Below are 57,671 nucleotides of genomic sequence, written 5' to 3' on the forward strand. Positions count from 1 at the left end.
TGAGGGTTTTGAAACCACATCGCTCACAATCAATGGCAGTGATGCTGCAGAAGTGTTGAATGGCGGGTTGGATGCGGATGTCATCGCCGGGAATGATGGGGACGATGTTCTCTCTGGTGGGGCAGGAGATGATCAGCTAACAGGAGGTGCAGGCAATGACACCTTTAAGTTTACTGATGGTGAGAGCGGCCATGATGTGATTGCTGACTTTGAAGCCGGGGCTGGATCGCTTGATGTGATTGAGTTCGAGGGTGCTGTGTTCGCTGACTTTGATGCCTTGATGGCAGCGGTTGAAGACAGCGGGGCCGATGCAGTCATCACCATTGACGATGACACGACAATCACTTTGAAAGGTGTAAACTCTGCTGATTTACATCAGGATGATTTCACCTTTGTCTGATTAAGCCAGCTCTTACACAAGGCTCTCAGAGCCTTCCCTGAAAATAGCAAAACCCCGCTCAGTTTGAGTGGGGTTTTGTTTTGTCATCTGCTGGCAGGGCAGAAACGTTAAACAGAATAGCTCAAATAAGATCTGTCGGGATTACATCATCATCGTGCCCCCTGCTCAGGGTGACGAAGTAGACCTTCGCTGCAAGTGCAATGAGTAAATGATTACTCTTTAGGCGAGCGGGGCCACACTGCGACAAGCTAACTAAAATCGACCTATGGTTGAAACTATGCACTGGCTGTAAACAGCTTGATTTAGGTTGAATGACCGCTACTGGTCACAAGCGATTTGCTGCACCCGCGAAGGCAAATCGTGTGGCGTATAATTGCAATGGGGCTCTTCGGTATGAATCTTTATTACTAAAAAAACAGTTGCCGGGAGAGCCTGCACTGCGGCCAGTATGTAACTCTATTTTTTGAAAGGTAATTCGTATCGGCAGTTTTCTGCTGCTTGGAGTACTCGTCAGTATGATACTTTATTACTCTCCCACAGCTAGGTCCAGTCTCAGGAAAGTGAGCCTGTCTCACATAATGTGCGCTCGTTCTCAGTTAATTTGAGCCCAGCTGGATTTATAGTCTCAAATAAACTGAGCCCAAAATCGCGATGATCTCAAGCCCGCCACATTATGACCTCAAGTCCCTACACCTAGATGGGCAAAGGCTGATACGACCAATGAAGATCAGGCGTAAACACGCCGATAGACGCATCAAGTAATTCTGCTGGATTGAACATGTCGCTGAAATCGGCGCCTTGTTTGTATAGTTCCTTTATATCATCTGGTGTTTTATCAGGAAAATATTGCGCAATATCATCAAAAAAACCGCTTTGTTCCAAATATTCAATTTTGTAATCTGGATCATCTAATTTCGTTTGTGTTGTTAGCCAGGAATTGTATTCCCGTTCTCTGTTCTCTATCAAATTCTCGTAATAGATCTTGTCTTCTGGTGTTTGAGCCATGCTCATCAGAACGTTTAAACCATCTCCACCAGATTCATGTCTGGAAATGTGTGTTGAGATCCTTTTGTCAAAAGCGTCAAAATGATCCAACGCTTGATTAAGGCGCATTACAGACAATTCAAAATGTCCCTGGACGCGCTCTATTTCCTTGTCCCTGAAGGCAGGCTGCGACATAAAATCAGCAGACATTGGGGTGGCTGACAATCGTTGCGCGTTTTTTCCGATTGAATAACCGGTAGTGAAATATTGACTAAGATGATCAATTTGCATTGGTATGCCCCTTGCTGTTTAGGCTGCAATAAATTTTAAACCTTTTGCAAATCTCATACCAACTTTACTGTATGTAAGCGTTTGAAGATAAAGTGTATTTTTAATGCAAGAGATGGATCACATAAGCAAAAATTGCCGATAGGCAGAAAAAAAGTTTTTGCAAAAGCAAGAATGGGATGTATCGAGCATTCTGCCAGCCAAATTGCTGAAGTCCTTATGCATGAGGGGCTGGATTATACTCAGACCAAGGCGGTCTTTAAACTGGCCCGCGCCAAAGCCGGACTGTTTTTTTAGTGCCGCCAGCTTACGTTCAAATCATAGAAACAATGGAACTTCTCATTTTCCCAAAGTCCGAGTGATTGTAGTGTGAGATTGGCGGGCATCACACCAAGTTCCATGGAACCATAATGAACCGCGCCCTTGTCAAACATGAACAGGTGGATGCTCTCCCATCCCATGGCCACCTGCAACACACCGTGCAGTTCGCGCAAGCTGATATAGCTCGGCACGTGCAAACGTCGCCAAATCATTGGGCTGATACCAAGAAGGCGAACCTTGAGTTGAAAAACTGAAATGGACGGAGAACCTTCGAGCATGGCTTAAAGTGGCAGACAACTCACACTCCGACAACAATATCAGATCGCTTTCTCGCAACTGCCCCACACTTTTGGGTACTCTCCATCTAAGAGAAACACACTCAGGCCATGCATGGCCTGAGTGTGTACCGCTAATCCTTAAACCAGGAAGTCGCTTAGATCGTATTGAAGGTTATCACTGCCGACGATGAAATCGATGTGGTCGTCGCTGATGTAAAAATCTTCAAGGATCACACCCGTGTGTAGCATACCATCTTCAAAATCCGCTGTAGATGAAACAATCAAGTCATTACCATTTTTGACAAACGCCAGATCTGCGGCCGTAGTGGTTTGGAATCTAACAAAATCAAGTTCACCACCAGAATCCTTGATCACAGCAAATCCATTTTCAAAATGAAAAATAGAATCGTTACCGTCGCCGCCCTGGACTGTAGCGGTACCACTAGCAATCGCTATTGTATCGTCCCCTTCCCCGGCATCGATATTCGCGTTCACGCCATAAGTGAAGATTGTATCATTACCAGAACCACCACCAATCGTTGCGTTTAAGCCGCTGGAAGTGATTGTATCGTGTCCTTCGCCACCAAGCGCCAAGGAGTCATTGCCAGACACTTCAATAATGTCATTATCGGCGCCGCCATCAATTTGAGCGTTGGCCCCTGTGGAAGTGATCTTGTCGTCTCCCTCGTTTCCAAGAGCTACAGAGTTTTCACCACTGATATCAATCGTGTCATTGCCCAGACCACCAGTAACACCAGAATCGCGGCCCATAGCAGTGATAGTGTCATCCCCTGCCCCTCCATGAGCTGTAGATTCCCAACTTTTTTCGTCCATGATGATGGTATCATTATCGGCGCCGCCATCTACATACATGCCGGAGTGATATGTTTTGATGAAATCTTCGCCGCTCTCACCCCAAATTGTAGCGCCGTTGCCTTCAGCAACTATTTCATCGTTACCAGCGCCAAGATAAATTTCTAACTGGGATCCACGCGCAACAACGGTATCGTTACCACTGCCCGCCCAGACTGTGTTTTTATAGGCGCCCTCTGTAATAGCGATTGTGTCGTCATCCTCGCCAGCATCAACCTGGTTGAAAGCACCGTTGGATTCGATGATGTCATTACCTTCACCGCCAACGAGAATAGAATTTTCACCCCGTGAGCTGTAAAGCTGATCATCACCGGTCCCGCCGTACAGTTTATCTGTACCCCAGGTATTACGCTCATTCAGAAGATCATCACCGGACTCTCCAAAGAGAAGATCATCACCAGTCCCACCATATAGCCGGTCGTCGCCGCTGCCACCTTGTAACTGATCGTCTCCCTGATCACCGTAGATGTAATCTGTGCCCTGATCACCAAGCAGAAGGTCGTTATCGTCGCCACCACGAATAGTGTCCGAACCATATCCGCCTGTGATGGTGTCGCGGCCAGTTCCACCTTCAATTATGTCGTTACCGCCCAGGCCGTGCAGCTCATCATTACCGCCATGACCTCGCATATTGTCCGCTTCTTCGCTGCCAACAATAGTATTTGCCTGCTCGTTTCCGTCATAATAGCCCATGTGATTGCATCTCATTAAATCAACATTATGGTTGTGAAATAATTCAATTAAAGCAAAAGCTTATATTTGCTGTAACGACAATGCATAAGTAACTGATTCTCACGTAGGGCTATATTTAGAAAAATTAATCAAAATGGGTTTGGCCAATGAAACGGCTTTGTTGCAAAAATCAGCTGTTTCTGCGAAGAGGCCCCTTTCAACATTGCTTTGGTGATTTCATAAGTGCATCCAAAACCACTGCCAATACTGAGTAAGGAACTGTTTCAGGGATTGCACTGGCAGTGTTGCAATAATCAGGATCCGCGCACGGTTCCCCCACCCCCAAAAGTCGGGTTCACAAAACTTTCTCGAACACGGGGTGTCCGAGCGCTATCATTTTATTGAGAACGGCGACACCGATTTTAGCCTCCGTTCTCTGATTGTTAAATTTGCGTGACTTGAGTTTGTTCCCGATCACCTGCTTATAACGGCCCATCAGGGTTTCCCCTCGCGCCCTTTGACCATAGCCCGTTTGCTTCTGCCAACTCATCCGACCATTTGCTTTAATGGTGAGAATATCACGGTCACGTGCCGTGGGAGCAGTCGCAGCCTGAAGGCTGGGGACAGCAGTTTTAGGCGGTGGAATGATGACCTCGACGCCTTCAAATCGGCGGGCCAGCTCTTGCCTGCATGGTTCGCCATCGTAGGCTCCATCGCCCCTAAAAGTTGCAACTGGATCTTTGATCTGATCCAGCAGCCCAGACAAAGCGGTTGGATCGCCAACCGTATCCTTTGTCAGCTCACAGCACACAATTTCACCGCTTTGCAAATCCATACCAAGGTGCAATTTGCGCCAAGAACGACACTTTACCTTGTTTCCGTGCTTGGTTTCCTGCCATTCGCCGGCACCAAAAATCTTCACACCAGTGCTGTCCACTACCAGATGGACCAGCTTGGATTTGGGGGGCTGTCTGCCGTCGAAAAGTTGCAAGCCATCGGCGCGGCGCGAAAGTGTAGAAAAGTCAGGGACCGGCAGATCCAGACCCATCAACCGGAGTATAGAACGCACGAACCCTTGAGTTTACCTAAGGGCAAGGTCAAACACAGCCCTCAACTGCAAACAAGTCTCAATTGCTAGGTCGGAAAACTTGAACGGGCGGCCGCGGCGCTTGGTAGCTGGGGCAAACCAGTTCATGGCAACGCAGTCATCGATCCAGATCGTTATATCACCCCGGCGGCGTAAGCTGTCATTATACGCCGCCCAATTTGTCACTTTGTACTTATCTTTGGGGATCTTATGGCGGCGATCGGCATTGTGTTTAAATGGCATGAAAGAAGAATTGGCTGATAAAACGGTAAAGCCATTTAACCGCTAGCATATTTGTGCAACATAGCCGCTGCGAGGTATTTAGTCTGCTAACTCCATCTCCTTCATGACCCGATGAGGTTCTGCGGCGGCAGGTTGAGTGCCCAAAACAGTCACGCGTTCGCCAAAGCGGGAATATGGGTAATAGTCCCAGACTGCGCGATGCTGCGTGCAGCGATTGTCCCAAAATACCAATGTGCCCGGCTCCCAGCGTATACGGCAATTCAATGCCTGTTCGCGTTCAACGAGTTGAAAGAGCATGTTCAAAATGGCATCACTCTCCTCCTCGGATAAATTTGGGATATGCGTTGTAAAACCCGAGTTTACAAAAAGCATTGGCTTGCCTGTCTCAGGGTGCTTCGCAACTATTGGGTGCTCAGTTTTAGGTAGCCCTTCTGGTGGCGTAAAGCCCTTCCAAGGCACGGCTCCATCGTGAACTGCGGTGAGCCCAAGTAAGAACTCTTTCATCACAGGCGACAGCATCTCATAAGCCAGATGCATGTTCGCGAACAAGGTATCCCCACCGCATCCAAGCTCGGGTGTCTCATGCATGTACAACATCGAGCTATGCGAAGGGGCAGGATCAGCTGTGCCATCTGTATGCCAAACCTCTCCTGCTACAAATCGAGATTTCTTACCGGCACGGATTAAGACAATCTCTGGATCATCACCATCAATATCACTCAGTGGAAGAGCACGCAGTGTACCAAACTGCCGAGCAAATTCCTTCTGTTGGTCTTTGGTGAGTTTTTGATTGCGGAACACCAGGACGTGGTTTTCAAGAAAGGCACGGTGGATCTCAGCAAACTGCTCTTTGCTTACGCCTTCAGATAAATTTACTCCACAAACTTCAGCGCCAATGACCGGTGTAAGGCGGTCCAGCTGAATATGCCGGTAGGTTTCTCGAGGCGCTGCCGCAATACTTTCAATAGCTGTCAGAGCATGTTCATGCATGAAGTTCTCTCCCTGGAAAATAGTTAAGTAATAGTTTGGAGGCCTCTAACGAGGCGTAGCAAAGCTTCACAGTAACGCCTCTCCAATTCACCAAATGCATGAGCACACGCAAAGGCATAGGCCGAAGCTTTAAACAGGCTGAGGAGAGCAGTCGTATCTGCCCCCTGCAGCGAGCCATCAGTAAACAGTTTGGCGTTTATGTTGGAATGAACTTGCGCATTTGCCTGAGCAAACGCTTTGGTATTGGCTTCGCTGTTTAAAGTGCCATAATAATCAGCATAAGCTTCCGCAGAGCCAAACTCGCTCTCGATCATATCTTTATTGCCCGCGGCAAACTCAAGCGCACTGGAGTGTGAAACGCGGTAGGTTTTCTCCGCAACGAACGCAAGGCGAAACAGGACTAAGTAAGCATCTTCTAACGCGTTAAGCCAACACTCGGATACTGGCATATCCCCTATCGCCGCTCTGCAATGCATATCTTTGAGGCATTCCAGCTCACGGGTGCTTTCCCCACGCATCTGTGCTGCTTCAACTCCAAGCACCAGGACTGTTCGCCCCATATACGCATGGAGTCTCTGAACCGTACCATCGGTCAACAAAGACACGATACAACTCGCCAGATCAGCCTCAATGTGTATTTGCTCCAAATCACGCACCAACATGAGCTGATATCCTCTGACTGGAAAACGCATTCAAAATAGCCTGACCAAATGCAGTATTCCCGTGAATTGGGTCATTTTCCTGCGAGAAGTCTTCGTTCTGTAATTTATCGAAACCCGTAGTACCATCGCGAACGTCCAGAACCGGAAGGCCCAAGCGTTCTGCTTCTGCAATCATCACGTTTTGCGCTGCCTGGAAAACACTTGGCTCTGAAGTCTCAGGTACTTTCTGGGGAGGAAGAACGGCAATCACCTCAACTCCCATTTTGAGAACGGTGCGGTAGAAATCCAAAGCGCCCTGTGCCATGGCACAGATAAGGCCATGAAACAGAGGGCCTTCCAGAAAGGCTGATGGCAGCGTTCCGTCAACCTCCCTGTATATCTCCCAGTTTTCAGTGGTTGCGTAAAAATGCAGCGCAAAGCCGAAAGTGCAGAGCAGTGGAACCTTTACATCCTGCAGCGAATTTGCGTCGAGTTCCTCCAGAAAAGACCGATACATTTCATTGGCATAGCCACTTCGAAATGCCGGATCTTCATTAATCCAGTCAACAAAAGGAGCTGTGAACTCGCGCCCTGCTCCCATCGGACCACCAACGAACGGGACTCCAGCTTCCTTGGCCGCACGCCCAATTGCGCCAGCGTGGGAGTCTCCTAACAACAAGAACTGAATGTCATTTGTAATAGTCGAGTAGTTCTTCTTCACAGATGATATCCTCAGTTGGAAGGAGTGATTGCGTGCTGACGTCTGAATGGCCTTGCTGCATCTGATCAGCAGACGAAATGCCATTAAAGAAATGACCCATTACAAATCGGACGCCGGTTGGTGTGATCGTGCGCTTGTTGGGGTTGTAAAACACTCCATTCATGGGAGGAGAAGCAACCAGTTCGTAAGAGGGAAAGTACTCGACGTTCTCATTGGAGACTTCCAACTGCCCTGCCACAGCTCTCAGAACAGACTTGGTATAGGTGGAAGCTGTTAGCACATGATGCGTCGTGAATGTCGCCGTGACCGGAACCGGTGAAACGGTAAACACCAGACGCAGGTTGGGATTGTGTCTTCCTATAAGATCGATACATTTTTGAAAATCAGAGAGTATTTCTGCAAAGGCAAAATTATGCGCTTTATGCAATCTTTCATCAAACCGGCCTTTCACTGTGCCAGGGCACATAGGATAGACAACATCTGTTGCCGTATTGAGCCAGGCCTCTGTCAAACCCATAGTGAACACGAACAGATCAGCAGAACTTATCGCTTTGCGAATAGCCACAAGGGTGTCTTCACGTGATGCCCACATCGCTTGAGGGCTTTCAAAGCCATTTGGGGAAATATTGGGCCGGAATGGATCGAAGTACCGCTCTCCATTATTCCAAGTCTCTTTAGACTGGGGGACTTCATCAAAAGCCCATTGGAGCCATTGCAACAACAAACGTGCGGTATAGATGTTTCCTGTTCTGAATGAAAAAACGCCATAGTTGTGATCAAAGGCTTCCCGAGCGCTTAAACTGTCAGGCGCGGGTTCAGCATTGTGCCAGTTCATCCCTCGCCGCTGCAGTTCTTTGCCCATGTTCTGAGAGAAACAAGACCCGGCAGTTATTATGGCCGCATCTTTCTGTATTTGAAACTTCGGGGTCCAGACCTGCGAGATCGAGAAATAGTCTCGCTCTGCGACCGATGGGCGCCAGAATTTGTTGGAAGCCAGCGAACTGTACGGGTTCATTTCACACCACTCCTCACGTGAGATGGGTCAGCAGTTCAGCTGGCCTGCTCCGCAATTTTTTCTCTTTGTCTGGTTGCACTGAGCAGCCGGAAACCCAGGTAAGCTACCGGTACGCACATTATCGCGGATGTGAGGAACAATGGCCCTCCACCGATACGTTCAATCACCATTGCTGCAGCAAATGGCACCGCAGCAGCGCCCGCATTGGAAAGCATATAAAGGCCCATATAGCTGTTCCTAAGACGCACAGGAGCGGTGCGATCCACCACTGTGGCAAACAAAGGCATGGCGATAATTTCCGCCAATGTCGCAAGTGCTATCGCAACAAGCCACAACTCCCTTACTTCGGAGCGATTGGAAGCGATCACCAGCAGACCAAGCATCAGGAAAAAGAAAGCAGCAAGAATGGCCTTGTGTTCTTCAAGCTCAACCAGCCACTTCATCAAGAACAGATGGACGATCAAAACGACGCTCGTGTTTGTAACGTTGATCGAGGCAATAATCCCATTGATATCAGGCGTTTCGAGAGACATCAGGAAAAATGTGAGGGGCTCATCTATTTGTGCGTACAAGATGACCAGGAAGAAATTTGAGATAAACAATGTCAGAAAAAGACGATCCACTACTGCTGTTTTTAACAGTGTCGAAATCGGCATTTCCTCCCTGTCTGAGACAACAATGCTTGGCGCGACACTTTTCATTATGCAGAGCGCGAGAACAGCGTACGCAACCGCACCTGCGAGAAAAGCGAAGTTTGAGTTTTGGTTTGCAAACCATAGGCCGCACAAAGGCCCTAACGCACCTGCGATATTGACCAGATAGTAGCGTATGTGAAACAGCAGTGGTCGGTCTTCATCCTTCGCTGCGCAGTCCCCCAATGCAGATCGTAAAAGCGGCTCAAGTGCACCATTGGCAACGGACATGCCCACGATGACCGCAAAATAGATCTGCTCATCCCTTCCAAACGCCAGAACGCTATAGAGCCCTAAGATGCTCAAAGCACTGATCAGCATGATCGCGCGACGATTCAACTTGTCCGCTATAATCCCACTTACAGGCGAAGCAATAAGCGCAGCAAACGCTGACAGCGAAAAAACTACCCCAAGTTCGGCAATAGAGGTTCCGAAGTTTCGTGCCATGAGTACCGCGAAGAAAGGCCAGATCATGAACGATGCAAAGCGTGCGCAAAAGGTGCCAACCAGGATAGTTTTTGCTGGTCTCGGAAGTACCCAGAACTGACGCAGAAATGATTGCCGGTGACTTGGTACGGGCATGAACATAAAACCTGCTCGTTAATGAAGACGTTCGGCGCGGAAATTGCGCAGCGAATTAGTTGTAATAGAAAACTTCACAATTATTACTCGACCGGCCCCCTAGCTTGTCGATCATAACAATAATGAGATGCTCTCCCTCAAATATGAGTGGTTCATTTGTTTCCCCAGCACGCTAACAAGATGCCTTCAGATTCGAATTATAACTTGACTTTGTGATATATTAGAAAGAAAGTTTGAGCAATTAAAAATTTAATACCCGAGGCCTCAATGAATAAAATTCACCTTTACTTCCCTGAATCCGACCTAAACGGACGTGTGGACTGAGAGTAAGTACAAATAACTCTCAGTAATATAAATTTTTATTCAATTACACAATCAATGATAGTTGTTTCATGGAAGAAACCATTCCTCGCAACCAGGTTACGATGAACCCAGGTGACCTAGCCAATGTCGTGTCGCACATAGAACAAGTTGCGACGAAAAATGCTTCAAATCCAGCCTTAGTGGGGGATGGAAAGACTATCAGTTACCGCGAAATGCTTGGCGCAACAGCCCAACTTGCAAGCGTTCTGCAATCCAACGCGGTTGGGCCCGAAGTTACTGTTGCAGTGTGTATGCCTCGCACTCCAGAAGCCATAATAGCGTTGCTTGCCATTCATAAAGCTGGAGGAGTTTATGTCCCGCTGGACAATACTCTCCCACGCAAACGGCTTGAGTTCATGCTTAAGGACAGCAAGGCCAGTGTCGTTGTGTGCACTGACGAAACAGCGTCTCTTGTGAAGGAGTTATCTGCCGAGATACCGAACTCATTGCAGATCATTAATTATTCTAAGCTGGATCCAACCCCCTTCACTAGCAGCACAAGCCAATCGGTTAAACCAGATCAGCTTGCTTACATCATCTACACTTCAGGCTCTACGGGACAGCCCAAGGGTGTCATGATTGAGCATCGTGGTCTGCTAAATCTAGCCTTGGAGCAAGCGCGCTGTTTTGGTTTGGATGAGAGCTCTCGCGTCCTTCAATTCGCATCTTTAGGTTTTGATGCTTCAATATCTGAAATTCTGGTGAGTTTGTGCTGTGGAGCTCAGCTTCATTTTGCACCCGACGGCACGCTGTTAGCCGGAGATGCATTGAAGCACATTGTTAAAGACAGAAGTATTTCTCATCTAACAGTGCCTCCTTCTCTTGCCAGTCGCATGGACCCGTTGGATTACTCGAGCTTAAAGACAGTGGTGGTCGCGGGCGAGGCAATGCCGTGGTCACTCGTGGAACGCTGGTCCGGGCACGTTAACCTGATAAATGCATACGGTCCGACTGAAAACACTGTATGCGCAACACGTTACAAGAGCAGCGGTGAGACTGGTAGTTCGGATACAGTTCCGATAGGCAAGCCGATCTCAAACGTTGATGTCCATGTTCTCGATGATGATCTGAAACAAGTGAAAGATGGTGGGGTCGGCACCCTGTGGTTGGGCGGTATCGGGTTAGCCCGTGGATACAAGAACCAGCCAGATCTTACTGCGAAAGTATTCCGTTCCGTCCCCGGCATTGCAACTGGTCGGCTCTATAACACAGGAGACCGCGCGCGACGACTTGCAGATGGAACGCTGGAGTTCCTCGGTCGTCTGGATGAGCAGGTCAAGGTGCGTGGCTATCGTGTTGAATTGCAGGAAGTTGAGAAGTGTTTTTCTAAGCTTGAATGCATAGAGCACGCTCATGTTACCGCGACAACAGCCTACTCAAAAGACCCGGAAATACTCGCTTACTTCACTTTGCGAGATGGTGCTCTTGTCCCTGGCGTGGACGAGTTTAAAACCAACCTCTCCGCCTTCTTGCCAAACTATATGGTACCGAGCGCGTTTATTCACCTCGATGAGTTCCCTCTAAATGTAAATGGCAAGATAGATCGAAAAGCACTTCCAGCTCCTGACAGATATGCCCGCGGCGCGCAGTCAAATGAGCTTCCGAGCACAGAAACGCAACAGATCCTCGCGGGTTTTTGGAAAGATCTGCTCCACGTCGAAACGGTCTTTTGTAATGACACACTTCAAACTCTGGGAGGCTCTTCCCTTGATGCTGTTCAGTTTCTCACGCGGTGCCGTGAACGGTTTGGTCCAGTCCTCTCACTAGAAGACGTATTTACCGGAAAGACACTCAGCGAACTCGCGGCAAAAATCCAAACTTCAGAAGAACCAGATAGATCCGAGAGGTCTTTGACTGATTATGATCTGGAAAGAACCATCTTCCCCGTTTCTCATCAACAAAACGGAGTGTGGTTACTGGAAAAACTAACGCCGGGCTCTCTTGCATACAACGCTCAATGCCTGATCCGGATGCAGGGCAAAGTAGATGCATCCGCGTTGCAGTCAGCATTGGACCTGATTGTCGAGCGTCATGAGATTTTTCGCACCACGTTTCACGAAGATGCTTCTGGTACGACCTATCAGAAAGTTCATCAACCTGTGCCTGCCCAATTGGATCTGGTGGACCTGAACACCTCAATGGATAGCCCAGAGCTCTGGAAGGTTGTTGATCGCGAGGTCTCAAAACCCTTTGACACCAGCTGCTTGCCATTGGCTCGCTGGGTATTGTTCAAGCTTGATGAAGGCTCCTCCGCTCTCTTGCACATTGAACACCACCTTGTTCATGACGGTTGGAGCGCGAATATCTTTCTTTCAGAGTTTCTGGAGGCTTATGAGTCTTTCGCAGATGGAGCACTGCCCAATCTCGCGCCTGTCCCTGCCCAGTACCGGCATTACGTGGGATGGCAGCAGAGTGAGGACGCAGAGAGAACCTATGAAAAACAGCTGGCCTATTGGAAAGAACAGCTCTCAGGCGCCAACTTTACTCTCGCTCTCCCAACAGATGCCTCACGCCCAGAAACGATGTCGTTCAAAGGCAAACAGTCTCGTTTGGAATTAACAGGGTCGCTACTTCAAGAACTGGAAGCCTACTGCAAGGCCAGTGGCCACACAGATTATACAGTGCTTCTCGGTGTCTTCCATCTTCTACTCTCCCGCTACACAGGCCAAAAAGATCTGCTCACAGGCAGCGCCGTCGCTAACCGGAAAACCAGCTTTTCAGAACATATGCTGGGCATGTTTGTGAACAGTGTCGTTATTCGCTCTGATCTGACTAACAACCCAAGTTTTTCGGAGTATCTGAACCGACTGCGAAGCACACTCTCCAACGCTTATGACAATGAAGAAGTGCCGTTTGAACGAGTTGTCCGAGCGCTGCAGCCTGAACGGGACCTTTCCAGAAACCCCATTTTCCAAGTTGGTTTTAGTTACCACAACTCAAAGGTACCAGAGCTTGCGCGAGATGATCTGAACGTCTCGCTGTACGAAGCCTACAGCAACAACTCTGCCAAATTTGATATTGAGGTGGTCATTCTACCCCGTTCCTCTGACAGCTCTGATATCCCGGCGCTGACTCTTTTGTGGAACTATGCGACAGACCTCTTTCAGCCTCAAACCATAGAACGCATGCAGGAAAATTTCTTCGCATTGCTGGAGCAGTGTTTATCTGAGCCGAGCCTGTCAGTTGCCAGTTTCAGCACAGTTTGCGAAGAAGAACGAAATCATCTGCTCTCGCTCAGCGCGCCTACCCAACCGACCAAGACCAGAGCACCAAGTCCGGTCGTTCATAGACTGGAACAGCTCGCAAAATCCCAGCCTCAGCACACCGCGATCCTTCAGGATGAAACATCCCTTTCCTACGGTGAATTAGAAAAGCAAGCGTCATGCTTGGCCATGAAGCTACGTGTTCATGGTGTAGGTAAGGAGAAGCTGGTCGGCGTTTGTATGGAACGAAACGCCGATTTGATCGTGGCACTGCTGGCAATCTGGAAAGCTGGTGGAGCATATCTTCCAATCGATCCCGCACTGCCAGAAGCGCGGAAGGCCTTTATTCTCCAGGACAGTGCGCCAGATTTGATCTTATGCTGCCGTGCAACGCACCAATCTCTTGCAAGTTTGCCGGACAATCAAAATCTCTATGTTTTTGAAGATCTTGCAGAAACCACAGACCACTCAGTGCCGATGGGTCCTACGCTGGAGCCTGTCTGCGGTGAGGATCTTGCCTATGTCATCTACACTTCAGGATCTACCGGGCAACCCAAAGGCGTTCAAATTGAACATCGGCACATTGCCCGATTGATTGACACCTGCCAGCCACTGTTCAACTTCACATCTTCTGATGTCTGGTCCTTCTTCCATTCCTACGCATTTGACTTTTCGATTTGGGAGATATGGGGAGCTCTTTCTACGGGCGGCTCTGTTGCAATTGTGCCAGAGGATGTGCGCCGTGATCCCGCTCAGTTCTACGCTTTGTGCTGTAACCAAGGGGTAACAATTCTCAGTCAAACACCTTCCGCCTTTCGTGCTTTCATGACGGCACAGGCCGAAGCTGTCACGCCACATGCATTGCGCTCAGTGGTGTTTGGAGGTGAAGCCCTTGCAACGCCGATGCTCAAAAACTGGTTTGATAATCCTGGTAATGCGGGCTGTCAGATGGTGAACATGTACGGGATCACAGAAACCACCGTACATGTTTCCTACAAAGAGCTCACAGCTGAGAACATTCATCACTATTCAGAAGGCAGTCCCATTGGTCGCCAGTTGGATGACCTGAGCCTTCATGTATTGGATGATAACCTCATGCCTGTGCCCTTCGGTGCAGTCGGAGAGTTATATGTCGGTGGAGCTGGCGTTGCACGAGGCTACCTTAACCGTCCTGCCTTAAACGCGCAGCGGTTCATTGAGAATCCGTTTCTACCCGGTGATCGCCTGTATAGAACAGGGGATCTGGCTAGGTATGCAACTGACGGCACCTTGTTGTATCTGGGCCGCAATGACAGTCAGGTGAAAGTGCGCGGATACCGCATCGAACTGGGCGAAGTCGAAGCCGCTCTCGCCACCCACGGTGAGCTTCAGCACGTTGTTGTCACCTGCAGAAATGAGGCCACAAGTGATGCCCTGCTGGTCGCTCACTATGTGCCCGTGGCACAAACGGCAGGATTGGACACCAACACGCTCCATTCTTTTGCAGCTAATCTTCTGCCAAGCTACATGGTGCCCTCAGTATTCGTGGAGTTAGAAGCACTACCGCTGACCCAGAACGGTAAACTGGATCACAAAGCGCTTGAAAGATACGACGTTGCACAGACCAAAAGCAAAACCTTTGCAGACCCAGAGGGGGACCGCGAAACGCTGTTAGCTCAGGTTTGGGCGGAGATCCTAAAGGTCAAACAGGTTGGCCGCTTTGACAACTTTTTCGAGCTTGGTGGTCACTCACTCTTAGCTGCAAGAGTGCAGGCCGCTCTGAATGCAAAAGGCTTCCATCTGGCAGCGGTGGATTTGCTACGAAGGCCAGTGCTCAAGGATCTTGCGCACCACATTCAATCCAGCGTTCAACAGAGCGCAACTGCTGGAAAAACCGGCACCAAACAAAGCCCAATGTCTATCTCCGGCCTTTCGCAAATGCAGATCGAGCATATTGCAGGGTCGGTGCCCGGTGGCATCCAAAATGTAAAAGACATTTACCCTCTGACACCATTACAGGAAGGTATTTACTTCCATCATCGGCTTTCAGAACAAGGGGACCCATATCTGCTCTGGGGTCTGATGGCATTTGAGACCGCTGAAGCATTGCAGAGCTATCTTGTTGCCCTACAGAAGGTCATGGATCGCCACGACATTTTGCGCACAGTGTTTGTGTCCGAAGGGCTGGAAAAGCCACTTCAGGTTGTTCTCAAGACTGTTGAGCTGAAAACCTGCGAGTTGGAGACTGATAGCCTCGAAGGGGCTGGAGATGCAGTTGCAAAGCTTCAGGCCTTGTTTGATCCACGAGTAACAAAAGTTGATCTTCGCGAGTCTTCCCTTCTTCGCGTTCACTATTGCTATGATGCTGACAACAAACGCTGGTTGGCTCTCAAACTGTTCCACCACATTATCGACGACAACACATCGCTCAAACAGCTGAATGCTGAGGTCAGAGCATTCATGATGGGGCAAGGTGAGATGTTGCCTTCCCCTGTTCAGTTTGGAAAATATGTTGCGTTCCAACAGGGGCAGAGCCGCAAGGAGGACACACACAACTTCTTTCGTGACCTGTTCACTGGGTTTGAAAGCGCCACGGCACCCTTCGGTCTTACAGGTGAGCATGTTCATGGTGCGGATCTGGATACTGATAGCAGCAGTACCGACAGCGCGCTGACTGCAGACATCAAAGAACTTGCCAGCCGATTAGGGGTGAGTACGGCTTCAGTATTTCACTTCGTCTGGGCTCTGGTCATGGCAAGGTGTTCTGGGCAGGAAGATATTTGCTTTGCCACAGTTCTCCTTGGTCGATTGCAGGGGCTCGAAAATGCTGAGCGGATATTGGGGCCCTTCATCAACACCCTCCCCTTGCGCATCCAGCTTGCTGAACGGGATTGGGTGAGCGCCCTTCGTGCTGTCCACCAGACACTTGTCGATCTGATGCACCATGAGTTCTCCTCGCTAACCGATGCGATTGAAGCCAGTGGGGTGGACCGTGCTACACCACTCATCACTTCGTTGATCAACTTTCGCCATGCCGAGCTTCTGTCGGATGGGTCTCAAGGCACCTCTCATCGCGACTTACCAGGCGCCACGTACCTCGCCGGCCATTATGGCACCAGTTACCCGTTCAACCTGACAATTGATGACTTCGGAGGGACATTCAAAGTTCAGACACAGGCCCCACATGGTTGCAATGCATCTGCACTTTTGAGGATGACACTGGAGGCGCTGCAACACCTCACAAAAGTCTATCCAGAGGCTGAAACGACACCAACACATCAACTTGTTGGTTTGGATAGGGATTTGGAGACCAGGCTCCATGAATTTGCAGCAGGGCCAGAGTTTTCGGAGAGTTCAACCACACTCCATGGCGGCTTTGAAGTCGCTGCTGCAGCGCACGGTGGTCAGGTTGCCTTGATCACTGATGAACTCCAACTCACTTATGCTCAGGTGAACAGTCGGGCCAACAAGCTTGCCAGATACCTGGTTTCCAAAGGCGTTGGATATCAAGACCGTGTTGCGGTGTGCATGCTAAAAACCGCTGATGCCGTAATCGCGCTCCTCGCCATCCTGAAAACCGGCGCAGCATATGTCCCAATCGATGCAACCTATCCCTTTGAGCGCATCACTTATCTGATTGAAGACAGTGCTCCGGCTCTGGTTCTGTGTGACGATGTCACCCTGCCTCAAATGACAGAGATGGATGTTTCTGAGAAGCTGATCAATCTGGATCAGCCTGATCCATGCTGGCAGGTGCTTGGCGAAGACAACTTGAATGTATCGGTTTCCCGCGAAAACACAGCTTATGTGATCTACACCTCTGGCACCACGGGCAAACCTAAGGGCGTGATGGTACCGCACAAAGGTCCGGCTAATCTCGTTGCATGGTTCCAGCAGCAAGATCAAATCACCCAGCAAGACAGAGTTCTCCTGTCCACCTCTCTCACCTTTGACATCTCAGTGGTTGAGATATTCGCCAGCCTTACCTGTGGTGCAAGCCTAATTGTGGCAGACCGCTCCCGCTTACTGGAAGGTTCGTATCTGGTTGAACTCATAGGTGAGTATCAGGTCACAGTCTGTCAGTTTGTCCCTTCTTTGTTGGGCTTCTTCCTGTCGTGTGAAGGGGCTGACACTTGCTCGAACTTGCGGTCTGTGCTGTGCGGTGGTGAGGCCTTTTCTTCCCATCTGGCAAAGCGCTGTTTCGAAATACTGGGGCCCGTACGGCTGCAGAACCTTTATGGACCTACTGAGGCAAGCATATATTGCACAGCGCAAGAGGTTGAACATCACGCAGATTATCCGCCAGTTGTTCCTATAGGCCGCCCCATCGCAGGCATGACGATGTATGTTCTGGATCAACATCTGGCACTTGCCGCCCCCGGTGTGGCGGGAGATCTTTATGTTGCTGGCCCAGGTGTTGCAGCCGGATATCTGAACCGCCCTGAACTCACAGCAGAACGTTTTATTGATAGCCCGTTCAAAGCTGGAGAGCGCCTTTATAAGACTGGTGATGTTGGGCGCTATCTGAAAGATGGCACCATTGAGTATTTAGGGCGAGATGACTTCCAGATCAAAGTGCGTGGCTATCGGATTGAGCCCGGCGAGATCGAACATGCCTTGTGTCGGAGCGAGGGCGTGTCCAATGCTGTCGTCGTGGCCTACGAGGATCAGGCCAAAGACACGCAGCTGGTTGCCTATGTATGCCCTGATAAAGGCGTTGGCCAACTAGATCCTGCTGCATTGCGTACCATCCTTGCCAGCCAATTGCCGGAGTATATGGTGCCGGGGCTTTATGTGCAGCTGGATACCTTGCCTTTGACGTCTAACGGCAAAATAGACCGTAGCCAGCTTCCTGAGCCCGATAGCGGCAGCGTTCAGCCGATCACCAGTTACGTGCCTCCTGAAACCCCAATGGAAGAGGAGCTTGCACGTATCTGGGCCGAAGTTCTGCAGCTGGAGCGTGTCGGCATACGCGACAACTTCTTCGACATTGGCGGACATTCTCTTCGAGCCACACGCATTATTGCCCGAATGCATGATGTGTTGGGAATGGAAGTGCCGCTGCGCATCTTTTTCGAGCGCCCCACCATTGAGCAGACACTCGATTACATTTTTGAAGAGCTGGAAGCAGCCGAAGAATATTCCTGACGCAGAAGCAGATTGTCAGCGTCATTGGGAGGAATCATGCAGGACGAATTAAACAAGCGCAAACGTCGCTCTCTCACACCAGAGCAGCTTTTGAAGATGCGTCAACGCAGTGCGCTCAAGGCAGCTCCGCGTGATCAAGACCCCCTGCCTCTGTCCTTTGCGCAGGAAAGGCTCTGGTTCCTCTCTCGCATGGAAGGCATCAATTCAGCCTATCATCTGGCCCTTGGCTTGCGCCTTCGTGGTGAGTTAAACGTGACATACCTGCAAAGCGCGCTAGACCAGCTGATGGACCGTCATGAAGGCCTGCGTACAGTCATTACAGATGATAACGGAAAGCTGTCTCAAAGCTTCTCACCCCGTACCTGTGGCTTTCCCCTTCACCTGCTCAAAATTGAGGTCGATAGCGACCCAGAAACAGAGATCTGCCGTTTGGCAGAAGAGGAGAGCACACGGTCGTTCGATCTGCAGCAAGGACCGTTGGCTCGCTGTTGTCTTATCCGGATCAACGAGACGCATCACGTGTTGCTGCTGGCATTGCATCACATCATTTCCGATGGGTGGTCCAACGGACTCCTCCTCAAAGAGTTGGGTGAAAACTACTCTCATCTGGTAGAAGCAGGAACACCAATCGAGCGGGAAACACCCGATTTTGCATACGCCGATTATGCCGTATGGCAGAAACAGCCGGAGCAGCTCAAAAAATTTAATGAGCAGAAGACTTATTGGAAAGAAACGCTTGCCGGCGCTCCCGAGCGTTTGCTGTTGCCAACGGACCAGCGGCGACCTGCTCAGCAAAATTTTGCGGGTGAACTTCTGCCGTTGGAGTTAGGCCCTGAGTTGAGTGGTAAGGTGCGCCAATTGGCGCGCAGCACGGGCTCCACCCCTTACTTGGTGCTCATGAGCGCCTATGCAATCGTGCTCTCCCGTTTGTCTGGACAAGAGGATCTGGTCATTGGCACGCCATCTGCCAACCGTGTCCGCAAAGAGCTGGAAGAGATGGTGGGCCTGTTCGTGAACACACAGGCTCTGCGCTTTGATTTGAGCGAAAATCCCACTGTAAGCCAGCTGCTCACCCAGATGCGAGGCATTTTCCTCGACAGTCAGGATAATCAGTCCCTCCCTTTCGAGCAGGTGGTGGAAGCACTAAGCCCTCAACGGTTCTTGTCTTACACTCCGCTTTTCCAGGTCATGTTCGCATGGCAAAACACAGAGGGTGGAACATCTCAATTCGCTGGGTTGGAGTTGGACACTGTACAACTGCCTCGCACCGCCTCCCAGTTCGATATCACACTTGAGCTTGTAGACGATGGCTCAAACATCTCCGGCGGTTTGGAATACGCGACAGCTCTGTTTGACCGCCAAACCATAGTTCGGCTTGCAGGTTATGTGTTACAGGCAGTGAAAGCCATTTGCGCAGACCCGGAACAGGCAGTCGCCGTACTGCCACTTATGGATGCAGCCACACATACAGCAACATTAGAAGCTTCCCGTCTTCCATCTATGGATGTACCGGCAGCAAGCGCCATCCATCTGCCGTTTGAAGAGGCCGCTGCAGCCCACGGCGATCGGGTTGCATTGATCGGCAATGAGATCGAACTCTCTTATGCTCAACTGAACAGTCAGGCCAACAAGCTCGCCAGATACCTGCGCTCTAACGGCGTTGCGAATCAGGACCGGATTGCGGTGTGCATGCGTAAATCCGCAGACGCGGTTATCGCCTTGCTTGCTGTCTTGAAAACTGGCGCTGCCTACATTCCAATTGATGCGAACTATCCCCCTGAGCGGATCAACACGCTTGTACAAGATTGCCAGCCCACAGTCATTCTGGCCGATATGCGTGGTCAGGAGCAGTTGGATCAACTCACCAAGCTGCCTGCCCAGACTATTAATATTGAGAGGAGAAGAGATGAATGGGCTTCTCAGGATGAACGCGATTTAGATGTTCAAGTCGCGCCTGACCAACTGGCCTATATCATCTACACGTCCGGTTCGACAGGACAACCCAAAGGCGTCATGGTCAATCATCGTGCGATCTGGACTATCAGGGACGCATGGAGCAGCCTTTACGACTTCAAAGAACCACCATGTGTTTTGCAGATGGCGAGTCTTTCGTTTGATGTTTTCACCGCAGACCTTGTCCGCGCCCTCACTTTTGGAGGCAGGCTTGTCCTGGTGGATCAGGACGAGCTGGTAGACAGTACCGCCCTTCTCACCAAGATTGAGCACCATCAGATAACATTCGGTGATTTTGTTCCAGCAGTTTTGGACAATCTCACAGCACACGTGCAGACGATTGGAAAACAGTCAACCAGCCTCAAAACTGTCGTGTGCGGTTCAGACCGTTGGTCCTCCAAAGGTGCTTGCGAAGCACGAAAGGCCTTCGGGCCTACAGCGCACATTATTCATGCTTACGGCTTGACCGAAACCGCCATTGATTGCCTCGCACTCAGCTTATCAGAGGAGTTTTCTCCGAACACTACTCTGAGCCTCGGCACTGCGCTCAAAAATTATCAGGTCTTGCTTTTGGACACTTCCAGCAAACCTGTTCCCGAAGGGGTTGTTGGCGAAATCTGTATTGCCGGATCAGGTTTGGCACGTGGCTATTGGAACGCACCCGAACTCACGAAGCAAAAGTTTACCGATGTATCAATTGGTGATGGCCTGAAGATCTTCAAAACAGGAGATTTAGGCCGTCAGCTACGTGATGGGACAATCGAGTTTTTAGGGCGGAATGACCGGCAGGCAAAACTCCGCGGTTTTCGCGTCGAGCTTGGTGAGGTTGAAGCCGCTCTTGAAGCTGATGAACGCGTCACATCAGCCATTTGTGTTGTAAGACCTCACACCAGCGGCGAACAGCTTCTCGCCTATGTCGTCCTTGTGGATAATGTAGGAACTGAAGTTCCTCAAGCACTGAAAGCAAGCCTGAGCCAAAAACTCCCACACTTCATGGTTCCTACCTGGATCACCGTCGTCGACAAGGTACCACTCACTCCCAATGGCAAAGTCGATCTGAAAGCCCTCCCGGACTTTGATCTGTCCACGCTCTCACAAACAGAGTTTGAGCCTCCACGAACAGGCAGAGAAACTGAACTAAGCCAGATCTGGTGCGATGTACTCGGTGTCGCCAGTATTGGGCGCAACGATAACTTTTTTGCTCTGGGCGGCCATTCTTTGCTTGCAGTACGGTTAGCTCAACGTATCCGTGAAGCAACTGCCGTCGAAGTCCCGGCAACAATTGTTTTCACTGCCCCAACGCTGGCCTCTCTCGCCGAGGCGATAGACAGCCAGACACGCACCGCAAAAAGACAGATTGAGCCCGCAGACAGAACACAGGACCTGCCGCTTTCCTCTTCTCAACAACGCTTATGGTATCTGGCAGAAATGGAGGGCCAGAGCGAAGCCTACCATATGCCATTGGTTCTGGAGCTGAAGGGAAAGTTGGACGTCTCAGCCCTGTCTCAAGCAATTGAGAAAATCGTTACACGACACGAGGCTTTGCGCACGTGTTTCAGCCAAAAGAACGGGACCGCCTATCAGGAAATTCAGCCAGCAACTGTTTGGCGGATGGCGGCGGCTACGCAAGTGGCTGCGAATGAGACGTTACAAGATCATGTCGCCCGTTTGATCTCTGTGCCCTTTGATTTGGAGGCGGGTCCGCTGTTCCGTGCGGATCTCCTGCGCTGTGACGAGAACCATCATGTGCTGGCGATTGTTATGCACCACAGCATTTCAGATGCCTGGTCCATGGGTATCTTCAGCAGGGAACTGAGTGTGCTTTATTCTGCTCTGTCCCAACATCAGGATACCAAGCTCCCCGATTTGCAAATCCAATATGCAGACTTCGCGCAGTGGCAGAGCAATGAGTTGAAGAATGGCTCATGGGACCAGCAAAAGCACTATTGGAAGTCCAGGCTCAAAGATGCACCTGTACTGCTGGAGCTGCCAACAGATCATCCAAGACCAAAGCGTCAATCCTTCAAAGGCACCGCAATCCCGTTGAGTCTGGAGCCATCCTTAACTCAGAAGGTGAAGGAGCTTGCTGCATCCAATCGGAACACGTTGTTTACCAGTCTTCTTGGGATGTGGGTGCTGACTCTGGCCAAGCTTTCAGGTCAGAAAGATGTCGTTGTTGGCAGTCCGGTCGCCAACAGAGATCATTCACAACTCGACAACATGATTGGTTTCTTCGCCAACACACTGGCCTTGCGGGTGGAGGCCAATGAAAGCCTTACCTTGAAAGAGTACCTGTCTCAGGTGCAGACCACTGTTTTAGAAGCCCAACAAAATCAGGACCTTCCCTTCGAACAGGTGATTGAGCATATCAATCCGCCGCGAAGTCTTGCGCATTCCCCCTTGTTTCAGGTGATGTTTGCCTGGGAGGGAGAGAACAACGACCGGTTCGAGCTTCCCGGCCTTTCTGTTGATGTTCTTCCTCACCACCATGGCGGTGCCAAGTTTGATCTGCTGTTGTCGCTTCAGGAAAGAGACGGCCAGCTGAAAGGCGCTATCGAGTTTGCAAGCGACCTGTTTGAGCCAGAGACCGTCACTCGCATTGCAAAGTACTTCGAGCATGTTCTCACTCAAATGGTAGAGGAAGTGGGTACGGAGGTCCGTTCAATAAGCCTGTTGAGCGAAGAGGAACAAACGCTGGCGCTACACGCATGGCAACAGCCTTCTGTGCCCTACCCTGAGTTTGAATGCATCAGCAGACGCATTCAAGAACACGCCACTTGCACACCAACAGCCACAGCGCTGATCTTCGGCCAGACAGAACTCAGCTACGACGAGTTGAACACACGCGCTAATCGGTTTGCTAATGCACTTGTGCAGGAAAGCATTCGTACACGGGCAAACATCGCGCTTTGTGTTGACCGTTCGCCAGAAATGGTCGTTGCGCTGCTGGGTATCTTCAAGGCAGGAGCTACCGTTGTTCCACTGGATCCAGCTTACCCTGAGGCCCGCCATCAAGCCATCTTGCAGGATGTTCAGCCTGATCTCGTCATAACCACAGATGCGTTAAAGCCCAAACTGCCAGTCGAATTTGCGAGTGCAACAGTCACTCTTGCAGAGCTTGCACAAAAGAGCCAGCATACTTCGGCGGAGAATGTGGGCCTTACCCCTGCCCCTCTTGACCCGGCCTATGTCCTTTACACCTCCGGGTCTACAGGCAAACCAAAAGGCGTGGTGCAGACCCACCGCACCCTGCGCAATCTGGTCAACTGGCAACTTAAACAGGTTCCGGCAGAAAGAGCCCCGTCACGCATTCTCCAATTTGCCTCCCTCAACTTTGATGTGGCCTTTCAGGAGATTTTCTGCACGTTGTGTCAGGGCGCAAGCCTTGTGCTGCTAAGTGATGACCAGCGCAAAGACATCGGCAACCTTGCAGGCTTCATCAAGTCCAACGGCATTGAACGCGCCCACTTGCCCTTTGCGGTACTGCAACAGATGGCAGGTCTTTTTGAGGCTGAACAGCTGCCGGATGGCCCTGCTTGTGAAGTGATCACCGCTGGCGAGGCACTGCTGGTCAATGACAGCCTGCGGCAACTCCTTAAAGCACTGGGAGGGCACTATTTTTACAATCAATACGGCCCCACTGAAACCCATGTGGTGACCCAGCACGTTCTGGATTGCGTGCACATGGAGGCTTGGCCAGCCTCCCCGCCCATCGGCAAGCCCATGGATAACACCAGTGTGTTTCTCCTGGATGAAGGCATGCGACCTGTGCCCCCCGGAACGATTGGTGAACTGTATGTGTGCGGAGACAATCTGGCTTTGGGCTACTTTGGTCAGAAAGAACTAACCGCAGAACGATTTGTTACGCACTCGTTCGCCTCTCAAGTCACGCAACGCTTTTATCGCACCGGTGATTTGGCAGCCTACCTGCCAGATGGAAGCCTTGCCTTCCATGGCCGTGCAGATGATCAGGTGAAGTTCCGTGGGTTCCGGATTGAGCCGATGGAGATCACCAACTGCATCTTACAGATGGATGGCATTCTGGAAGCCGCCGTGATTTTGGACAGGCAAGCAGGCCCCGAGCATGTCCGGCTCGTCTGCTACTTCGTCGGGACAAGACCCGCTCACACATTGCGGGCAGAGCTGAAAGCTCACTTGCCGGACTACATGATCCCAACGGACTGGATGCCTCTGGAGGAGTTGCCCATCACCCGGAACGGCAAGCTGGATCGAAGAGCTTTGCCATCTGCTGTCCGTACAGGGAGTACAGACTATGAAGCACCACTGCCGGGGCTTGAAGCAGATATTGCTCAGATTTGGCAGGTGGTGCTCAAGGTGGAACAGGTTGGCCGCACCGACAACTTCTTTGATCTTGGCGGGCATTCTTTGCTGGCGACCCGCCTGATCCATGCAATAAACAAAGAACTGTCACTCGGCCTGTCCCTCAGTGATCTTATTGAAAACCCGACACTTGTTGATCTGGCTGCCTCGGCCAATACCAACACTGGCAAGGCAGAACACTCAGCGCTGCAAATCCATGCAGATGAAGCAAACCGGTATGAACCATTTCCACTCACGGACATCCAGCAGGCTTACTGGGTTGGCAGGGATGACAGTTTAGGGCTGGGCGGCGTCAGCGCTCATGCTTATGAGGAAATTGAGATCCCTCACCTTGATCTTGAGAGATTCAACACTGCTTTGAACAGGCTGATCCTTCGGCACGATATGCTGCGAGCTGTTTTTGCCAGCGATGGTACCCAGCGCATATTGGAGGATGTTCCTGAATACATCATCCAGACTGACGACGCTCGTGGTCGCAGTGAACGTGTCGTGGAGCGCATCATCTCAAGAAACCGGGAGGCCATGTCGCATCAGGTTCTGGATGCGGGAACATGGCCGCTTTTCGAGTTCCGAGCCGTACAGCTTGAGAATGAGATAACTCGGCTACACATTTCCATGGATGCGTTAATCGTAGATGCAGCCAGCAGCCAGATTTTTTCACGCGAACTGGCGACCTTCTATGAGGACCCGCAGGCAGAACTTCCGAGGATTGAAATCACGTTCCGCGACTATGTGGTGCAGGAACTGGCGATGCGGGATGACTCCCGCTATGCGATTTCTCTGAAGTACTGGCAAGACCGCTTGTCGGCTCTCGCTGCAGCACCGGAACTGCCACTTGCAAAACAACCAGAGGCCATCAGCAATCCCCGGTTCACACGCAGACAACTTGTTTTGGAAGAGGCCAAATGGTCAACGATCAAAGCAAATGCGCGAAAGCATGGTGTCACCCCCTCCGGCTGTCTGCTGACAGCATTTGCGCAGGTGCTGGCTAAATGGAGCCAGTCGTCCCGGTTCACACTCAGCTTACCTGTGTTCAATCGCCAACCGCTCCACCCCCATATCAACCGCCTCATCGGCGACTTCACGTCTATTGTTTTGCTGGAAGTTGGCTCGGACCCATCAAAGAGCTTTTCTGACAATGCAAAAGCAGTCCAGCGCCAACTCTGGAAGGATATGGATCATAGCGAAGTCAGTGGTGTGCGGGTTCTGCGAGAACTCACGCGCCTGCGTGGTGAACAGCAAACGGGAATGCCCATCGTCTTCAACAGCACCCTGGTGGAGATGATCCCGGATCAGGAGGAAATTACGCTTTCCTCCGCATTGGACGCTCAAAATGTACATACCATCACCCAAACACCACAGGTGTGGCTGGATCACACCATCATGGAGATTGATGGCGAGCTAAATTTCAACTGGGACAGCATAGACGAGCTGTTTCCAGAGGGCATGATGCAGGACATGTTTGATGCCTATTGTGCTCTGCTTGAAGAGTTGGTCACCTCTGATCACTGGCAACAGCAAGTCCCCCAGCACTTTCCTGTCTGGAACGCTGAGCGCGCACTGTCACAACATTGGCCATTGATGCATGAGCTGTTTGAAGAACAAGCGCTCAAAACACCAGCTGCTCCTGCCGTGATCTGCGGCGATCTGGTTCTATCTTACAAACAGGTCCGCCAGCGTGCCCGTAATCTTGCTACTCTCCTTCAACAGAAGGGCCTGGCCAAAGGTGATCTGGTTGCCATTCAGATGCGGGCCGGTTGGGAACAGAGTGTAGCTGCCCTCGCCATCCTATATTCAGGGGGCGCATATCTTCCAATCGACCCGGATCTGCCAGCCAATCGCATTAAAGGCATATTGCAACGGACCGGGGCCAAGCTCGTATGCGTCAAGACAAGCCAGAGTAACACACACAAGGGGCTTCCTGCGCTTGCTCAAACGGTTGATGTGGGCGGGGAACTGGATGACTTGAGCGATAAGAAGCTGCAGGTTGTTGATACGCAGCCGGATGACCTTGCCTACGTGATCTTTACTTCAGGTTCCACCGGGGAACCCAAGGGGGTCATGATCGATCATCGTGGAGCGGTTAACACGCTCCTCGACATCAACTGCCGTCTAAACGTGCAGCCCGAAGATCGTGTGTTTGCCATTTCTGCATTGGGCTTTGATCTCTCAGTCTATGATATTTTTGGTTTGCTGGCGGCAGGTGGTTCCTTAGTCCTGCCCAATGAGGTTGAGGCAAAAGACCCTGCCCATTGGCTGGAGTGCCTCATTCGTCACAAGGTCACGATCTGGAATTCTGCACCCGCTTTGCTTGGTGTGCTGACAGATTATGCTCAAAGCGATCGCAAAAATCTCGGCTCGCATTTGCGTGAAGTGATGTTGTCTGGAGACTGGATCCCACTTTCACTGCCTGAGCGGGTGCGTGCACTCGCACCGAACGCGCATGTCTTGTCTCTGGGTGGAGCAACTGAAGCCTCCATTTGGTCCATCTGCTTCCCTATTCAGGATATCGCGCCGCATTGGAAGAGCATCCCCTACGGCAAAGCGCTCGACAACCAACAATTTTATGTTCTGGATGAAGCGCTGGCCCCTCGCCCTTGCTGGGTCACTGGTGAACTGTACATCGGTGGCATTGGACTTGCGATAGGTTATTGGCGGGACGAAGAACAAACCAACCATCGTTTCATCACCCACCCCAAGACCGGCGAACGCTTGTACCGTACCGGCGATTTGGGGCGCTATATGCCAGATGGAAACATAGAGTTTCTTGGGCGCGTGGATACTCAGGTCAAGGTGCAAGGTTTCCGCATTGAGCTTGGTGAGATCGAAACGGTGCTCAATGCCCATAAAGACGTAAAAGCCTCAGTCTTTAAGATGTTTGGCGAGGCACAAGGCGATAAGCAACTCGTTGGCTATGTGGTTCTGGAAGAGCACGGTGTCGAGATTGACGCTCTTCTGGATCATCTACGCGCCCACCTGCCCCATTACATGGTTCCCTCTGCTCTCCTTGAGATTGAGCGCCTCCCGATTTCTGCAAACGGCAAAATTGATCGGAAGCAACTGCCGGAACCACGCAGTGAGATACAAGCTGAGCTAAGCTTCGAACCGCAAGGGGAACAGGAAGAGAAAATCCACGAGATTATCTCTCAGATCTTGAAACTGGATCACGTCACTCCCGAGGCTAATTTACTGCAGCTGGGAGCGACCTCTATCGATATCACGCGCATTTCGAACGCGTTGTCGAGCACGCTCTCGTTCCGCCCACCACTTGCAAAGTTTATGGGCAGCCCAAGCCTTGCAACGCTCCTTGCCATGTATCGGGAGCAGTTTGGTCAGGTGGCGGAAGAAGCGCAACCTGACGCAACAAATTCCGCAATAGCCACCCTTGAAGACCCGCTGCAGCGACAGTCTTTCAAAGACCGTAATGTTGGATTGCGCAAGCTTGATCAGCAACATGACGTGCATCAGTTGGAAAACTCCAGCTCTCCTGAGTTCGACGAATTTGACGCCTACCGGTCGGTGCGTCAGTTCAATTTGGATCCTGTCCCCAAAACCCGATTAGAGGCCCTCCTCTCTGCATTACGGCGTAATCAGAACCAAGAGGCACCAAAGCACTTGTTTGCAAGCGCCGGGGGGCTCTATCCGGTGCAAACCTACCTTTACATCAAACCCGGTCGTGTGTTGGGCCTGGAAGGTGGGGCCTATTATTACGATCCTGAAAAACACGCTCTGATTTCGACAGCAGATGGCAAGGCACTGACCCCGGATGCCTATGATTATTTCGTGAACCGGCCAGTTTTTGAAGAGGCTGCCTTCGCGCTTTTCTTCATCGCCGAGCGGCAGGCAATCGAACCCCTTTATGGCGAGATGAGCGAGCAGTTCTGGTTGATCGAAACAGGCGCAATGGCACAGCTGTTGACCATGCGTGCCCATGAAGCGGGATTAGGCCTGTGCGGCATCGGCTCCATAGATGAGACGGTTTTGACGGAACTGTTCCGGTTGGGGCCTACTCATAAGCTCATCTATTCCATGATCGGCGGCACACCCACCAGTGAGCAAAACCGGCAACACACCATAGAGACCTTCGGGACTGCGCTTGCCTCCTCAATGGAAGAAGATGAAATGGAGGAGTTTGAAATATGAAAGCTCAACAACTGCTTGATTATTTTGCCCAGCACAATGTGAGCCTCCAGACTGATGGAGAAAAGCTTCGTTTCAAAGCGCCAAAGGGGTTTCTGGGAGCTGATCTTGCCGCCGCTCTGAAAGCAGAAAAGTCAGAGCTGATTCATCTGCTGCAACAACATGCATCAGAAAGGCAGGCTGAAGGTGTCCCTCTTTCACCATCACAACGCCATTTGTGGTTCTTGCATCAATTGGAGCCAGAGAGTCCGTTTTACAATAACCCCGTTGCGCTCAAAGTTTCCGGAATGCTCGAGTTGGAAACTCTGCACCGCGCCGTAAATGCTGTTGTTGCGCGTCACGACATGCTCCGAGCGAGGTTCAGCACAAGCAACGGAACGCCTACACAAACTTTTCCAGAACCTGCTGACCTGCCCTTTGACCTCTTGAACCTTTGCCATCTGAGTGCCGAAAAACAGGCGGAGGCGCTCAATGAACGGGTCCAGCATGAGGCAAGCCAACCGTTTGATTTAGAGCGCGGCCCGCTCTTGCGCTCAAGTTACATAAAGCTTGCAGATGAAGAACACGTATGGCTCGTAAACCTGCACCACATTACCGCTGATGGCTGGTCTATCGGGTTGTTTTTCAACGAAGTTACGGCTCATTACAACGCTTATCAAAAGGGCACTTCGCCCGACCTTGCCCCTCTGTCCATGCAGTACGCCGATTATGTGCAGCATCATAAAACCGAGCGCAATTCGTCCAGAGAGCAGCAACAGATCCAGTATTGGACTGACAAGCTTGAAGATCTGCCAGACTTACTTGAGCTACCCACGGATTTTCCTCGCCCGGCAGAACAGACACATAACGGTGCTCACTTTGAACTCTCGCTTGATGACAACTTGAGTGACCGCCTGCGACTTTTTTGCAAAAAGCGTTCAATCACGCCGTTTGCGCTCTATCTGGCCGGATTTGCCGCCCTCTTATGGCGCTACAGCAAACAGGAAGACATCTGCATTGGCACCTCTTTTGCCAACCGCCATCTGGCAGAGCTGGAGCCTTTAATCGGGCACTTCATCAACACGCTCGCACTCAAAACGCATGTCACGGCCACAAGCACCTTTGCTGAGCTGGTAACGCAGTCGCAAACGGCCATTCTGGAAGCGCTGGACAATCAGGATTTGCCTTTTGAGAAAGTAGTCGAAGCTGTAAATCCGGAACGTTCACCAGCCCACTCGCCTCTGTTTCAGGTCATGCTGATTTATCAGAACCTGCCGGGGGGATCGGCTCAAATGGATGGTGTTGAAATCGAAACACTGGCAACAGATAGCCAAACTGCAAAGTTCGATATCACGCTGGAAGTGTTTGAACGAGGCTCCACGTTTAGCCTTGGCTTTGAGTACAACAAAGATCTGTTTACGCATTCCCGCATTGCACGAATGGCCAGTCACCTCACCTGCTTCCTCTCAAATGCTATCCAAGCGCCAGAAGTGGATCTCGGTGCGATTGATTTCATCCCCCCCGAAGAAAGACATCTGTTAACGCAGGTATGGCCTCACGGAGCGCTGCACGCGTTAAGTTCCACGTGCATTCACAAAGCATTTGAGGCTCAATGTGAGCATTCACCCGAAGCACCTGCACTCGTGTGCGGCGAAGACGTGTGGAGCTACGCCAGCCTCAATACCAAAGCAAATCAGCTTGCCCACCACCTGAAGGAACTTGGTGTTACTGAGGGAAGTCCAGTGGGTCTGCTTTTTGAGCGGTCCAGCGAGTTGGTGATAGTCATGCTTGCTGTGCTCAAGGCAGGTGGTCACTTCATTCCGTTGGAGCCCGGACTGCCAATCAAGCGTCTTGAATATATGGTGCAAGACAGCCAGCCCAATCTGATCCTCACCCACCCAGAGGCCTCGGAAGCGGTCACCAGACTCAAGGGCCATTGTGACGTTGAAGTCTTATCACTGGATACAGAGCAACGAGCCAAAATCACTCAATCCTGCAGCACTGATAATTTGCCAGCTAACGGCATAAGTACCGAGGATCTTGCCTATATCATCTACACGTCAGGAACCACCGGCGTTCCAAAAGGCGCCAAGCTGACCCACAAGGGTTTGGTGAACCTCATAGAGTGGAGCAATCGCGCATTTCCAGGCAAGCCCGGTGATGCTCTTTTGCAGAAGACGCCGATGGGATTTGATGCCGCGATCTGGGAATTCTTCTGGCCATTATGCTCTGGTGCATCGCTGGTACTGGTTCCGCCTCATGTTCACACCTCTCCTGCAGATCTGGCAAAGATCTGTGTATCTCATGGTATCACCAGTATCCAGTTCGTTCCCGCAATGCTGGATCTGTTTCTTGACGAACCGGAGACTGCCCAATGCACCCAACTGCGCAATGTGTTTTGCGGTGGTGGTGAGTTGAGCGGCGCACTTATGCGCAAGTTCTCCAGCAAGCTGCCGTGGGCGACTCTGCATAATGTTTACGGCCCGACTGAATGCACCGTAGACAGCACCTGGCATAGTGTGAAGCCGGAAGATCTGGACAAACCTTCAGCCCCCATCGGCAAACCCATATCAAACGCAAGGACTTACCTGCTTGATGAGAGCATGTCGATTGTCCCGGTTGGACTGGTTGGCGAGCTATATATCGGTGGTGCCAGCCTGTCTTCTGGCTATCTTAACGCCCCGCAGCAACAAGCATCAGCGTTCGTTACCAGCCCATTCAACTCAAGTGAACAGCTCTACCGTACGGGCGACCTTGCCTACTACGATGAGCAAGGTCAGCTGATTTTTGCAGGCCGTAAAGACAATCAGATCAAGCTGAACGGCTTTCGCATCGAGCTGTCAGAGATTGAAGCTATCCTCCGACAACATCCCCAATGCCGCAGCTGTGCCGCGCTCGTGGTTCAGCAAGAAGGTGGTATAGCCCAACTGGCACTTTGCTACACCACACCAGATGGTTCTCCCCTCGTAGAAAGCGACCTTCGTCATCATCTGGCAGAAGCACTTCCGGACTACATGCTTCCTCATATGCTGCTGCATTTGGAAACACTCCCTCTCACCAATAACGGCAAGATTGATTATTCCAGCCTAAAGGCATCTGTGCTGGCCCATGAGGCCGTGTTTAAGGTCAATCAGGAAAGCCCACGCGATCATATAGAGCTCCAGATCTATAACATCTGGAAGGAAGTGCTTCTCCATCCATCCATTGGTATCAGCGACAGTTTCTTCCATGTCGGCGGTTCTTCCATCGCAGCGATCAAGGTGGCCCATCGGGTTGGTGAGACGTTCAAAATTCAAGTCCCGCCCAAAACATTCATTCTAAATCCGACAGTAGAGGCGCTCGCCAGTTGGATCCGAAACGGAGCTGCGGAAGAAAACTCCCGCGACAACCTCATTACGTTCCGCGAAAGCCAAAACGGCAAGCATGTCGTGTGCATTCATCCTGCTGGTGGGACAGCCTTTTGCTATCTGTCTCTTGCGAAGATCTTGGCTGATGACATTGGTGTTTATGGTCTGCAATCACCTGGCCTCAATTCGGGAGAGGAAACTCTCCCCTCCATAATGGCCATGGCCGACGCCTATCTGGAACGTATTGAACACATCGCACATGAAAAGATTGTCCTCACCGGCCTGTCGTTTGGAGGCTACGTTGCCTATGAGATGGCCCGGCTCCTGAAAGCCCGTGGCAATCACAATGTCAGCGTAATTCTTCTGGACACTCAGGGTTTTGAAGAACATGAGCGCCAGAGCCTTGCACCGGTAGATCTTGCAGAATTTCGAGACAAGCTGGTGAAGTTCAACGGTATGTATCCGGGCATCGATGACGAGCAAATCAAGCGTTACCATCAGGTTTACAATCACAATCGGGCCTGTGTGCCAGATTATGATTGCCAGCCATTGGACGCGCGAGTTGTGTTCATTCAGGCGCTTGGCTCGCTAGACAAAGGCTTCCTTCATCAACTGCGTCAGTTTTGGATTGAAAAAGCCACAGGCAGCTTCATGACGAGACTGGTTCGGGGAGACCATTGGGAACTGCTGGAATCAGAAGAAATACAGCGCGTCAAAAAAGCGATTTCCCATGAGTTTCAATTATTTGAGTGGCAAACCACCTCTCCTGCTGTTCATATGCAGATAGACGCTTAGAGGCTTACATGACTATCAACACTTCTCATGAGTATTTAGCCTCGCCCTCTTATGATTTGGAAATTGGCGATCAGGGACCCGTCCAATCTTCGTTGTTAGACAGTATCAGCTTTTATGCGGATCATTTCCCAGAACTGGCCGCGGTACAGGATCATGATCGTATCCTCAGCTACGAAGAGCTCAACGAACTCTCCTCGCAAGTCGCCTTAGCATTGAGAGGCTGCGGCGTAAAAAACGGCGATGTGGTTGCCGTCTGTTTGCCTCGTTCACAAGAGCTCGTAGTTGTCATGCTTTCTATCTTGAAGGCGGGAGCAACAGTTGTCCCATTAGATGCCGCCAGCCCGCCAGCCAGGCAATCAGCAATCTTATCTGATAGTCAAACACGTTTTCTCATCGTTCCGGATGCGAGTACAATCAAGCTATTTCCCCGAGAAGCACATCAGGTCCTTCATGCGGATCAGTTACTCATCCAAAGCCTGCATGAGAATAGCGATGACCTCCCGCGCTATCCTTTGGCAAAAACGGCGTTTTTGTTTTACACCTCTGGAACAACGGGTGCTCCCAAGGGCGTTCAAGTGCCTCTCTCAGCAATCGAGAGGCTTGCCCATCAACCCCGCTTTGTCCCAATGCATATCGGAGATCGCTACGCGCACATTTCCAACCCAGCGTTTGATGCACTCAGCTTCGATGTTTGGGTACCGCTTTTAACCGGTGGATGTAGTGTCGTTTTCTCCAGTGACGAACTCACCGATTTTGTAGGCTTTGCCCGGCAACTGGAGCAGCAATCGATCTCAACCATGTTCATGACAGTTTCTCTGTTCAATGCGATGGTCGATCACGGAACGGCCTGCTTTGGAACGCTTGGGCATCTGCTCATTGGCGGCGAGCAGCTGAACCCCAAAACTGTCGAGAAATGGTATGCTGCAAACCCTGAAAGCGCCTGTCAGATATACAATATCTATGGCCCGACAGAGTGTGCAACCTTTGCCTTGTGCTTTGCAATTCCTCGGGACTTTGATGCAGACATCATTCCCATTGGCAGTCCCATTGCCAGTACCGACTGCCAGCTAAGGTCATCAAACGGCGAGATCACCAATATCGGTGAAACTGGGGAACTCTACCTTGGCGGTGCAGGCGTTGCTCATGGTTATCTGAATAGAACAGAGGAAACACAGCATAGGTTTGTAGAGCTTCCAAACTCTGGAAAATGGTATAGCACTGGCGATCTGGTCCGCCTCAATCCGCAAGGTCTGGTCGAGTATGTGGGCCGTGTTGACAGGCAGATCAAAGTACGCGGGTTTCGCGTAGAACCTGAAGAAATCGAACAGCGCATCCAGCAATATCCGAAGATACAGCAGGCTTGTGTTTTAGCAGCTCAGGAACAAGGCAAACCGCTTGAGTTGCATGCTTACTTAGCGAGTGAAGAGCAGCTTGATTATGAAGAGCTTGATGCCCACTTTTCTGCTTACCTGCCAGGTTATATGCGTCCTCATAAAGTCTTTTGTCTTGGCTCGTTGCCTCTGAATGCAAACGGGAAGATCGACCAAAAAGCCCTTCAAGAAATGGAGACTACTCCATTCCGTCGTGTTTCCTCCTGTGATGCCTCGGAGAGTGCCGTTCTGAGCAGCATTCTGCAAACTGCAGAGATGGTTTTGAGTGTGGCGCAGTTAAGCCGTGAAGAGACGCTGCTTACCGCAGGTGGCGATTCACTCAAAGCAATCAGCTTATCTAACCAACTCAACACAGTATTTGGTTGCCGCGTTGCGCCGTCACAGCTTCTAAACCTGACATTTGCTGAACTTTCTGAGATTGTTAGCGAGCACAATGAGCAAGCCAACAGTTTACCGCAGTTGCCAGCTCCATCAGGTTTGGCAAAAGAGCAGGCAACCTCGGAGCAAATGCGGTTATGGCTACAGCAACAAAAGAACCCTGCTGACATATCCTACAATACACCGTTCATTTTTCGGTTTTCAGGTCATCTGAGTGCCGAAAATTTGGGTCACGCAACATATGAGCTGGTCAAAAAACACCCGGCACTGCGCACCAGCTTCCATCCCACCGATGATGGGGTGGAGCAGCGGGTCGCTGAAAGCAATCCAGAGGTGTTTCACTTCCACGGAACCTTGGAAGAAGAAGCAATTTCACAGCTGCAAACCAAACTCCTCACTCAACCATTTGATCTTGAGCGCCCATGCCTGTTTCAACTTCATCTGGTCCACCAACCAAATGGCACCAGTGTCCTTCTGTTTCATGCGCACCACATCATTCTGGACGGCTGGTCACTCAACATCTTGTTTGAAGATCTTTCCCGTTCATTCCAGGCAGAAACAGACGAGACAGGACAGGACCAAAAGCCAATTGGGCTGACGACATTAGACTTTGCAAAATGGCAGTCGCATCTATGGGAAACGGAACATTACAACAAGCAAAAGGATGCTCTCTTCAAGCTATACGACGCGCCGGAGATTGAGGAATGTTGGAAACCTGTACTGAGACACGCTCAAGGGAAGCAAGGTGTTTCAGCAGGGCAAACACGTTTGACACGTCTTGATGCAGCCACCAGAGCAAATTTGCTAACCATTGCAAAGCGTCTTTCACTAACACCTCATCAGGTCTTTCACGCGCTGTTTGCCCATGCACTTTATGTGCACACGGGGAGAACGAGTTTCACAGTTGCAAGCCCTGTAGCGAACCGGCTTACAACAGAGTTTGAAGCAACAGTTGGAATGTTCGCCAACACAGCGTTGGTTCCGGTTAAAATCGACCCAACGGCCTCCATTCAACAAAATACAAGCACCCTCACTCAGGCTTCAAAACAAGTCCTTGCCTGTCAGGATGTTGCCTTCGAACATGTGGTTGATCATCTCCAGAAAAGGAAGCGTATTTCAGGCGTTCCGTTTGAGTTTATGTTTGCGACCGAAAACACCCGTTACGAAACGCTAAAGCTCAATGGAGAATGCGCGCAGCTATCTTACCCTGAGGATGTCGCCCCCAAATGCCCGCTCTACCTGTCTGTTCTTGATGAAGCTGAAACCTACCAGTTCTACTGGGAGTATGATCTCAGTCACTTCGACAATGATGCTATCAACCTGCTGGAACAAACCATGTTCGCTGGTTTGGATCATATGGAAACTGAAGAGGCTGCAGCGAACGTCTTCCAACTCAACACACAACAACGCATTTCGCATGTGACTGGTACAAGCCAGTCATTGCCATACACAACGGTCGCAAGCTGGTTTCAGCAACAAGTCTCACTATCACCACATGCACCTGCCCTCGCATGGCGCGGCAACACTCTCACCTATCATGAGTTGGACGAGTTATCCGATGCTTTGGCTGCTAATATGCAGTCCACTATTTTTGGGTCAACAGAACCTGTAGGACCTGCGCGCATCGCACTCTATATGGATGCTTCCCCAGACTACATAGTCTCGCTTCTGGCAGTGACAAAACTCGGCGTAACAGCCGTTCCGTTGGACCTGAGCTATCCTCAAAAGCTGCTGGAGGATGTGATTTCACAAGCCCAACCAGTTGGGATCCTCCATGCAGCGCAGGCGTCCTTACCTTCTGCACTTGAACGCCAGGACTTACGCGCGCTGCCAGTAGATTTGCAAGAACTCAGAAATTCACGCGATCATCAGCATCCTCTGAAATTTTCAGGTCGCGAAAGGCCCTTGTATACCCTGTTTACCTCCGGCTCCACTGGTCAACCCAAAGGGGTTGATGTCTACAACCAGACACTTTGCAATTTGTTGCACTGGCAACAGCAACAGGGAGGATTGCCCGCTGGAGAACACACCATGCAGTTCTCCAAGTTAGCCTTCGATGTCTCGTTTCAGGAGATCTTTTCAACGCTCTGTTCGGGCGGGTGCTTCCATGTCATTGATCCTCTTTGGCGACAGGACATGCAGTGCTTATTGAACTACATGCATGACAATAATCTGCAACGCATCTTTATGCCTTTTGTGGCGCTGGAATTGTTTTGCGAAGCTGCTCAAACATTCAACATCTTCCCCGGTGCTTTGAAGAATGTGATCACGGCCGGCGAGCAGTTGTATTGCACCAAAGCCCTCCGTGCGTTTTTCACGCAGTTACGCCAAGCCTCCTTGCACAATCACTATGGCCCAACAGAAACGCATGTGGTTTGCGCCCACTCTATGCACGGACCAGCAGCAAACTGGCCGACCCGCCCACCGATTGGCGCTCCTGTTCACAACACCGATATTCTCATCGTGGATGACAGCTTCCATCCGGTTCCATCCGGTGAACGCGGCCAACTCCTCATAGGCGGCAATCTGGTTCACCGTTGTTATCTGGACAATGCAGAGTTGAACGCAGAACGCTTTGTCATACTCCAGCCAGATTGTGGCACTGGCGGTTCAAAACTCTATTACAAAACCGGTGACATGGGCTTTCTGGATGAACTTGGGCAGGTAAACTATGGAGGCCGTCACGACCAGCAGGTGAAGATCTCAGGTCACCGCGTTGAACTCGGCCAGTTGGAAGCCTCTTTGATAAATCACGGTGCCATCGAACAGGCTTCTGTTGTCTTTGATGACCAGCATAAAAAACTCCATGCCTATGTCAGCCTGCGAGTGGGCACCATCAACGCAGATGAGCTTGATCACTATCTTTCAACGCAGCTTCCTGACTACATCCGGGTTGACGAATTCAGACAGGTCGACGAGTGGCCCCGCGCTCCAAGTGGAAAGATAAATCAAAGAGCATTGGCCAGCTGCAAATGGCGCAAGATTGAACGTAAAAAACGCAAAATAAACGCAAATAACGCAATTCAACGCACAAATGAACTCATTGCAGCTTTTGAACATGTCACTGGTGCATCCATCACTGCGGACCAAACATTTTTCGAGGCTGGATGCTCTTCCCTGCAATTGATGCGCTACCAAATGCATATCAATAAAGCACTGGAAGAAAAAGTCAGTATCGCAGATCTGTTTCGTTATGTGACGCCTTCAGATCTGGCAGAACATCTTGAAGGAAAAACGGAATCAGAAACTCGGACTAGCAAAGCAAAGACAACGCAGAGCGCGGGAAAAGTTGCTATTATCGGTATGGCACTACGTGTCCCAGGCGCAGATGACCTGGCTGAGTTTTGGTCCATGGTCCGTGAAAACCGAAGCGGAATTGAACATTTCACACCGGAGGATCCTGATTTCGTTGGTGCGCGAAGCCAGATGAGCGAAATGATGTCGTTCGATCCTGAGTACTTCGGTATCAGCCCACGGGAAGCAGCGCTCATGGATCCGCAGCAGCGACATTTCCTGATGAGCTGTGTACATGCTCTTGAAAATGCTGGCATTCCTCCACTGAACACCAACCAAAACATCGGTGTTATAGCAAGCTGTGGTGAGACAACCTACTATCACGCAGCCCTTCGCTCCAAACCTCCAACCGCCCTTCCCGACAAGTTCCAAATGGCCTTGCACCATGAGAAAGACTTCCTCGCCACCAAGGTTGCCTTTCAACTGGACCTCAATGGCCCTGCCATTACGCTACAAGCCGCGTGTGGAAGCTCGCTGATTGGTATTCATACAGCTGCAGGCATGCTCCGAAATGGTGAGTGTGATGTCATGCTAGCAGGAGGCGTGCTTGTAGATCCCGATATGTCAGAGGGCTATAAGTATCAGTCTCAACACATCTTTTCCAAGGATGGCAACTGCTCACCGTTCAGCAAAGACGCCAGCGGCACCATCGGCGCCAGTGGTGTTGGGGTGGTGGTGTTGAAGTCATTGGATCGCGCCCGAGCGGACGGTGATCGCATCTATGCTGTTATCGAAGGATCAGCCATCAATAACGATGGTCGATCCAAAATGAGTTATACCTCACCTTCAGTTTCCGGGCAGGAAAGCGTTATTCGTCAAGCCCTTACGAATGCAGGAGTAAGGGGTGATCAAGTCGGATATGTTGAAGCTCATGGAACAGGGACACAACTGGGTGATCCTATTGAAGTACAAGCCCTTTCATCTGCATACGGCAATCTCCCCAAAGCATCCTGCGCACTCTCGTCTGTCAAAAGCCAGATCGGCCACTTAGGTGCCGGGGCTGGCGTCCTTGGGCTAATTCGCGCAGCACTGTCGATCTATCACGGCTATGTACCCCCTAACCTTGGATTTGAGCAGCCCAGTCAAGAACTTGGCTTGGATCAAAAGGGGTTCTATATCCCGGCCAACAGCAAAAAATGGGAAGATACACGTCCACGTTATGCAGGCGTCAGCAGTTTCGGAATTGGCGGCACAAACGCTCATGTTGTAATCGGAGAAGCCTCGGAAGACGAGCATCAACGATACGCGACTACAAAATGCCTTGTTCTATCAGCACATACCAAGACTGCACTTTTTTCTTTGGCAGAAAAGATCAAGAATTATCTTGAACATAACCCAACTTCATTTCAGCTGGTCCTCTCACATCTGCAATCAAGCAGGCGAGCACACCCATGGCGTTTTGCTATCGATTGTGATGATGCCGCAGAAGCTATCAAAGCTCTCGGTTCATTCGTCCCGCATTACTCTGATGAGAATAAAGGAGCTTGCGATCCCGCCAGCCTAACCGCTGCTGATTGGCTGGAAGGCAAAGAGATTGTGTCACAAAGTGCAGGTACTCCGCCGCCTTGGGATTTGCCGAGTTATTGCTTTAATCTTCAACAATACAACGTGTTAGAGCTTCCAGCAGCCAAGAGTAAGGCGAGTGAAAACCTTCCAAAACGCCTGCCAGAGGAACAATGGCTAAGCCAGATGGTTTGGCAACCAGTCTGCCGCGTTGGAAGTTGTCAAACAGGGCAGAGATTAAAAACAGCGGTTGTCCTATATGACCCGAACAACGTCTCCGATGACTTTGCCGCACTTGATGCCGTCTACCATCGTGTTGTGCCTGTTTGTTATGACGGACGCATTTCTGGTGCTCATTCAGACAAGTTGTCGGTAGATCCGTTTTCTACGGACTCCGTTGAAGACCTTCTGAGCCACCTGTCATTTATGAACCTAGGAGAGTTGGACTTGCTTCATGCACTTCCATTGTCCTGTAAAGGCGAGCAAAATGAGTTAGATAGCCTTCAGGAAGCAAAAAAGGGTTGTCTGGATGGCCTGACTTATGTGCTTCAGGCTCACTCTAAATATGGGCTTGAGATATCCAGAATATGCCTGCTCTCTTACGAAGCTGCACCGGTGAATGGCACCGCCACTCAGCCGCTACACGGACTACTCGCTGGTCCGCTTTCTGTGATCCCTCAGGAGTTTGGCATCCAGACACTCTGGCTGGATTTAGAAGACACAAAACAAGGTTTTATTTGGCCCGAGGTTGCGTTTGCACTCTCACTTGAAGAAATGAAGGCACAACGCCTTGCCTTGCGTAATGGATTTGTTTGGGAATGCAGGATCTTACCTCTTTCTCAAAATCGCCCAACTACCGAACCGATTGAACTCGATGCGTCAGCTCTCTTCGTGGTGACGGGTGGCAGCGGAGCGATTGGAACTCAAGTTTGTAAGAGCCTGCTGGCTGATCCTCTTGCTCAAATCGCAATTATCTCCCGCAATCCGCGCATTCCAGAAGAACTTCTGCAGTTTGATACAAGAATTCACCTGATACAGGCTGACATAGGAAAGCCAGCCACGTGGCTTATGACGTTTGAGAGTGTCACCAAATTAAACATGCCTGTTGTAGGCGTTGTCCATGCCTCTGGAGTTGGAGAAGGAAATCTGATTTCTTTCCGTGACCCGATAGAAGTCTACAACAAGATGCTAGCAAAGTATGAGGGAAGCATTTTTGTTGAGCGTTTCATTGAAGTATTCAAGCCAACGAGGGCTATCTACTGCTCGTCAATGTCAGCTGTTTTAGGGGGAGCTGGCCAACTGGACTACGCTTCCTCCAACGCCTTAATGGATAGCTTTGCGCATTACAGCAATCCGGTGACCCCTGACACAATCAGAACCACCATCAACTGGGATATCTGGAGCGAAAGTGGGATGGCGACCCACTCCAATACACAAGATGAACTACATCAAAAACACCTGACGCTTGGCCTATCCAACAAAGAAGGCCTGCGCACATTTTCTCGTGTACTTCATACAACTGTACCGCAAGTGCTGGTTAGCACTTGTGATGTTGAAGAGGCTCGATACTTCTATCGATCACTGGTCAGGAACGAGATCAAATCTGATGCGCGAACGAGCAAGACACACAAACTAAAACTCATTCGCGATCAGATAGAAACCCTTCTTCTGCAACAGCTTGGACTTGATCAGCTTGCCCCTGATGAATGCCTCTATGACTTAGGTATGGATTCACTTACTCTTCTGGATGTCGTTAGCCTCTTAGAAAACTATGGCATTCAGGTGTTACTCTCCCAAATCCCAAAGAACACTTCCTTAGACCTGATTATGAATCTGGTTGAACAACAGCACAAGGCAAACCCCTCTTCTCCAAACAGCACTTGGGCAGATGCAGTTGCCCCGCACCAATGGCATTCTGGTGAGGGTGATGAAGTTGTTGTTCTCATACATCCAATCGGAGGTGATGTTGAAGCATACCGAGAACTGGCAGGAAAACTCCCGGACAACATTGGGATCACCGTGATTGCCGATCCTGCCCTCACAAATCCCGATCTACCAGAAATCAGTTTAAAAGAAAGAGCTGCGGTTTACGCTGAAGCCATAGCGGAAAGGTTTGCAAATAAGCGGATTCATTTAGTCGGCTGGTCATTCGGCTCATGGGTTGCTCAAGAAATGGGACTCTGCTTCTCGAAGCAACAAAGAGCTCCCGGCAACTTAACGCTCATTGATCCGCCTGCACCAAACTCTGGCGAAAACCTGAAGCAAATGAGTGAGCAAGAAGTCGAAATCATCTTCTTAAAGGAGCTGAAGGCGAAATGGCCAGATAAAAGAACCCTTGTTGAGAACAGTCATGAACGACAGGCCTATCAAGAAGCACTTGTTCGCTGTACGAAAGCCAATCTGGAAGCGATGGCACACCATACAATGAGTCCGACGCCTTTTTGGCAGGCGAGTGTATTCTTGGCATCTGAAACTGCCAAAGGGTTGAACGGAACCCAAAATACAACAGCAAACTCCCATGAGATCTGGGTTAAACTACTGCCAGATTTACAAAACTGGCAGATTGTAGAAACAGATCACTATTCAATACTCATGGGAGAAACGTTAGATCACGTATTGGCTACTGCTGGTTTGGTCAAAACACTCGAGTTGGCGTAATTGGAAGGGGGAGTGGATGTCTAAACTAGTGATACCGGGGTCCACTGCGAGGCTACAGCTGTAACCTTCCCATCCGACCTCAATATCCAGCAGTTTCAAAGGAAGAGGTTCTGAAGTGATCCAGGGGTGCTGTTGCTCTAATTTCACGTCAAGTGAGCTGAGGTCATCACGCAGCCCTTCACCTGTTGCCTTTAAGATGGCTTCTTTCCGGGTCCAACAGCGATAAAACATGGCTGAGCGTTCCTTGGGACTCCTTGATTCAATGTGTAAACGCTCCATCGGATGACAAACAAGCGGCATCAAATCAGTCATTTGGCTGCCTTGTCGCTTGAGTTCAATGTCAACACCCAAGGGCGCATTATGTGCAAAAGCGACTGCAACCAAACCGCCTGAATGACTCACATTGAATGTCGGGTATCCTGAAAGGTATGGCTTACCACCATCTTGCAGCAGAAAGGGTATTGGCGGCTGATCCACTCCCAGAATGGTTCTAACGACCCAGCGACCCAAGGCAAACGCGCGCCGGTCTCGTAAGAACCTGAACCGGGCACCTCTTGTTTTCTCTTCAGCGGTTAACGCTTGGTCCATTGGAAATGGATACTCCAATGGCAACAAAACAAGCATCACTTTGCCTGACTCACAGCAACGTTGCCATTGCTCTTTCACAGCCAAAAACCAATGCTGAGCATCAAAGACGGAAAATGAAACAGGCATGAAATCTTAAGCGAGCTCTATGGATGAAGGCTGGTGCAACTGACCAACAACGTTTGCAGCATGATCTTTTATCTGATTAAGGACTTTAGCTGGAGAATGCTCAATGAAAAAATGCCCGCCTTCGACTTCATCAACGGCAACGGTTTCAGAGCTCAACTTCGTCCATCCCTTCACTTTATGTGGTTCCACAACCTGATCCTTAGTTCCTGCGTAGGCAAAGATTGGTGACGCGATTTGCCAGGGAACTCGCGGCCTGTAAGTCTCACAGAGTTCAAAGTCACCTATAATCGCAGGTAAAAGCAAGTCTACAAGATCGTCATGTTGTGCAATCTGAGCAAACTCGGGATTAAACGAGATGAGCTCATCAACCATCTCCTCGCGAGTACACCCATCAAGAAACGGTAGAGTTCTTGGAGCAAAAGGAGACGCCGATGCCAGCACAAAAAGAGCCGTTGGCTTCAGCCCGCTTTGCTTGAAAAGATGGAGCGCCAACTCGTAAGCAATCCACCCCCCCATACTTGACCCCAAAATTGCAAAAGGCGCACCGCCGAACTTCTCAATCTCTAGCGCTAGCTGCGATACAACCCTTTCCATCGCATTGATTGCTGGTTCTTTTAACCGGGTTCCTCGCCCTGGAAATTTAGCAGGCATCACATTTACCTGATCACCTAGCAGTGCTTTCCATCGATTATACAAGCTCGTATCACCTCCCGCCTGAGGCAAACAAACCAAGTTCAGCTTGCACTTATCTGCTGTAGTATCAAACCACTGGGACAGCCATCGACAACTCATTTAGTAGTCCATCAATAAACTATTTCAATGAGGTGATTATTACGTTGTTTTGAAGTGACGTCGAGTGGGTTATCAGAGGTGGTTCCGTTTATTTGGACAGGTGAGCGTGTTTTATAAGTGGATCCGCTCCGATTACGCAGCAGCTTGAGTTATGTGCTGCGGGTGGGTGCAGTAAGCCTGATCCGGGGTGTTCCAGTGGTAATCCCCCCATTTATGGAGGAGTTTGGCAGTAGAGTTACGCCGCCTGCAGTGAAGGATCAATTTCGTCCGCTCTACAGCTATTCGCAAATAAAGTGATCCGAGCACCGGATAAGTGCAATCCGTTACAGCGAAGGTAGTATCTCGCCCTCTCCTTCAAGCTACCCCATACAGCACTGCGATCACCTTTACTCAGGCTCCGCTTTGGTTATGGTCTGATGACATTTGCTTACGGGCTAATACACTACGGACTTTCTTTAAGGACCTAGTGACTAATTCAACCGGTCTCTTGCCTGCGTTATCCCTTATAGCCTCGTCAGCACCTCTCGCGATGGCAAGTTCATAGTTTGGGAAGCTTTCATCGTAAATCTCTTCCTCAGCCGCATAGTGCAACATGGTTCTGCCGTTACCATCACGTGCATTTATGTCGATACCAAGAGCGAGCAGAAAATCCAGAAAAGCAACTTCATCCGAAAAGTCATGCCGCGGCAATCCGTGCTGAATGACTAAATTATGCAAAAGAGTTTGCTGGTTGGGTTGTAGAGCATGGGGGTCGACACCCATTACCATGACAAGTCGGAAAACCCGCTCACTATGACAATATGTCAGGGTTGTGCGCCCGCCTGCATCTTTCTTTTTGGGATCAGCACCAAGGTCCAGCAGCGCTTTAATGGGACTATCACCCTCAAGCTTTCCATGGAGCAGCGCAGCTTGTAAAGGTGTGTAGCTCAGACCTGAAGCTTCTGTTGAATGACTTGCCAGTAAATTAACATCAGCACCAGCCCCTGCGAGAATGCGAACTTTCCTACCTGTCCTTGCTGTGTGAAGAGGTGTCTTACCATAGTCATCGCGTGCATTCGGATTCGCGCCATATGCAAGCAGAACTTCAGCCGTCTCTTCATCTCCCCATGCCAGCATGGTTATGCCATTATCCCAGGCAGCATTGGGATCAGCACCAGCAGCCAGAAGTGTGCGAAGAAAAATCAAGTATTCATCATAGCTGATATGCGCGTTGAGCTTTCGTTTAAGCTCTGCTTCTTTCAAATCAGGCCAAAGCGTTCCGTAGGTCTTATTTATTTGCTGCCTATATTCAGAGCGCGTTTTCAGAGCTATCTGGCGTCGTGTAACGACCAGATCATGCAGGGGGAAATAACGCTGGTGCTTCCATCCATCAACACGTGCTCCCTTCGCAATAAGCCATCGCACGGTTGCCAGAGAGCTTTCTTTTACTGCGTCCTTTAAAGGTAAGCGGCGGGTGTTGAGTATAGCCCCTGCCCCCAGCAAAATCTCAAGCATATCAAGGTTGCTGTTTCGAACCGCATACGTGATTGCCGTTGAGAATTCATGGTCCCATAAAAAGTTCCCGGATATCCAGTCACTGCCGGGAACACAATCAGGATGGGCACCTACGCGAAGGGCCCGTTTAACCCCAGAAACTGAATTGGCGCGCGCAGATTCCAGCAGGGCTCTGTCTGCTGGAGTTGTTTCGACAACCGCTTGGGGAGGTTCATCCGGGCCAACATTTTCTGGATCACGCTCAAGCCATTTGATCCACGCCTTGGCCCCTTCACTGTCAGAGCTCAAATAATACCTGTCATTTTGCTGGTTGTCGCCGAAGCGCAACCATGAAGCCCACTCCGTACCAGCAAAACCAAGTTTTGACATTTCAGTTATGAAACTAAAAAAGTCTGGGGCAAGCGCTAACCCATGCAACATCTCCAGTTCATGCGAAAAGTACCGGACAGGTTGCTTTTGCGGGTCGGGATCAGACACATCAATGGTAGCAATGTCTCCATTCTTCAAATAATAGAACGGGAACTGGTTCTCCCACATCTCAGGAAAGTTAAGAGCATCTGAGATACTCTCAGATGCTACCTGGCTTTTCAGGGCGACAAAATTCGGCAGGGCATAGCTATTGATATGTGACAGATCCCAAACAGCATCACGATTAAAACTCATTTGCGGCATATCCAGCCTGCCAAAAGAGCTAAGATGATTTGGCGTGTACCACCCAAAGGTCACGCAGCCAGATAGCTGGGTTAGCACCGCACGAAGCTGCGACGGGAACAGCATTTGATATCGACTCTCCACGATGGCTAATGCTTCAGGAGCAGCAGGTGGAGCAATATCAAGCGTGGTAACTTCCCATTGACGTTTCCGGGCGGTTTCTTGCATCCTCCGCCAATTGGAATGCCAATCCTTCCAAAGCGTACGCAGATCAGTTTGGGGGCCAGAGCATCCTCCCAGCAGCTTAGAAGCTGCGCAGGCCAAAACTCCATTTACAAGAAACTGCCGCCGGCTTGTGCTTCCCCAAAAACCTGCATCAAGGGTTTTGCTAGAATTTTCAGGAACCATTAAAGCCTCAATGTAAGTGATAGGATTATTGGCGAGGCCAAAACAGAAATAACTAAAGAATATAGCAGACCAGCAGTTCTTGTAATCAGTCTCATGGCTAACCTGATCAAGCTGGGCTTTTAGTCACCGTTGCCAAAGGTCAGGTTTCAGTTTCCGGGAATCTTGGACAGGTAAAGTTATTTCTCTTTCACTCAGACACAGTCGGGACTGGCCAGCTCAATCTGAATCTGCGTGAGCCCGTTAAGGCGTTCAGTTGCCGAGAACCCCGTGACCAGCAATCCGGCCTCCGGCTGCGCAGGAGCGGCAAAGGTAAAGGCGAGATCCTGCTCCTGAAGGAGCTGCGGGATTTGTGTAATGGCATTCATGAAAAACTCGCTGGCAAATGAAAAACAAAGAAACTGCAATAAAAGAACGCAGGATCAATTTTACCTGGCGGGAAGTGTCTTGAGCGAAACTGGTCTGAACCTGAGCTGTATCGTGCTTCAATGAGGATCTTGACCCGAAGATCCAGCTTCGATGAAATCGGCTCATTAAGTTCAAGAGCCAAGCAAGTCTTTTCAGCTCTGTGCTGCTCGCTCTTGTGCTGAAAAGACTTGAAACGAGCAGTTCAAATGCGCAATACATCAGTGTTTACAAATCCATGGCTCAGCCATGTTTGCGGTCATAAGCGCTGACCTCGTGACCACGCAAGGCTGCGCCTGGTGGAGTAGTTTTTACATTCCTGCGGAGATTTCATTTATGCGCTTAATTCTGGCTATCCTGCTTCCCTTTGTTGTGTTCTTCACAATCAACCGCCCGTTTCAGGGGATCTTCTGCCTGTTGCTTCAGATCACTATTCTCGGCTGGATACCAGCGGCCATCTGGGCCGTGTATGCACTGGGCAATATAAGACCGACAAGAAGATCAGGAATATGCAGCGCTCCAGATGAGCATCACCAATACGGTTGATACAGCAATGAATACGCATCGGACTGGTATTTCTTGAATTGTTTAGGAAGCAGGTCTATATTGAATACAGGAAAGGGGAGCTTTCGCCCCCCAATCCAGCTGTTAGACTACTTTGATAAGGGTACGGAACCAGACGGCCAATCTCTTCCGTACCTTTTTCATTTTGAACCTAAGCTCAAGCTTAAAAACAAATTTCATCCAACATCCCACCTCCTTTACCAGGCTTTGCTACTGTCGGAGCGCCTAACCTCTCCGATCGTGCGGACTGGCTCGCACTGCTGCTTCGTAAAGGACGTGGTTATCGATATCATATCGGGTATAGGGTTCTCGCGCTATGGCAGGCATAGGTTCATGAACCGTTCCCCCCAGACAATCTGCCTTTATGCTCCCTCTTCAAAAACATCTGCTTTATCTATCGCGAAGGCTTCCAGGGTGAGTTCCAGTGTCATCTTGCACTGAGCCGTAACAGATCCTTTCACCCAAGAGCCACAAATTAATCGTCGAAATGGTTCACAACCACGTAACGCTCAGCTTCTTTTTTACTGCGTGGTAGAGGGTCTCCATTTTCCTTGTGCTCAAATCCGCCAACACCGTTATCTTCCACCTCTATCAAGATCCAGTCATCTGCAAAATTCGACCTGGAACTGTCATAAGAAAGACGCCCTAACTTTAACGCAGCTTTCCATTGCCGTTTGGCCTGCTTGTCAATTTCTTCTTCTGTCATCTCTCCCTTGCCATAGTCCTCCCACACGTCACACTGCAGATCGGAAAATTTTGGGAGGCTCGCTGGTTTCTTGGAAGAAATCTTAAGGTGCTGGCGCAACACTTGTTCCAACTCCTTTGAAAGCGCATGGAGCTGCGGCACGGATATGGAATAACGCTCTGCAACCTCCTGATCAGTGGTGTCAGCTCGTAGCAACTCCATGAATGCCTGATACTTTTGTTCATTATTCAGGGATTTGCGTTTTTTCATCCGTGAGGTCTCCTCGGTCAAGTACAATAAGCCTGTGCTTTTGAGGTAAGCCAATATCTGGCCTTGTTACACATTGTCGAGCCCCAATTGGGGTTGATTGCGGCTGAGTGTTAAATGACACGGCCTTCAGGACCATCGATAAGAAGAGTTCGAAGACAGGTGCCAATCGTCTTCGAACCATATGCACTTTGAAACCTAGATAGCCGGACAGGGCCTCTGTTATGCCTCTTCATCAATGACATCGGCCTTGTTGATCGCGAAGGCTTCTAGCGCGTGCTCCATTGCCGTCTCAACCAATCCCATTTCAGGTTGATAGGATCTGTAGGACGCATAGGCTAGAATGAGCGTGACAGCGGCGCCCACTGCTTTGTCCGTATCTGGCGTACCTCTCAGTGCCGTGTAGATCTTTTCTTCAGCCTCGGTTGAGGCTTTCGGAATTAAGGCCAGATGTGTTTGGGTTCCCATAAAACTTGCTCCTTATATGAGATGAGTTAAGTGTCCACTCCCCTCCCCCTCTGGAAGGTTCGTTTCACTTTTCTCGTCATTGGAAGCCGTTCAGTGTGGTCAAGGTCATTCTTTGAATGCCTGCTTGCAGGTTGCCTTGACCATGCTGAAGGGAGACTTTAAAGAACAGCAGACAAAGGAAGCCACTAAGCGGCTTTCCGCCTTTCTTTGCACGAGGGACAGTCCCCGCATGGCCGAGACAGACAGTGGAGCGCTTTAGGTTGAGTTTTGTCCTTGCTGGCTCGTTAGAGACGGCAGAGGGAAATTATGAGACCTTAAGTGTGGAGGTGTGTGGCTTGGTAAGCGCCAAAGGCGCGTGGACAGGCCCGGCCTGCATAGCAGACGTGCCCCTGCCCTATTGCTTCATCTGTTCTAAAATCCAGCGCATTATTTAATCAAAGGTCAGATTCAAAAGCTCTTACTCATCGTGATCACCCATCTTACGATCCAGCAACTCATACCAGCCTTACAAAAACACGACTTACAGACTTGAGAAATAACGCAAATCAAGCGGATCAAACGCCACAAGAATCACTAAATGTATATTTTCATAGATACGCATTAACAGATTGATACACTTAACTTATTCCGAACGCAGAGGAAGCCACAGCAGTTCACCTGAATCCGCGCTATACAACTGGTAAGTTTCGATATCTCGTTTCAGATCGAACTTCAGATGCAATTGGCCCGTCTAATCATTTTCAAAACAATGAGACTATGAAGCCTCTTAGATTTCACTATTATTATCAGTTAGATACATCAGATATCCATCTTGCTACCAGCACTCAAAACCTTGTTCGTTATTTTTCAGATGCTCAGATTGCAACCAACTTGAGAACTCCCGATCCAACTCCAGATCTTAGAACCTCTTAAGTTCGCTACCCGCTTAAAAAGCTGTTTTTAAATTCGTCCCTTCCGCTTGATCTTTCACTTTCCTTGCTCATTTCATGGCCTGAAGATCACCTGGGCTTTCACTGTTTGTGCCCTCATTTCAGATCTGAAGTAAAAACCCCTGCCCTAAATTCTCAGAGACTTTACCTCGATCCTTCTTTGCTATTTGATAGGCCTCCTCAATTTACTTCCCTCCCTGCTCCCCCTCACAAGACCGCCTCAATGTTCTTTGCTTTCACGTGCAACGACCCCGAACGCTGTTCTATTTGAGGGCCGCGAGCTTTCCCCCCTGCCCTCAAATATCCTCACGTCCAGTTCAGAATTGATATGAAGCTGCACCAGCTTTTCAAACTCTGCTGGATACATCGGTTTCTTTTCTCAAAGCGGGTGCGGAGCACCCAATTGCAAGCCTAATAAAACAGGCCGCAGGCGTGTTTTAAGTAGCGCGCAGCGGCAAAGCGTGGGGCGAAGGGAGAGCAACAAGGCGTAGCGCAGCGTTGCCGCCGTGCCGATCCCGTAGTCACACCCCGTATAGACCCACCGCCTTAACCTCTTGTTCAAGAATTGATTGTGATGGCAGGTAAGAAAAGACCTGAAACCGTCCGCTCCATCTGGCGGGCTCATGTGTCAGTCTCTCAGTCAGTGCCAAAAGCTTGAGCCTGCGACCGTCCTGGTCGAATCGTGCTTGCAGCCCCGGACTGTTCAAGTAGAATCTGGATGATTGAAATTTGGACCGGAGTTGCCTCCTCCGCTCTGAAGACTTTCAAGAAATCACCTTTTCGAGCACGCGCAAAATGAACCATTTTAGTTGCATGGGGCACCATGAAATCAATCGTCATTACAGAAAAACCCTCGCAAGCCCGCAATGTCATGAAGGCTGTTGGATCTCGATATGGAGAGGTACTGGCGGCACAAGGACACTTGCTGCGGCTTCAATCTCCTGAAGAAGCCAATCCGGATTGGAAAGCATGGTCTTCAGATCTGCTGCGCCCACAAGGTGGCCGGTATGGGTTGGTTACTGACAGAACCAGCGGTAAGGGTGAGCGCCTTGATAAAATCAAGCGGGCCTTAAGTGGTGCTGATCAAGTCATCATTGCAACAGACTGCGACCGCGAAGGTCAGGCGATTGGCGAAAACCTCTTGCATTTTTACAGCTATAGAGGCCGTGTGCTGCGAGCCATGTTTACGGCAGAAGATGAAAAGACGCTTTGCGCAGCCTTTGCCTCTGCCAAGCCCAATACGGAGTATCAGTCGCTTTATGATGCAGCGGTTGCCCGCGCTCAGGCCGATCAGGTTTTTAATCTTAGTCTGACCAGAACCGCAACGACCAGACTGGTGCCTTCCGGTGTGCGTGCAGTCATCGGCATTGGCCGTGTTCGCACCCCAACGCTTGGAATTGTCTGCAGACGTGAGCAAGAGCTTTCCAACTTCAAGCCACAAGACTACTTTGAGCTGACTGCAAATGTTCAAGGTGAACATGGGCTGTTCCAGCTTCACCACCGGCCGGCTGACAGCGAGCGCTATTTTGAAAAGGCTACGGCTGAAGCAATCGCCGCTGCTTCGACCGGCTGGCACGGTCCAGCCAGCGTCACACAGGAAAACCGGCGTCAGGCTCCAGGCAAACCCGTTGATCTTCCAAGCTTGCAAAAACAAGCTGCCAAATGGGGATGGACGGCAAAGAAAACATTAGACGTTGCGCAAGCTCTTTACGAGATCCATAAGCTGACAACCTACCCACGCGCTGCCGTGCGCTACCTTCCTGAGAACATGGTTGAAGGAGCAAGCGCTGTGTTTGCTGCTCTTGTTGACGGCGGCTATGTGAAGGATCTGGACTGGCAGGCCCCAACAATCAGGACAGGCAAACGCGGTGTATTCTCAGATGCCGGTTTAGCTGGTGAATCTCATCATGCCATCATCCCCAATCCAGCTGTGATTGATCAGTTTTCGAAGATCATTGCAGGGCTGAACGCTGACGAGCAAAAGCTGTTTGATTTCATAGCCAAGACATTCCTTGCAGCGCTAGGCCCTGATTACGAATATCACCAAACACAGATTGCTATCAGTGTTCCGGTGAATGGTCAGACTATCGTGTTCAAGACTGTGGGCCGCTCTACAATTCATTCAGGCTGGCGTGCTATTTACGGTGAGTTCATCGAGGACAGGTCATCCTCAGATAGCGAGGCCGAACTGCCTCAGGTTCGAGACGGTGAAGGGGTAGGGATCTCAGCTGTCAATATTGATGCCAAGAAGACAAAGGCACCAGCCCGCTACACGGAAGGTTCCTTGATTGAAGCCATGCAAAACGCATGGAGGTTTGTTGAAGATGAGGGCCAGCGTGCACGGCTTAAGGAAGCCAAGGGCATTGGTACTCCGGCAACCAGAGACACGATTATTGAGGGACTGAAGAAGCAAAGCTTCCTGACTGTCTCGAAGGGCAAACTCTTTGCAAGCGATACGGCTATGCAGCTCTATCATCTTCTGCAGGACCGGTGTCCTTCTCTGCTCGATCCAGCAACGACCGCAACAATGGAAGCGCGACTTGATGACATTGTGAGTGGTAGAGCCGGTGCTGATGAAATCATCCAGGAGATCTGCAGCTCTGCGAAGACGGCAATTGATGTTCTGGACGGGCAGGGGGCTAAGCTCGATATCCAGCGCAAACCGAGCCCAGCCATGGTCAAAGCAGCTAAGGGCAAGGCTGAACGTGAAGGCAAGCGTTTCACCCGCGCAGATCTGGCAAGCTATGACACGTTGCGGGCTTATCTGGGGCCAATGAAGGAGCGGGCAGGGGAGCCATCCGCTCCAAGCCCAGCACAGCTCAAGTTGGCAATGATGATAGCTGAACGGTTGGGACAGCCTCTTCCTGATGAAACCAAAAGCTCAGCAAGGGCTCTGAGCAGCTGGATTGACGCGAATAATTTTTCCAGTGAGAGCCAGATGAAGTGGATCTGCAAGTTCGTTGAGGAAGGCAAAATCAAGAAACCCAAGGGCTATCCGGACAAGGTCAAAACTAAGAATGCCAAAGTGCTTCTTGATAAGATATTCAACAAAAGGTAAAATAGCTATCTATTTGAATTATATGAATTTTTACCTCAAGGGTGCACGCGTGCACCCTTGGCTTTGATCAAATTGCACGCGTTCAACCAGATTGTGCCAGGCCGAATAACGACTTGTGTAGCGCCAACTCGCCATCGACAGCCCGATCAATGCAAGCTCTGAAATAGCCGCCCGGACTGGAAATCAGCAAAGGATCTCGCAGGGCTTTCTCCGCTGTGGTTGCCAGCACAGCCGCCGCCGCATATCGTCCAACTTTTGCCTGAGCCTGTTGCATTCCCGATTGAGACAAACCAATCAGCAATGCAATATCACCGCTGGCCTTCAGCAATTCACTCCAGTTGTTAAACTCAAACCCAAGACTATTTTGAAGGTTTGATAAGGCTGATTTGAGCAAGCCTATGGAAATGCTCTCTAGCGGATCCTCTTGCTCAGCAGGCTTAACTTTGGCCTCAAAATTGCTCCTTGGTTTCTTCTCAAGAGCCGCTTTAACCTCAACTTGTTTGAGGTTTTGCATAATTGAGTGATCAGCGTGAGCTGATCTCCGTTGTCTTATACCTAATTTAAGAGATTGAGGGTTTGTATTATTATATGGGATGTCATCGATGTCACCCGCGCATGTCATCTCATTATATAATGAACTATCAGTTTCCTGTGTTTCTTCTTCAGCAGGAGTAAAGGCTGCGACCGCCATTTCATAAATACTCTGAAGCACTTCTGCGCGAGTAACAACATCCATCGGCTTGGTGCTGAGTGTCTCGACCGCGTCCTGTACATCGCAAAACTCTAGACCTTCTTTAGCGGCAAGAAGTGCCATGTCTTCAATCGCACGGAGCAAGCGGTTTACTGTCCGGCGGGCGTCTTTCTGTGCCTTGAGACGTTCAGCAAACTGAACACCCAGTTTCTTCAGCTCACGAACGCGTTGGCGAGCAGGGGAGAAATCAAAGCCGTACCCGCGCTCAATCGCACCCAGTTTCCCTTGCCTGAACTCACCACGATGAATATAGCGCCGTCCGGTTGGACTGTCCCGGTAAGCAATGATACCCGCTTCTACCAGCCGTTTCAGGCAGCGAATGACGGTGCGCTTTGAGCGGCACACGTATTCAGCCAGTTTTTCATTGGAGATTGCAACAAGAGGGCGGTGATTGGGTTGCCAGTCATCCGCAGCAGTAAGGCCGATCAGGATATCCAGAATATGATAGCAAGTCCCATCAATGCCAAGGGCAGGTGCTGCCTTTTTGAGCGCCATTGCCACTTCTGACTTTGTGGTTTCAACAATATCATTTGCCATAGCCAGACGTTGACTGACCATCATCTCTGGTGTGAGTTTTCTAAATGAGGCCACTGAGCCTGAATTTTGCATAGCAAAACCCTCTCGCCCTACGGTTCCGAAGAGCGTTTAAAACACACGTTATGCAACGTGTGTCATCAATAAGAGGCAAATCAGCGCGCAGAACGCAAAAAATCGTACCGCCCCATAGGAAGGCGATTGATTTTAACAGCAGCACGAAGTACGGTGAGTTTGCTGATACGGTACTTCTAGAGTTCTGCTCTGGATTGCCAGATGAATTCCGGTCCTGCAGATTGCCGTCTGCGGGGCCGTTTTCTTTTGCGGTTAGGTCATTCGCTTTCTCCCATTGGCTCCACGACCTTTTGCTCTTGCTGCTCAAAATCCTTAAGCAACTGATCTATCTTACTGGTCAGATATTCAGAGAAGGCTGCAGCCCGCACTTCATCTGTCATTACAATCTTGATATTCCGTGATCCGCGTGCCTCAACAGCCGGTTTGCCGTCTCTGCCCTTGATGAGCAGTTTGCGTTGCACAGCGGCTTTGCGGGCCTCTACTCCCTCCACAGTGGAAGGAGATAAATTTCCATCCACCACTTCAGTAGAGACAGCCAGATCGTGAACCCAGGCAAAACGATCCGGACTGGAAAGAGCATCCCATTTGCCTGAAGTCTTCAGGTTGGCAATGCTCTTGCGCAGCCGGGCAACAGTACCCTCGTTCTCACAAGCCTTTGCTACCGTCTCCCACTTCACACGGCCAATACCACGGGCGGACCCAATGTTTTCAATAAGATCTTCCGGCACGCGGCGAATAATAGAGTTCAGTTTAGACACACGGGTCTTGTCACCAGCGCCAACAGCGGCGGCAACAACTTCACGGGTAAACGTCTTGCTCAGCTCGGCTGCAAAGAAACATTGCTGAATATAGGTAAGGTTCTTACGTTCTTCATTTTCCTTACCCTGAGCGATAACAAGTTCTTCATCGCTCAAATTTTCAACAACCGCGCGAACCGCAATATCCAGCTTTAAGCAGGCCTTAACCCGGCGGTGCCCATAGGCGATCTGATAATGGTTTGTCCGGTCCGGGTGAGGGCGCACAAGAACAGGCACTTGCTGACCATTCTTGGAAATACTCTCGACCAGGCTGTCCAACTCTTCATCATCACCTTCAAACGCACGGTCCAGCGCTAATGATGGCAGCAGCAACTTGGCATCGAGGTTTTTGATGATCTGGCTTGGATCAACGGCTTCATTGCGCTGTTCGGTTAAGGAATGCAGGGCCGCACCAAGGCGTCCAACAGCGCTCTTCTCCCGTGGCTTTGGCACCTCTTCTGCAACCGGTGTGCTGGCCGCACGCTCAAGACCTGCATTGTTGCCGGTCATGATCGCACTCAGTTTACTCTTATTTCTCTTACGTTTATCGTTCATGAGCGACCCCAATAGGACTTCAAAAGCTCCTCAATCTCGCTGTTAACTCGATTAACGGAATCCAGCGCACGATCATATGTTTTGCCATTGAAGTTGGAGCGTTCCGCCTCATAAAGTGTTTGCTGAACGTTCCCCGCTTCGGCAATCGCGGAGCTTCGCAACATTGTGTTGGTGAGAACATTTTGCAGCTGAGAACGCAGCATAGTCACCACATCTGTTTCCGGACGGCTGGTATTATCATGGCGCGTAATCAGATATTGCAGCGTTTTAGGCACCAGATACTCCGGCCCAAGCTGCTTTGCTACGGTGCTCTCAAAAAACTCGTTATGCGCGATGGACGTTGCCAGATACTGCGCCATAGATTCACAATCGATCCACTGCGGGTGAATGGTCACCAGCAAATGGTCCGCTGCAAAGGATGCCGCGTTGGACAGGTAGCCCAGACTTGGCGGCGTATCGCAGATGATTACGTCATACGCGTCTTCAACATTTTCAAACGCCAGTTGCAGGCGAGTGAAGTAAAGCTTGCGCTGAAGGCAGTCGGAAAGCTTGGCATGGTTGCTTGCCAGTTCATCTTCCAACTCACGAAGCCGTGTATTGGTGATACCTTTTTGCTTCTTCTCATCCTCAATGTCTGCAATACGGTTGCGTAATACAGGCTCTTCTTGTCCGGCCAAGGTAGCATAATGCGGCGCAAAAAATTCCCATTCGGTGAGGAACGGGCTGCCAATAGCCAGATCAAGGTTATCAAAATACGTTTTCTGAACCACCTCGCTCATAGGCTTCGGATCACTGTAACGTATTGATGCAAAAAGAGATTCCTCTTCCGGCACCATCTCAGGGACAAAGCCGAGCATACTGGAGGCAGACCCTTGCGGGTCCAGGTCCACCAGCAGAACACGATAGCCTTGCAAGGCCAGATGCTGCGCCAGATGCACCGAAGTACAAGTTTTGGCAGATCCACCCTTAAAGTTGGAACAGGCGATGATCTGAATGTCTTCATCTTCCTTGCGGCGCGGATCATAGTTCAACGCTTTGGCGCTATCATCGCCAGCTTTTTCCGCAAGGTAGATTCGAATCTGGTTCATTTGCTCAAGAGAGTAATAGCGTCGCTCACCGCGACCAACCTTCTCAATCTCAAGCCCCATTTCATCAGCAGACAGAGCCAGATAGCGCGGAGTGATACCCAGATAGGCTGCCGCTTCTGACGCCGCAAATTTGCGCAGATTCTTTTCCGCCTTTGGAGGAAACTGAGACTGCGCCAGCGCCGCAAGCGTGCTGGATAAAGCCTTATGGTCTGCCTTCATTTGAGAAAGCATAATACCGCGCTCTAGTACCTCAGTGTCCATTTCCGAAATCACCCGAAATTTTTGATTAAACAGGAATTAAGGAAATACTCTGCATTTCTCAATCGGAAGTCAACGATTGCTTGGTTAATGAATACTTAACAAATCAATCTAGCCATGATCACTTAGGCAGAATTAGTTCATTTTTCAGCACTAACTTGTTGTTTTAACTAACTTTACCTCTATCACGGATGTAAACATTTAGCTCAGATAACTTTAGAAATAAGGGATGGAAAACAATCCACGCGAAGTGGTTTCGCTCAGGACCCAACTTCAAAAACCAATCAGCAGAATCGACCTTTAACAAGCACTATCCGATTCTGGAGATCGCCAAAACATCCTGAACGGGATCTTTAGGCAGAGCATTTGGCTCTGATGGAATGGATGCCCCATCCGGCGAGTTCCTACCATACTAGGCAAGAGGGCATTGCCAAGTTGTTTGAGGTCAGATTTTGAGTTATTAAATCTCAATGAAAATACCAAGCTCCTTTGCCCGCCTGAAGGGGTACCGTTTTCCTCGTGAAGTCATTGAGTATGCCGTTTGGGCATACCATCGTTTTGCAATGAGCTCCGCTGATGTTGAGGACCTCCTGGCAGAGCGCGGTGTTATTGTCAGACGGGAAACTGTTCGGCTTTGGATTAACCGCTTTGGTCACCATTTCGCCGATTGCATCCGCAAAGATCGGCCTAAGCCAAATAATAAATGGCATCTGGATGAGGTGGTTATTACCATCCGTGGGGTGAAATACTGGCTCTGGCGGGCGATTGATGCAGATGGTGAAGTGCTCGATATCTTGGTTCAAAAGCACCGGAACGCCAAGGCTGCCAAACGGCTTTTCAAAAAACTTATCAAACAATTCACGGAATTCGTGACCACCTTCTCATCCTGATGATGTTCCGCCATGGCCTGCGCGTTTCTGAG

24 protein-coding genes and 3 pseudogenes (1 of these 27 running past the window's edge) are annotated in these 57,671 nt (G+C 50.2%); 9 read left to right on the top strand and 18 right to left on the bottom strand.

Features of this window, described 5'->3' with window-relative positions; all coding sequences use genetic code 11:
- A pseudogene (locus PsW64_RS27605) lies at positions 1-400 on the top strand (calcium-binding protein); the annotation flags it as partial.
- 693 nt (positions 401-1,093) lie between these two features.
- On the opposite strand, the gene PsW64_RS12600 reads toward PsW64_RS27605, so the two are convergent.
- The 9 genes and pseudogenes from PsW64_RS12600 to PsW64_RS12640 form a co-directional block, all read right to left on the bottom strand.
- Positions 1,094-1,675 carry a hypothetical protein gene (locus PsW64_RS12600; RefSeq protein ID WP_063303832.1) on the bottom strand — a complete coding sequence of 194 codons (582 nt, stop codon included), beginning with the start codon at positions 1,673-1,675 and terminating at the stop codon, positions 1,094-1,096.
- Positions 1,676-1,965: 290 nt separating this feature from the next.
- Complete coding sequence (locus tag PsW64_RS12605) at positions 1,966-2,271, bottom strand: plasmid pRiA4b ORF-3 family protein (RefSeq protein ID WP_063303833.1); 306 nt, start codon at positions 2,269-2,271, stop codon at positions 1,966-1,968.
- Positions 2,272-2,409: 138 nt separating this feature from the next.
- Entirely contained in the window at positions 2,410-3,852 is a 1,443-nt protein-coding gene (locus tag PsW64_RS12610; RefSeq protein WP_153042370.1) for a calcium-binding protein, read from the bottom strand.
- A gap of 319 nt (positions 3,853-4,171) precedes the next feature.
- Positions 4,172-5,146: pseudogene (locus PsW64_RS12615) on the bottom strand (IS5 family transposase).
- Between the two features lie 78 nt (positions 5,147-5,224).
- Positions 5,225-6,136 carry a TauD/TfdA dioxygenase family protein gene (locus PsW64_RS12620; protein WP_063303835.1) on the bottom strand — a complete coding sequence of 304 codons (912 nt, stop codon included), beginning with the start codon at positions 6,134-6,136 and terminating at the stop codon, positions 5,225-5,227.
- A gap of 23 nt (positions 6,137-6,159) precedes the next feature.
- The gene (locus PsW64_RS12625) at positions 6,160-6,798 is read right to left on the bottom strand and encodes a hypothetical protein (RefSeq protein WP_063303836.1); all 639 of its coding nucleotides are present in this window, start codon (positions 6,796-6,798) and stop codon (positions 6,160-6,162) included.
- Entirely contained in the window at positions 6,785-7,498 is a 714-nt protein-coding gene (locus PsW64_RS12630; RefSeq protein WP_063288105.1) for a hypothetical protein, read from the bottom strand. Before PsW64_RS12630 ends, PsW64_RS12625 begins: the two co-directional genes overlap by 14 nt.
- Positions 7,467-8,513: a GSCFA domain-containing protein gene (locus tag PsW64_RS12635; protein ID WP_063303837.1), complete on the bottom strand. Its 1,047-nt coding sequence runs from the start codon at positions 8,511-8,513 to the stop codon at positions 7,467-7,469. The genes PsW64_RS12630 and PsW64_RS12635 overlap by 32 nt, the downstream gene beginning before the upstream one ends.
- Before the next feature lie 35 nt (positions 8,514-8,548).
- A complete protein-coding gene (locus PsW64_RS12640; protein ID WP_193757800.1) occupies positions 8,549-9,787 on the bottom strand; it encodes an MFS transporter in 1,239 nt (412 codons plus the stop codon).
- 392 nt (positions 9,788-10,179) lie between these two features.
- Between PsW64_RS12640 and PsW64_RS12645 the strand changes: the two genes are divergently transcribed.
- Genes PsW64_RS12645 through PsW64_RS12660 form a run of 4 tightly spaced genes read left to right on the top strand, consistent with a single transcriptional unit; the run spans position 10,180 to position 42,259 of the window.
- Positions 10,180-18,480, top strand: a complete 8,301-nt coding sequence (locus tag PsW64_RS12645) for a non-ribosomal peptide synthetase (RefSeq protein WP_063303838.1) — start codon at positions 10,180-10,182, stop codon at positions 18,478-18,480.
- 36 nt (positions 18,481-18,516) lie between these two features.
- Positions 18,517-28,917, top strand: coding sequence for a non-ribosomal peptide synthetase (locus PsW64_RS12650; RefSeq protein ID WP_063303839.1), 10,401 nt, complete (start codon positions 18,517-18,519; stop codon positions 28,915-28,917).
- The gene (locus PsW64_RS12655; protein WP_063303840.1) at positions 28,914-33,035 is read left to right on the top strand and encodes a non-ribosomal peptide synthetase; all 4,122 of its coding nucleotides are present in this window, start codon (positions 28,914-28,916) and stop codon (positions 33,033-33,035) included. Before PsW64_RS12650 ends, PsW64_RS12655 begins: the two co-directional genes overlap by 4 nt.
- An 8-nt stretch (positions 33,036-33,043) precedes the next feature.
- Positions 33,044-42,259, top strand: coding sequence for a non-ribosomal peptide synthetase (locus PsW64_RS12660; protein ID WP_082831099.1), 9,216 nt, complete (start codon positions 33,044-33,046; stop codon positions 42,257-42,259).
- Here PsW64_RS12660 and PsW64_RS27120 read toward each other — a convergent pair.
- From PsW64_RS27120 to PsW64_RS27610, 4 genes are all read right to left on the bottom strand, one after another.
- The gene (locus PsW64_RS27120) at positions 42,206-42,973 is read right to left on the bottom strand and encodes a 4'-phosphopantetheinyl transferase family protein (protein ID WP_082831100.1); all 768 of its coding nucleotides are present in this window, start codon (positions 42,971-42,973) and stop codon (positions 42,206-42,208) included. The genes PsW64_RS12660 and PsW64_RS27120 overlap by 54 nt on opposite strands.
- A gap of 6 nt (positions 42,974-42,979) precedes the next feature.
- The gene (locus PsW64_RS12665; RefSeq protein ID WP_063303842.1) at positions 42,980-43,765 is read right to left on the bottom strand and encodes a thioesterase II family protein; all 786 of its coding nucleotides are present in this window, start codon (positions 43,763-43,765) and stop codon (positions 42,980-42,982) included.
- A gap of 390 nt (positions 43,766-44,155) precedes the next feature.
- On the bottom strand, positions 44,156-46,318 hold the full coding sequence (locus tag PsW64_RS12670) for an ankyrin repeat domain-containing protein (protein ID WP_063303843.1): 2,163 nt from the start codon (positions 46,316-46,318) through the stop codon (positions 44,156-44,158).
- A 191-nt stretch (positions 46,319-46,509) separates the two neighbouring features.
- Positions 46,510-46,683 carry a hypothetical protein gene (locus PsW64_RS27610; RefSeq protein WP_193757802.1) on the bottom strand — a complete coding sequence of 58 codons (174 nt, stop codon included), beginning with the start codon at positions 46,681-46,683 and terminating at the stop codon, positions 46,510-46,512.
- Positions 46,684-47,056: 373 nt separating this feature from the next.
- Between PsW64_RS27610 and PsW64_RS12680 the strand changes: the two genes are divergently transcribed.
- The gene (locus tag PsW64_RS12680) at positions 47,057-47,266 is read left to right on the top strand and encodes a YqaE/Pmp3 family membrane protein (protein ID WP_208980760.1); all 210 of its coding nucleotides are present in this window, start codon (positions 47,057-47,059) and stop codon (positions 47,264-47,266) included.
- A gap of 493 nt (positions 47,267-47,759) precedes the next feature.
- Here the strand turns inward: PsW64_RS12680 and PsW64_RS12685 are convergent, their stop codons facing one another.
- Both PsW64_RS12685 and PsW64_RS12690 read right to left on the bottom strand, forming a co-directional pair.
- Positions 47,760-48,239, bottom strand: coding sequence for a hypothetical protein (locus PsW64_RS12685; RefSeq protein WP_063303845.1), 480 nt, complete (start codon positions 48,237-48,239; stop codon positions 47,760-47,762).
- 219 nt (positions 48,240-48,458) lie between these two features.
- The gene (locus PsW64_RS12690; RefSeq protein ID WP_063303846.1) at positions 48,459-48,704 is read right to left on the bottom strand and encodes a hypothetical protein; all 246 of its coding nucleotides are present in this window, start codon (positions 48,702-48,704) and stop codon (positions 48,459-48,461) included.
- 1,752 nt (positions 48,705-50,456) lie between these two features.
- On the opposite strand from PsW64_RS12690, the gene PsW64_RS12700 reads away from it, so the two are divergent.
- Positions 50,457-52,691, top strand: a complete 2,235-nt coding sequence (locus PsW64_RS12700; RefSeq protein ID WP_082831102.1) for a DNA topoisomerase — start codon at positions 50,457-50,459, stop codon at positions 52,689-52,691.
- A gap of 82 nt (positions 52,692-52,773) precedes the next feature.
- Here the strand turns inward: PsW64_RS12700 and repC are convergent, their stop codons facing one another.
- The 3 genes from repC to PsW64_RS12715 form a co-directional block, all read right to left on the bottom strand.
- Positions 52,774-54,051 (bottom strand): plasmid replication protein RepC, encoded by a 1,278-nt coding sequence (repC, locus tag PsW64_RS12705; RefSeq protein ID WP_063303848.1) that lies wholly within the window; start codon positions 54,049-54,051, stop codon positions 52,774-52,776.
- Positions 54,052-54,308: 257 nt separating this feature from the next.
- Complete coding sequence (repB, locus tag PsW64_RS12710; protein ID WP_063303849.1) at positions 54,309-55,403, bottom strand: plasmid partitioning protein RepB; 1,095 nt, start codon at positions 55,401-55,403, stop codon at positions 54,309-54,311.
- On the bottom strand, positions 55,400-56,752 hold the full coding sequence (locus tag PsW64_RS12715) for an AAA family ATPase (RefSeq protein ID WP_063287032.1): 1,353 nt from the start codon (positions 56,750-56,752) through the stop codon (positions 55,400-55,402). The genes repB and PsW64_RS12715 overlap by 4 nt, the downstream gene beginning before the upstream one ends.
- 467 nt (positions 56,753-57,219) lie before the next feature.
- On the opposite strand from PsW64_RS12715, the pseudogene PsW64_RS12720 reads away from it, so the two are divergent.
- Positions 57,220-57,609 (top strand): annotated as a pseudogene (locus PsW64_RS12720) (IS6 family transposase); the annotation flags it as partial.
- A gap of 29 nt (positions 57,610-57,638) precedes the next feature.
- Positions 57,639-57,671 carry the start of a tyrosine-type recombinase/integrase gene (locus PsW64_RS12725; protein WP_082831103.1) on the top strand. Its footprint extends 402 nt past the window's final position, so the window shows 33 of its 435 coding nt (coding positions 1-33); its start codon is at positions 57,639-57,641; the stop codon falls past the right edge of the window.

It is taken from the genome of Pseudovibrio sp. W64 (assembly GCF_001623145.1).
Classification (GTDB): Bacteria; Pseudomonadota; Alphaproteobacteria; order Rhizobiales; family Stappiaceae; genus Pseudovibrio.

Coding starts and splice junctions, on each gene's coding strand:
- repC (WP_063303848.1), bottom strand. CDS start 54,051: ATGCAAAATTCAGGCTCAGTGGCCTCATTTAGAAAACTCACACCAGAG.
- PsW64_RS27610 (WP_193757802.1), bottom strand. CDS start 46,683: ATGAATGCCATTACACAAATCCCGCAGCTCCTTCAGGAGCAGGATCTC.
- PsW64_RS12605 (WP_063303833.1), bottom strand. CDS start 2,271: ATGCTCGAAGGTTCTCCGTCCATTTCAGTTTTTCAACTCAAGGTTCGC.
- PsW64_RS12655 (WP_063303840.1), top strand. CDS start 28,914: ATGAAAGCTCAACAACTGCTTGATTATTTTGCCCAGCACAATGTGAGC.
- PsW64_RS12635 (WP_063303837.1), bottom strand. CDS start 8,513: ATGAACCCGTACAGTTCGCTGGCTTCCAACAAATTCTGGCGCCCATCG.
- PsW64_RS12600 (WP_063303832.1), bottom strand. CDS start 1,675: ATGCAAATTGATCATCTTAGTCAATATTTCACTACCGGTTATTCAATC.
- PsW64_RS12645 (WP_063303838.1), top strand. CDS start 10,180: ATGGAAGAAACCATTCCTCGCAACCAGGTTACGATGAACCCAGGTGAC.
- PsW64_RS12625 (WP_063303836.1), bottom strand. CDS start 6,798: ATGTTGGTGCGTGATTTGGAGCAAATACACATTGAGGCTGATCTGGCG.
- PsW64_RS12690 (WP_063303846.1), bottom strand. CDS start 48,704: ATGGGAACCCAAACACATCTGGCCTTAATTCCGAAAGCCTCAACCGAG.
- PsW64_RS12650 (WP_063303839.1), top strand. CDS start 18,517: ATGCAGGACGAATTAAACAAGCGCAAACGTCGCTCTCTCACACCAGAG.
- PsW64_RS12685 (WP_063303845.1), bottom strand. CDS start 48,239: ATGAAAAAACGCAAATCCCTGAATAATGAACAAAAGTATCAGGCATTC.
- PsW64_RS12665 (WP_063303842.1), bottom strand. CDS start 43,765: ATGAGTTGTCGATGGCTGTCCCAGTGGTTTGATACTACAGCAGATAAG.
- PsW64_RS12680 (WP_208980760.1), top strand. CDS start 47,057: ATGCGCTTAATTCTGGCTATCCTGCTTCCCTTTGTTGTGTTCTTCACA.
- PsW64_RS12660 (WP_082831099.1), top strand. CDS start 33,044: ATGACTATCAACACTTCTCATGAGTATTTAGCCTCGCCCTCTTATGAT.
- repB (WP_063303849.1), bottom strand. CDS start 55,403: ATGAACGATAAACGTAAGAGAAATAAGAGTAAACTGAGTGCGATCATG.
- PsW64_RS12640 (WP_193757800.1), bottom strand. CDS start 9,787: ATGCCCGTACCAAGTCACCGGCAATCATTTCTGCGTCAGTTCTGGGTA.
- PsW64_RS12620 (WP_063303835.1), bottom strand. CDS start 6,136: ATGCATGAACATGCTCTGACAGCTATTGAAAGTATTGCGGCAGCGCCT.
- PsW64_RS12670 (WP_063303843.1), bottom strand. CDS start 46,318: ATGGTTCCTGAAAATTCTAGCAAAACCCTTGATGCAGGTTTTTGGGGA.
- PsW64_RS27120 (WP_082831100.1), bottom strand. CDS start 42,973: ATGCCTGTTTCATTTTCCGTCTTTGATGCTCAGCATTGGTTTTTGGCT.
- PsW64_RS12610 (WP_153042370.1), bottom strand. CDS start 3,852: ATGAGATGCAATCACATGGGCTATTATGACGGAAACGAGCAGGCAAAT.
- PsW64_RS12715 (WP_063287032.1), bottom strand. CDS start 56,752: ATGGACACTGAGGTACTAGAGCGCGGTATTATGCTTTCTCAAATGAAG.
- PsW64_RS12700 (WP_082831102.1), top strand. CDS start 50,457: ATGAAATCAATCGTCATTACAGAAAAACCCTCGCAAGCCCGCAATGTC.